The sequence below is a fragment of the Enterobacteriaceae bacterium Kacie_13 genome (genome assembly GCA_013457415.1).
Classification (GTDB): domain Bacteria; phylum Pseudomonadota; class Gammaproteobacteria; order Enterobacterales; family Enterobacteriaceae; genus Rahnella.
This window is the reverse complement of the sequence record CP045665.1, coordinates 2710207-2767877: the sequence shown is the minus strand read 5'-3', so window position 1 is coordinate 2767877 and position 57671 is coordinate 2710207. Positions and strand designations below refer to the sequence as shown.

51 protein-coding genes and 1 tRNA gene (2 of these 52 only partly in view) are annotated in these 57671 nt (G+C 53.4%); 36 read left to right on the top strand and 16 right to left on the bottom strand.

Annotation, left to right across the window (positions count from 1 at the left end; translation table 11 throughout):
• On the bottom strand, positions 1-703 hold the 5' portion of the coding sequence (gene pspF, locus GE278_12585) for a phage shock protein operon transcriptional activator (protein ID QLK61555.1). Its footprint begins 302 nt before the window's first position; 703 of the gene's 1005 nt are visible here — the first part of the coding sequence; its start codon is at positions 701-703; its stop codon lies off the left edge, out of view.
• A 256-nt stretch (positions 704-959) separates the two neighbouring features.
• Here pspF and pspA point away from each other — a divergent pair, with 256 nt between their 5' ends.
• The 6 genes from pspA to GE278_12555 all read left to right on the top strand — a co-directional run bounded on the left by pspA (position 960) and on the right by GE278_12555 (position 5074).
• Positions 960-1631, top strand: a complete 672-nt coding sequence (gene pspA / locus GE278_12580) for a phage shock protein PspA (protein QLK61554.1) — start codon at positions 960-962, stop codon at positions 1629-1631.
• Positions 1632-1728: 97 nt separating this feature from the next.
• Positions 1729-1956 carry an envelope stress response membrane protein PspB gene (gene pspB, locus GE278_12575; protein QLK61553.1) on the top strand — a complete coding sequence of 76 codons (228 nt, stop codon included), beginning with the start codon at positions 1729-1731 and terminating at the stop codon, positions 1954-1956.
• Entirely contained in the window at positions 1956-2315 is a 360-nt protein-coding gene (gene pspC, locus GE278_12570) for an envelope stress response membrane protein PspC (GenBank protein ID QLK61552.1), read from the top strand. Before pspB ends, pspC begins: the two co-directional genes overlap by 1 nt.
• Positions 2316-2386: 71 nt before the next feature.
• Positions 2387-2638, top strand: a complete 252-nt coding sequence (locus GE278_12565) for a phage shock protein D (GenBank protein ID QLK61551.1) — start codon at positions 2387-2389, stop codon at positions 2636-2638.
• A complete protein-coding gene (locus GE278_12560; GenBank protein ID QLK61550.1) occupies positions 2613-4010 on the top strand; it encodes a YcjX family protein in 1398 nt (465 codons plus the stop codon). The genes GE278_12565 and GE278_12560 overlap by 26 nt, the downstream gene beginning before the upstream one ends.
• On the top strand, positions 4007-5074 hold the full coding sequence (locus GE278_12555; GenBank protein ID QLK61549.1) for a TIGR01620 family protein: 1068 nt from the start codon (positions 4007-4009) through the stop codon (positions 5072-5074). Before GE278_12560 ends, GE278_12555 begins: the two co-directional genes overlap by 4 nt.
• A gap of 84 nt (positions 5075-5158) precedes the next feature.
• Here GE278_12555 and GE278_12550 read toward each other — a convergent pair whose 3' ends face one another.
• Entirely contained in the window at positions 5159-5350 is a 192-nt protein-coding gene (locus GE278_12550) for a chemotaxis protein (protein ID QLK61548.1), read from the bottom strand.
• A gap of 458 nt (positions 5351-5808) precedes the next feature.
• Between GE278_12550 and GE278_12545 the strand changes: the two genes are divergently transcribed.
• The 3 genes from GE278_12545 (at position 5809) to hemB (ending at position 10370) form a co-directional block, all read left to right on the top strand.
• Positions 5809-7095 (top strand): HlyD family efflux transporter periplasmic adaptor subunit, encoded by a 1287-nt coding sequence (locus GE278_12545; protein QLK61547.1) that lies wholly within the window; start codon positions 5809-5811, stop codon positions 7093-7095.
• Positions 7082-9181, top strand: coding sequence for an ATP-binding cassette domain-containing protein (locus GE278_12540; GenBank protein QLK61546.1), 2100 nt, complete (start codon positions 7082-7084; stop codon positions 9179-9181). Before GE278_12545 ends, GE278_12540 begins: the two co-directional genes overlap by 14 nt.
• Before the next feature lie 214 nt (positions 9182-9395).
• Entirely contained in the window at positions 9396-10370 is a 975-nt protein-coding gene (gene hemB / locus GE278_12535) for a porphobilinogen synthase (GenBank protein QLK61545.1), read from the top strand.
• A 204-nt stretch (positions 10371-10574) separates the two neighbouring features.
• On the opposite strand, the gene GE278_12530 is transcribed toward hemB, so the two are convergent.
• From GE278_12530 to GE278_12515, 4 genes are all read right to left on the bottom strand, one after another.
• A complete protein-coding gene (locus GE278_12530) occupies positions 10575-11417 on the bottom strand; it encodes an SDR family NAD(P)-dependent oxidoreductase (GenBank protein QLK61544.1) in 843 nt (280 codons plus the stop codon).
• Between the two features lie 63 nt (positions 11418-11480).
• A complete protein-coding gene (locus GE278_12525) occupies positions 11481-12410 on the bottom strand; it encodes an alpha/beta hydrolase (GenBank protein ID QLK63284.1) in 930 nt (309 codons plus the stop codon).
• Positions 12411-12700: 290 nt separating this feature from the next.
• Positions 12701-13597 (bottom strand): LysR family transcriptional regulator, encoded by an 897-nt coding sequence (locus tag GE278_12520; GenBank protein ID QLK63283.1) that lies wholly within the window; start codon positions 13595-13597, stop codon positions 12701-12703.
• Positions 13598-13734: 137 nt separating this feature from the next.
• A complete protein-coding gene (locus GE278_12515) occupies positions 13735-14757 on the bottom strand; it encodes a helix-turn-helix domain-containing protein (protein ID QLK61543.1) in 1023 nt (340 codons plus the stop codon).
• A 63-nt stretch (positions 14758-14820) separates the two neighbouring features.
• On the opposite strand from GE278_12515, the gene GE278_12510 reads away from it, so the two are divergent.
• Positions 14821-16023 (top strand): MFS transporter, encoded by a 1203-nt coding sequence (locus GE278_12510; GenBank protein QLK61542.1) that lies wholly within the window; start codon positions 14821-14823, stop codon positions 16021-16023.
• 271 nt (positions 16024-16294) lie between these two features.
• Here GE278_12510 and GE278_12505 read toward each other — a convergent pair whose 3' ends face one another.
• Positions 16295-16510, bottom strand: a complete 216-nt coding sequence (locus tag GE278_12505) for a YgdI/YgdR family lipoprotein (GenBank protein ID QLK61541.1) — start codon at positions 16508-16510, stop codon at positions 16295-16297.
• A gap of 472 nt (positions 16511-16982) precedes the next feature.
• On the opposite strand from GE278_12505, the gene GE278_12500 reads away from it, so the two are divergent.
• From GE278_12500 to opgB, 6 genes are all read left to right on the top strand, one after another.
• Positions 16983-18107 (top strand): ABC transporter substrate-binding protein, encoded by a 1125-nt coding sequence (locus tag GE278_12500; protein QLK61540.1) that lies wholly within the window; start codon positions 16983-16985, stop codon positions 18105-18107.
• A 60-nt stretch (positions 18108-18167) separates the two neighbouring features.
• Entirely contained in the window at positions 18168-19082 is a 915-nt protein-coding gene (locus tag GE278_12495; GenBank protein ID QLK61539.1) for a branched-chain amino acid ABC transporter permease LivH, read from the top strand.
• Between the two features lie 10 nt (positions 19083-19092).
• Entirely contained in the window at positions 19093-20385 is a 1293-nt protein-coding gene (gene livM / locus GE278_12490) for a high-affinity branched-chain amino acid ABC transporter permease LivM (protein QLK61538.1), read from the top strand.
• The gene (locus GE278_12485; protein QLK61537.1) at positions 20382-21272 is read left to right on the top strand and encodes an ATP-binding cassette domain-containing protein; all 891 of its coding nucleotides are present in this window, start codon (positions 20382-20384) and stop codon (positions 21270-21272) included. Before livM ends, GE278_12485 begins: the two co-directional genes overlap by 4 nt.
• Positions 21269-21985 carry an ATP-binding cassette domain-containing protein gene (locus GE278_12480; GenBank protein QLK61536.1) on the top strand — a complete coding sequence of 239 codons (717 nt, stop codon included), beginning with the start codon at positions 21269-21271 and terminating at the stop codon, positions 21983-21985. Before GE278_12485 ends, GE278_12480 begins: the two co-directional genes overlap by 4 nt.
• 437 nt (positions 21986-22422) lie before the next feature.
• The gene (gene opgB / locus GE278_12475) at positions 22423-24729 is read left to right on the top strand and encodes a phosphatidylglycerol--membrane-oligosaccharide glycerophosphotransferase (protein QLK61535.1); all 2307 of its coding nucleotides are present in this window, start codon (positions 22423-22425) and stop codon (positions 24727-24729) included.
• Positions 24730-24819: 90 nt separating this feature from the next.
• Here opgB and GE278_12470 read toward each other — a convergent pair whose 3' ends face one another.
• From GE278_12470 to GE278_12455, 4 genes are read right to left on the bottom strand one after another with little or no spacing between them, the layout of a single operon-like run.
• Positions 24820-26487 carry an ATP-binding cassette domain-containing protein gene (locus GE278_12470; protein QLK61534.1) on the bottom strand — a complete coding sequence of 556 codons (1668 nt, stop codon included), beginning with the start codon at positions 26485-26487 and terminating at the stop codon, positions 24820-24822.
• A complete protein-coding gene (locus GE278_12465) occupies positions 26487-28199 on the bottom strand; it encodes an ATP-binding cassette domain-containing protein (GenBank protein QLK61533.1) in 1713 nt (570 codons plus the stop codon). The genes GE278_12470 and GE278_12465 overlap by 1 nt, the downstream gene beginning before the upstream one ends.
• Positions 28196-29299: an ABC transporter substrate-binding protein gene (locus GE278_12460; protein ID QLK61532.1), complete on the bottom strand. Its 1104-nt coding sequence runs from the start codon at positions 29297-29299 to the stop codon at positions 28196-28198. The genes GE278_12465 and GE278_12460 overlap by 4 nt, the downstream gene beginning before the upstream one ends.
• Before the next feature lie 11 nt (positions 29300-29310).
• The gene (locus GE278_12455; GenBank protein ID QLK63282.1) at positions 29311-31332 is read right to left on the bottom strand and encodes a TonB-dependent siderophore receptor; all 2022 of its coding nucleotides are present in this window, start codon (positions 31330-31332) and stop codon (positions 29311-29313) included.
• A gap of 371 nt (positions 31333-31703) precedes the next feature.
• On the opposite strand from GE278_12455, the gene GE278_12450 reads away from it, so the two are divergent.
• The 9 genes from GE278_12450 (at position 31704) to GE278_12410 (ending at position 40114) form a co-directional block, all read left to right on the top strand.
• On the top strand, positions 31704-32582 hold the full coding sequence (locus tag GE278_12450) for a helix-turn-helix domain-containing protein (protein ID QLK61531.1): 879 nt from the start codon (positions 31704-31706) through the stop codon (positions 32580-32582).
• A gap of 168 nt (positions 32583-32750) precedes the next feature.
• Positions 32751-33593, top strand: a complete 843-nt coding sequence (locus GE278_12445; GenBank protein QLK61530.1) for a metal ABC transporter substrate-binding protein — start codon at positions 32751-32753, stop codon at positions 33591-33593.
• Between the two features lie 11 nt (positions 33594-33604).
• The gene (locus GE278_12440; GenBank protein ID QLK61529.1) at positions 33605-34759 is read left to right on the top strand and encodes an ATP-binding cassette domain-containing protein; all 1155 of its coding nucleotides are present in this window, start codon (positions 33605-33607) and stop codon (positions 34757-34759) included.
• Complete coding sequence (gene metI / locus GE278_12435) at positions 34740-35396, top strand: methionine ABC transporter permease MetI (GenBank protein ID QLK61528.1); 657 nt, start codon at positions 34740-34742, stop codon at positions 35394-35396. The genes GE278_12440 and metI overlap by 20 nt, the downstream gene beginning before the upstream one ends.
• Positions 35397-36038: 642 nt before the next feature.
• Entirely contained in the window at positions 36039-36821 is a 783-nt protein-coding gene (locus GE278_12430; GenBank protein QLK61527.1) for an alpha/beta fold hydrolase, read from the top strand.
• Between the two features lie 103 nt (positions 36822-36924).
• Positions 36925-37488, top strand: coding sequence for a peptidylprolyl isomerase (locus GE278_12425; GenBank protein ID QLK61526.1), 564 nt, complete (start codon positions 36925-36927; stop codon positions 37486-37488).
• Positions 37489-37533: 45 nt separating this feature from the next.
• The gene (locus tag GE278_12420; protein ID QLK61525.1) at positions 37534-37860 is read left to right on the top strand and encodes a hypothetical protein; all 327 of its coding nucleotides are present in this window, start codon (positions 37534-37536) and stop codon (positions 37858-37860) included.
• 10 nt (positions 37861-37870) lie between these two features.
• Positions 37871-38704 (top strand): MBL fold metallo-hydrolase, encoded by an 834-nt coding sequence (locus tag GE278_12415; GenBank protein ID QLK63281.1) that lies wholly within the window; start codon positions 37871-37873, stop codon positions 38702-38704.
• A 195-nt stretch (positions 38705-38899) separates the two neighbouring features.
• Positions 38900-40114: an acyltransferase family protein gene (locus GE278_12410; protein ID QLK61524.1), complete on the top strand. Its 1215-nt coding sequence runs from the start codon at positions 38900-38902 to the stop codon at positions 40112-40114.
• Between the two features lie 161 nt (positions 40115-40275).
• Here the strand turns inward: GE278_12410 and GE278_12405 are convergent, their stop codons facing one another.
• Complete coding sequence (locus GE278_12405) at positions 40276-41163, bottom strand: LysR family transcriptional regulator (protein ID QLK61523.1); 888 nt, start codon at positions 41161-41163, stop codon at positions 40276-40278.
• A 467-nt stretch (positions 41164-41630) separates the two neighbouring features.
• Between GE278_12405 and GE278_12400 the strand changes: the two genes are divergently transcribed.
• The 4 genes from GE278_12400 to GE278_12385 are packed head-to-tail and all read left to right on the top strand — an operon-like array spanning position 41631 to position 46637.
• A complete protein-coding gene (locus tag GE278_12400; GenBank protein QLK61522.1) occupies positions 41631-43058 on the top strand; it encodes a bifunctional 2-methylcitrate dehydratase/aconitate hydratase in 1428 nt (475 codons plus the stop codon).
• 48 nt (positions 43059-43106) lie between these two features.
• Positions 43107-44249 carry a hypothetical protein gene (locus tag GE278_12395; protein QLK61521.1) on the top strand — a complete coding sequence of 381 codons (1143 nt, stop codon included), beginning with the start codon at positions 43107-43109 and terminating at the stop codon, positions 44247-44249.
• The gene (locus GE278_12390; GenBank protein QLK61520.1) at positions 44246-45226 is read left to right on the top strand and encodes a hypothetical protein; all 981 of its coding nucleotides are present in this window, start codon (positions 44246-44248) and stop codon (positions 45224-45226) included. Before GE278_12395 ends, GE278_12390 begins: the two co-directional genes overlap by 4 nt.
• A gap of 28 nt (positions 45227-45254) precedes the next feature.
• Positions 45255-46637, top strand: a complete 1383-nt coding sequence (locus tag GE278_12385; GenBank protein QLK61519.1) for a DHA2 family efflux MFS transporter permease subunit — start codon at positions 45255-45257, stop codon at positions 46635-46637.
• A gap of 67 nt (positions 46638-46704) precedes the next feature.
• Here GE278_12385 and GE278_12380 read toward each other — a convergent pair.
• Positions 46705-46780 (bottom strand) — tRNA-Asn (locus tag GE278_12380).
• A 395-nt stretch (positions 46781-47175) separates the two neighbouring features.
• Between GE278_12380 and GE278_12375 the strand changes: the two genes are divergently transcribed.
• The 7 genes from GE278_12375 (at position 47176) to GE278_12345 (ending at position 54263) form a co-directional block, all read left to right on the top strand.
• A complete protein-coding gene (locus GE278_12375; protein ID QLK61518.1) occupies positions 47176-48048 on the top strand; it encodes a MurR/RpiR family transcriptional regulator in 873 nt (290 codons plus the stop codon).
• 30 nt (positions 48049-48078) lie between these two features.
• Positions 48079-48660 carry a D-alanyl-D-alanine dipeptidase gene (gene ddpX / locus GE278_12370; GenBank protein QLK61517.1) on the top strand — a complete coding sequence of 194 codons (582 nt, stop codon included), beginning with the start codon at positions 48079-48081 and terminating at the stop codon, positions 48658-48660.
• Positions 48661-48698: 38 nt separating this feature from the next.
• Positions 48699-50279 (top strand): ABC transporter substrate-binding protein, encoded by a 1581-nt coding sequence (locus tag GE278_12365; GenBank protein ID QLK61516.1) that lies wholly within the window; start codon positions 48699-48701, stop codon positions 50277-50279.
• A 63-nt stretch (positions 50280-50342) separates the two neighbouring features.
• Positions 50343-51359 (top strand): ABC transporter permease subunit, encoded by a 1017-nt coding sequence (locus GE278_12360; protein QLK61515.1) that lies wholly within the window; start codon positions 50343-50345, stop codon positions 51357-51359.
• Positions 51360-51383: 24 nt separating this feature from the next.
• On the top strand, positions 51384-52274 hold the full coding sequence (locus GE278_12355) for a D,D-dipeptide ABC transporter permease (protein QLK63280.1): 891 nt from the start codon (positions 51384-51386) through the stop codon (positions 52272-52274).
• A gap of 1 nt (position 52275) precedes the next feature.
• Positions 52276-53304 carry an ATP-binding cassette domain-containing protein gene (locus GE278_12350; GenBank protein ID QLK61514.1) on the top strand — a complete coding sequence of 343 codons (1029 nt, stop codon included), beginning with the start codon at positions 52276-52278 and terminating at the stop codon, positions 53302-53304.
• Positions 53304-54263 (top strand): ATP-binding cassette domain-containing protein, encoded by a 960-nt coding sequence (locus tag GE278_12345; protein QLK61513.1) that lies wholly within the window; start codon positions 53304-53306, stop codon positions 54261-54263. The genes GE278_12350 and GE278_12345 overlap by 1 nt, the downstream gene beginning before the upstream one ends.
• A gap of 685 nt (positions 54264-54948) precedes the next feature.
• Here the strand turns inward: GE278_12345 and GE278_12340 are convergent.
• The 3 genes in view from GE278_12340 to ligK are tightly spaced (at most 9 nt apart) and all read right to left on the bottom strand, a layout consistent with a single transcriptional unit that may run on beyond the window.
• Positions 54949-55836 (bottom strand): DUF1932 domain-containing protein, encoded by an 888-nt coding sequence (locus tag GE278_12340; GenBank protein ID QLK61512.1) that lies wholly within the window; start codon positions 55834-55836, stop codon positions 54949-54951.
• Complete coding sequence (locus GE278_12335) at positions 55829-56941, bottom strand: 4-oxalomesaconate tautomerase (GenBank protein QLK61511.1); 1113 nt, start codon at positions 56939-56941, stop codon at positions 55829-55831. Before GE278_12335 ends, GE278_12340 begins: the two co-directional genes overlap by 8 nt.
• 9 nt (positions 56942-56950) lie before the next feature.
• A protein-coding gene (gene ligK / locus GE278_12330; protein ID QLK61510.1) for a 4-carboxy-4-hydroxy-2-oxoadipate aldolase/oxaloacetate decarboxylase crosses the window boundary here: on the bottom strand, positions 56951-57671 show its 3' portion. 5 nt of this gene lie beyond the right edge of the window; the window shows 721 of its 726 coding nt (coding positions 6-726); the start codon falls outside the window, past its right edge; it ends in the stop codon at positions 56951-56953.

Genomic DNA, 57671 nt, shown 5'->3' with positions numbered 1-57671 from the left:
GTTCAACGACGTTTTTCAGCTCGCGGATGTTACCCGGCCAGCGGTAGTGCATCAGCGTTTCATGGGCATGATCGGTAAAGCCGGGGAATAAAGGCAGTGACAGTTCGCGGCACATCTGAATGGCGAAGTGTTCGGCCAGCAACATGATGTCCTGTTGACGCTCTCTCAGCGGCGGCAGTTGCACCACATCAAAGGCGAGACGGTCCAGCAAGTCGGCGCGGAATTTTCCCGCTTCTGCCAGTGCCGGTAAATCATCATTAGTCGCGCACACCAGCCGCACATCGACCTGCAACGGTTGGCTGCCGCCGACGCGCTCAAGATGTCCGTACTCAATAACCCGAAGCAGCTTTTCCTGCACCAGCATTGGCGCCGTCGCCAGTTCATCAAGAAACAGCGTGCCACCGTCTGCGCGCTCAAAACGCCCGAGATGGCGCTTCTGCGCGCCGGTAAATGCACCTGCTTCGTGGCCAAACAGCTCTGAATCCAGCAGATTTTCATTCAGCGCCGCACAGTTTAGCGAAATGAACGGCCCCTGCCAGCGCGGTGACAAATAATGCAGCCGATGCGCGATCAGCTCTTTACCGCTGCCGCGCTCGCCGGTCACCAGCACCGGCTTGTTCAGCCTGGCCAGCTGCGAAACCTGTTCCAGTACCTCAATAAAGGCATTGGCTTCGCCGAGCAAATTCTCTGTATTATCAGTCATCAGGCTTTCCTTGTGTGGTGAATTACACTAACACTTGGTGAATTTAGTCATCTTGATAAATAAGCATAGCAGAGTCGAAAATAAAAAATTCAATTTATTCATGAGGATAATGATTTTAAAAAGTTGGCACGGATCCTGATATAGGTTTACTGCGGCAAGTCATCCGTGACGGCTGCTTTAACCGGTAATAGATTGGCCGGACACCTTAAAACCGGCTGAGGCCGGATGCCAACAGAATCAAAGAGGAATTTCGATTATGGGTATTTTTTCTCGCTTCGCTGACATCATTAACGCCAACATCAACACACTGTTGGATAAAGCAGAGGATCCACAAAAACTGGTTCGTCTGATGATTCAGGAAATGGAAGACACGCTGGTGGAGTTGCGTTCAACCTCTGCCCGCGCGCTGGCAGAAAAGAAACAGCTGATCCGCCGCATCGATCAGGGCGAGTCCCAGCAGAACGAATGGCAGGACAAAGCCGAACTGGCGCTGCGTAAAGATAAAGACGATCTGGCGCGAGCGGCGCTTATCGAAAAACAGAAACTGTCCGATCTGGTTGCTGTATTGAAAAATGAAGTGACCGTGGTAGAAGAAACGCTGGATCGCATGAAATCGGAAATCGGTGAACTGGAAAGCAAACTGACCGAAACCCGTGCCCGTCAGCAGGCGCTGACCCTGCGTCATCAGGCCGCATCTTCTTCACGTGACGTTCGCCGCCAGCTTGACAGCGGCAAGATTGATGAAGCGATGGCGCGCTTTGAGCAATTCGAGCGCCGTATCGACCACATGGAAGCGGAAGCGGAAACCGTCGGTATCGGCAAAAAGAAATCTCTGGATCAGCAGTTCGCCGATCTGAAGGCCGATGATGAAATCAGCGCGCAGATTGCGGCCCTGAAAGCGAAAATGAACGTGAGTAAAGACGCGTAATCCCCAACGATGATCGTCAATGAACCTGCCTGCGGGCAGGTTCATATTGCAGGACAAACGCCTTCACCGGCACAAAAAAGACTCATAAGGAGAGACAATGAGCTTCCTGTTTTTAGCCATTCCGCTGACCATTTTCGTATTATTCGTGGCGCCCGTGTGGTTGTGGCTTCACTACAGCAATCGCCAGCAAAATGGCACTCAGCTCAGTCAGCATGAGATGCAAAATCTCTCCAGCCTGACACAAGATGCGCAGCGTATGCGCGAACGTATTCAGGCACTGGAAGAAATTCTGGATTCTGAACATCCCGGCTGGAGGCAATCATAATGGCGAGCCGAATGTCTGAACGAAAACTCTACCGCGTGCCGGAAGAGGGCGTAGTCAAAGGCGTACTGGCCGGGCTGGCGCACTATCTCGGCGTACCGGTAAAACTGCTGCGGATCATGGCGGTGCTGTCGATTTTCTTCGGCTTGTTTATGTTCACCGTGGTGGCGTACATCATTCTCAGTTATGTACTGGATCCGGTGCCTGCCAGCGAATATGAAGGCGAAACTGCCCCTTCGCCGCGCAACCTGTTGCAAGAAGCTGACCGCGAACTGAAAGCCAGCGAGCAGCGGTTACGTCAGGTAGAACGTTATGTCACATCGGAAACCTTTGGCGTACGCAGCCGTTTCCGTCAGCTCTAAAGTATACTTCTGGCCGCCGGACGTCGTGCCGGTTGCCAATTTCCTTTCACGTCCCCGCTTAAGGAATCTTTATGACCCGTTATCTGAATTCCTCGCTGCCGGGTAAAAGCAGCCTGCTGTCGAAAATCTTCAGCGTGATTGTGACGCTGGCGCTGACGTTTGGTCCTGCCGGGCTGGCAGCCCGCGTGCTGGGCGTGGTAGCAAAAGGACCCGTTCGTTACGTTTTAGCACTATTATTAGAACCATTATTCAAACGAATTTTGACCGCGCTGTTTGGGCGCTTCGCCAGGGAGAGCAATGAAAAGACTACAAAACGAGTTTAATTCACTGATCAATCGCGGCATGGACAGGCATATGCGGCTGGCCGTCACCGGTTTAAGCCGCAGCGGAAAGACCGCTTTTATTACCGCCTTCGTTAACCAGCTTTTACATATGCACAGCGGCGCACGTCTGCCGCTGTTTTCGGCTGCCCGCGAAGAGCGTCTGCTCGGCGTAAAGCGCGTGCCCCAGCGAGATCTGGGCGTTTCACGATTTACCTATGATGAAGGTCTGGCGTCGCTGTTCGGCACGCCACCTGCGTGGCCGACACCCACCCGCGGCGTCAGCGAGATCCGTCTCGCACTGCGCTACCGCTCCAACGATTCCCTGCTTCGCCACTTCAAAGATACCTCCACGTTATATCTGGAGATTGTGGATTATCCCGGTGAATGGCTGCTGGATTTACCGATGCTGGAGCAAAACTATCTCGACTGGTCACGTCAGATGGCGGGACTGTTACAGGGCGATCGCGCTGAATGGGCGAAGCCGTGGCTGACGCTGTGCCAGCAATGCGACCCGCTGGCACCGGCCGATGAAAATCTGCTGGGCGCGATTGCACAGGCCTACACCGATTATCTGGTGCGCTGCAAAACCGAAGGGCTGCACTTTATCCAGCCTGGGCGTTTTGTTCTGCCGGGCGATCTGGCCGGCGCACCTGCGTTACAGTTCTTCCCGTGGCCGGAAATGCATCAGTACACCGATGCCCAACTGGCACAGGCTGATAAGAACAGCAATCTCGGCATGCTGCGCGCGCGTTTTGACTATTACTGCCAGACCATCGTGAAGGGGTTCTACAAAGAGCATTTCGTTCGTTTTGACCGGCAGATTGTGCTGGTGGATTGCCTCCAGCCGCTCAACAGCGGACCGCAGGCGTTTAACGATATGCGTCTGGCGCTGACCCAGCTGATGCAGAGTTTTCACTATGGCAAGCGCACGCTGTTCCGCCGCCTGTTCAATCCGTGCATCGACAAACTGATGTTTGCCGCCACCAAGGCTGATCACATTACCGGCGATCAGCACGCCAATCTGGTGTCGCTGCTACAGCAGCTGGTGCAGGAGGCATGGCAGAACGCCGCGTTCGAAGGCATCAGCATGGATTGCGCGGGGCTGGCCTCCGTGCAGGCGACCGAAACCGGACTGGTGGAATATCAGGGGCAAAGTCTGCCTGCGTTGAAAGGCCACAGATTGCAGGACGGCGCGCCGCTGACCGTTTTCCCCGGTGAGGTTCCTGCTCGCCTGCCGGGTCATGCGTTCTGGCAGAAACAGGGGTTCCACTTTGACGAGTTCCGTCCGCGCGAGATGAGCGTGGATCAGCCGTTGCCGCACATCCGACTGGACGCGGTGATGGAGTTTTTACTGGGGGATAAAATGCGATGAGCGAACCTTTAAAACCGCGTATCGATTTTGAAACGGAATTAAAAGCGCCGGTTGAACCGGTTCTCCGCCCCGCGCAGGCGTTCGACGAGATGATTTCAGAGCGCTTTATTCCCATTTCCGCTGAGACTGACGCAAAAGAGGAAGAGGGGGAGGCCGAAGCGGTGCTCAGCCGCGCGCTGAAACCGCGCCGCAGCCTGTGGAGCAAAATGGTGCGTCTGGGCGTGGCAGTGCTTGGGATAAGCGTCGTGGCGCAGGGCGTGCAATGGGTGCATCAGGCATGGATCCAGCAGGACTGGGTGACGCTCGGTGCCTGTACGGCAGGCGGTCTTATCGTGTTCGCCGGTGTCGGTTCGATTGTGACTGAATGGCGGCGCTTATACCGTTTGCGTCAGCGCGCCGACGAGCGAGATATGGCCCGTGATTTGATGCACAGCCATGGTTTAGGGCAGGGGCGCGCATTTTGCGAAAAACTGGCTGCACAGGCCGGGCTGGATAACAGCCATCCGGCACTGCAACGCTGGCAGGCCTCATTACATGAAACGCAAAATGACCGCGAAGTGGTTGAACTCTATGCCCGTTTAGTGCAGCCGGTGCTGGATGCTCAGGCGCGACGTGAAATCAGCCATTCCGCAGCAGAATCCGCGCTGATGATCGCCGTCAGTCCGCTGGCGCTGGTGGACATGGCGTTCATTGCCTGGCGCAACCTGCGTCTGGTGAATCGTATCGCGGTGCTCTACGGCATAGAACTCGGTTATTTCAGCCGTATCCGCTTGTTCCGTTTGGTTTTGCTGAACATGGCGTTCGCCGGTGCGTCAGAACTGGTGCGCGAAGTGGGGATGGACTGGATGTCGCAGGATCTGGCCGCGCGCCTTTCTGCCCGTGCGGCCCAGGGCATCGGTGCCGGTTTGCTGACTGCCCGTCTGGGCATCAAAACCATGGAGCTGTGCCGCCCGCTGCCGTGGTTGGATGGGGATAAACCCAAGCTGGGGGATTTCCGTAAAGAGCTGGTGGGAAAACTCAAAAACAGCATGGTGAAGAAAGATAAGACTAAATCAGGCGTTTAATATTCGTTCACTTACAAATCATCATAAAAAAGCCCCCGCGCAAGCGGGGGCATGTATTACTCTGGTTCACCTGTGAAGCATAAACTAGGTGGTCAGATAGTTCTGTGCTTTAGCAAGACCGTCGGAAATTTGTGAATACGCCTTGTTCACCGCATTACTGGTGTCACTTACCGCGTCCTGACCAAAGTTTGACAGGCGGTCGGCCACTTTATTCACATCTTCCGACCAACCCGCACCATTAACCATTTCAATATCACGTTCTGTTAATTGTTTCATCTTAGGTCATCCTCTTATCTGTTAAAGCCAGCCCCCAATACTTTTCATTAGAAAAAGTTCGGGGAGATGAAAACATTGAGTAATGCTATGGAGATAATTTTTACGCAATGTCTTCACAGGGATTAAGCCTAGAACACGCGTCGCGAAATTTGACTAGGAATAATCTCCTATGTGAGATTTTAATTATAACTATCTGTTTTAAATGGTTTTAATTTTAATCCCATCAGGATTTAATAAAGATTAGGGCAAAAAATACGCGTTAAAATATATTTCATCCATATTTGTAATGATGTTTTTTTAATTCCTCTGCGCGATTATCTACCGCTGTAAATATCTTCTTTCCCTGTTTCAGAGTATTCGCGGTGGCAGCCAAAATATTGACTGCTATCTTTCTAGGATCCTATTTTCAGAGATCTGCATCATGTTCATAAAAAAGGTGTTCATCCGGGGGCTAAAATATGCTCTTTCGTAAAGAGGTGAATGAACATCAGCAAAGCCACTGGGCGGGGAAAGCGCTATTACTCGCAGGCTGGCCTTTATGGATAGTCACTACGTTGACCGCCATTTTTATTATCGCACTCCTGATTTTCCTCATCTTCGCCAACTACACGCGGCGCATCAACGTCAGCGGTGAAATCATCACGCAGCCACACAGCATCAACCTGTTCAGCCCGGAGCAGGGCGTGGTGACAGAGCTGTATGTCGATACGGGCAAGCCGGTAAAAAAAGGCCAGCCACTGTATGAGATTGATGTCAGCCGGGTGACGCAGGCGGGGAATGTCAGTACCACCACGCTTGCAGCAATCAAAAAACAACGCGAGCAGATTGATGCCATCATCGTGCAGCTTCAGCACAACAAGCAGGAAACACTGGAGAATCTGCAACAGCAGTTAGATCAGTATCAGAAGGCGCACGAAGTCTCGCAAAGCATGGTGGATTCCGCGCAGGAAGGCCTGAACGCGATGAAGAAAAGCATGCAGAATTACGGCGCGTATCAAAAGAAAGGGCTGATTAATACCGATCAGCTCAACAACCAACGTTACCTGTTTTACCAGCAGCAAACCTCGTTCCAGAGCCTGAATACCCAGGCGATTCAGGAAGCGTTGCAGATAACCAATCTGCGCAGCGAACTGGTGACCCGTGCCGCCGAGTTCGACAATCAGATTTCGCAATACGGCTATCAGCGTAACGATCTCGAACGCCAGCTGGCACAGGCCGATGCCAAAGGATCATTACTGATCACCGCGCCGACCTCCGGCAAAATTTCCTCGCTGAGCGTTACGCCGGGGCAGATGGTCAACGCCGGTGACAGCCTTGCCCAGCTGGTGCCGGAAAAAAATTCCCCGTTCTTTCTGGTGGCATGGCTGCCGAACGAAAGCGTGCCTTACGTCAAGGCGGGCGAGCACATCAACATCCGTTATGAAGCTTATCCATTTGAAAAATATGGTCAGTTCCCCGGCAAGGTGGAATCGATCTCTTCCGCGCCAGTGTCTGAACAGGAGCTGAATTCTTACGCCAGTGCGCCGAGAACGGCCAACGGCACAGTCAGCGGACCGTATTACAAAGTGATTGTGTCGCTGGATAAAAAAGCCATGAACTGGCACGGCGAAACACTGAATTTATCCAGCGGGATGAAAGCACAATCGACCCTATTTCTGGAGAAAAGACCGCTGTATCAGTGGATGCTCTCTCCGTATTACAGCATGAAGAAAAGCGTGGTGGGGCCAATCAATGAATCTCGATAACGTTCGCGAACTGGCTGACCGCCTGCATTTCAGCTGGCGACACCGCGTACCGCAAATCATCCAGACTGAAGCCGCCGAGTGCGGGCTGGCCTGTCTGGCGATGGTGTGTGGCTACCATGGCAAACATGTTGATTTACAAACTTTGCGCCAGCGCTATGGCATTTCCTCACGCGGCGCGACCCTGCGTACCCTGATGGACATCGCCACTGCCAATGAGCTTAAATCCCGCGCGCTGAAGCTGGATATCGACGAACTGAACGCGCTGAAAACTCCCTGTATTTTGCACTGGGATCTCAACCATTTCGTCGTACTGGTCGGTGTGAAACAAGGCAAAGTGATTATTCACGACCCGGCGTTTGGCCGTCGTTCACTTGGCCTGCGCGAAGTGTCAGAGCATTTTACCGGCGTAGCGTTAGAGCTGTGGCCGGACAGCGGCTTCACATCTGAGAAGCCGCGCGTCAGGCTCGATCTGCGCAAAATGATGGGCAACGTTAGCGGCCTTATTCCGGCGCTGACTAAGATTTTCTGCCTGTCGCTGATGATAGAATCCGTCAATTTGCTGCTGCCGGTCGGAATGCAGCTGGTTATGGACCACGTGATCCCGGCGAAAGACCCGGATTTACTGACGCTCATCTGTCTGGGTCTGCTGTTCTTTATTATTTTCCGCACCGGCGTCAGTATGCTTCGTGCCTGGACGTCGCTGGTGATGAGTACACTTATCGACGTGCAATGGAAAGCGCGGCTGTTCGACCATCTGCTTAAACTGCCGCTCGATTACTTTGAAAAACGCAAACTCGGCGATATCCAGTCACGTTTCACTTCGCTCGATACGCTGCGCACTACGCTGACCACCAATGTGGTTAACAGCATTATCGACGGCATTATGTCGGTGGGGCTTATCGTGATGATGGTGCTCTACGGCGGCTGGCTGATTTGGGTGATTTTGGGTTTCACGGCGGTGTACGTGATTTTCCGTCTGACGACCTACAACGCCTATCGTCAGGTTTCGGAAGAACAAATCGTCAAAGGTGCGCGTACCGGTTCGCATTTCATGGAAACGCTGTACGGCATCAGTACGCTGAAAGCGCTGGGGTTATCCAAAGCGCGCGCCAACTTCTGGCTTAATCTGAACATTGATAACGCCAATGCGACGGTGCGTAAAACCAAATTTGAAATGATGTTTACCGGCGGAAATACGCTGATCGCCACGCTCGACCAGGTCGCTTTGCTGTGGCTGGGTGCGACGCAGGTGATCGACGGGCATATGACACTCGGGATGTTTGTGGCGTTCAACACCTATCGCGGGCAGTTCTCGGAACGTGCGGCCAATCTGCTGAACATGATGTTGCAGCTGAAAATGCTGTCGTTGCACCGCGACCGTATCGCCGACATCGCGCTGACCGACACTGAGAAATCATTACCGGAACGAGAACTGCTGCGGGCGGGCGAGGCGGCGTCGCTGGACGTGCGCGATTTGGTGTTCCAGTACGACAGCCTGACAGCGCCGCTGATCAATGGCCTGAATCTGTCGGTCGCGGCGGGTGAAAGCGTGGCGATCACCGGGCCGTCGGGGCAGGGCAAAACCACGCTGATGAAAATCATGACCGGTTTGCTCTCACCCACCGAAGGCCGGATCCTCATCAACGGCATGGATATCACCACCGCCGGGCTGAACAACTATCGCAGCTGTATCGCCTGTGTGTTACAGGATGATACGTTGTTTGCCGGGTCGATTGCCGAGAACATCGCCAGTTTTGATGAGCAGAAGGATGAAGCGCGCATTATTGACTGCGCCCGTCGCTGCAACATTCATGAGGATATTGAACGGATGCCGATGGGCTATGAAACGCTGATAAGCGAACTGGGCGGCAGCCTCTCTGGCGGCCAGAAGCAGCGGGTGCTGATTGCCCGCGCGCTCTACCGACGCCCGGCGATCCTGTTCCTCGACGAAGCCACCAGCCATCTGGATCTGGACAATGAAGCGCGGATTAATCAGGCCATCAGTGAGCTGGACATTACGCGCATTTTTATTGCCCACCGGCCATCGACCATTGCTTCGGCCGATCGCGAGATCAAGCTTGGATAAACCTTTTTGCAGGCGCTCCCCAAAGGGGGAGCGCCTTTCTAAAAATGCGGCCTTCGTTACATCTCCTCACGGAAAGTTCATCATTTATTTAAAAGTTATTATAAAATGCGTGCTTCATCGTCTGACGGCGCTGCATTGCCTCCTGCCGTCTGAACTGTCTGCGCCTCTGTTTCTAAAAATTTTCAGCGCAACAGATTAATTTCTAGGAGTTTTCATGTCGAATCAGTTCCCGAGCTCACGCCTTCGCCGCCTGAGACAGTCCGAATCCATGCGCAGCCTTTTTCAGGAAACTGAATTTAGCGTGAATGATCTGGTACTGCCGATTTTCGTAGAAGAAGAAACCTCTGAATACGTACCCATCGAAGCCATGCCCGGTGTGCTTCGTATTCCCGAATCCCGTCTGGCGTTTGAAATCGAACGCTATGCCCGCGCCGGTATCCGTTCGGTGATGACCTTCGGTATTTCGCATCACATGGATGCTACCGGCAGCGACACCTGGAACGAAAACGGTCTGGTCGCCCGTATGGCGCGCATCTGCAAAGACACCGTGCCGGAGATGATTGTGATGTCCGACACCTGCTTCTGCGAGTATACCTCGCACGGTCACTGCGGCGTATTGCACGATCACGGCGTAGATAACGATGCCACGCTGAAAAACCTTGGCCGACAGGCGGTAGTTGCCGCTGCCGCCGGTGCTGATTTTATCGCCCCTTCCGCCGCACAGGACGGTCAGGTGCAAGCCATCCGCAGCGCGCTCGACGATGCCGGTTTCATCGACACCTCGATCATGGCCTACTCCACTAAATTCGCGTCATCGCTCTACGGACCTTTTCGTGAAGCAGGCGGCAGCGTGCTGAAAGGCAACCGCAAGCAATACCAGATGAACCCGATGAACCGCCGCGAGGCGGTGCGTGAATCTTTGCTCGATGAGCAGGAAGGCGCGGATGCGCTGATGGTCAAACCGGCGGGCGCTTATCTCGATATCATCCGCGACATTCGCGAAGCCTCACGTCTGCCACTGGCGGCGTATCAGGTCAGCGGTGAATACGCGATGATAAAATTTGGCGCACAGGCCGGTGCTATTGATGAGCGCGCCGTGGTGCGTGAAAGTCTTGGTGCAATCAAGCGTGCGGGTGCAGACATCATCCTGACCTATTTCGCGATGGATATTGCCGAGCAGGGCATCTGATTTCTGCCAGCGCTGGAAATGTAAACCGGGCTTTCGCCCGGTTTAATAAGATGGTCACCCCCACCCTGTGAGCGGTACGCTGACAGGGTGTTTTTCTTTCTGAAGGGGACCATCATGCAAAACGTTACGCTCATCGGTATTGACCTCGAAAACGCATCTCGATTTAAGGAGCCACTTTAGCGGCCCCTAATCAATAACCCGTAATCAATCTGTATCTAGAGAGAGTGAAGAAGATAATTCACGTAAGGCATTAGCTTGATCATTAAGAATTTTCGCTTTTGCTTCAAAAGTGTCTACCGCGTCAGCTCCGGCCGCAAAACGCGCCGGTGGGTGTTCAAGTTCAGCAAGCTGAATCAGTGCCTCGGACAGTTTTTGGGGATCGCCTCCCTGCTTTCCGTCCATGCTCTGCCACGCTGTTTTTGTCGCCCGGGTATCGTCGGCATAATCATTGATTGAGAGTTCGGCATACTGAGTTGAATCATTGGATAACAACTCTGTACGGAAAAATCCGGGCTCAACAAGCATGCTCTTAATACCAAATTTTTTTACCTCCAGTGCCAATGATTCCATCCAGCCCTCAACACCAAATTTAGCGGCACAATAGGCACTGCAAAAAGCGATACCGCCGATGCCGGCCGTTGAAGACAACGTAATAATCAGACCTTGTTTCTGGCTTCTCATTTCCGGTAATACCGCCCGTGTGACGTTCATTGGGCCAAAGAGGAGGGTATCTATCTGGTTGCGTACCTGCGTTTGGCTAAGTTCCTCAAAAAATCCGGCAAAAAAGTTCCCGGCATTATTAACCAGAACGTCAATTTTCCCGAATGTCTGTATCGCAACGGCAACCGCTATTTCAGCATCCTCGAAACAGGTGATATCGAGTTTTAAAATCAGCAGCGAGTCGTGTTGGCCTAGCGCACGGGTCACCTTGGCCGGGTCGCGGCCAGTGGCAATAACAATATGTCCGGCAGCCAGTGCTGCCCTGGCAAGATTAAGGCCCAAACCACGACCTGCGCCGGTGATCAGCCATACTTTTTTATCTGTCATAAGGATATCTCATTAAAATCGGGGATCAGGAACGGGTAGTCAGAGACTTTCTTAAAATGAATGTCATGCCAATTGACTACGGAAGAAAGGGGCGAGTTTTTGGACCGCTTTGATTGCACCCTGACCATCATAGAGGTCCATGTGTGTCGCACCGGGAATGATAAAGAGCTCTTTTTGCTTCGATGCGGCACGGTTGTTCAAATGTTGACTGTGCCAAAGTGAGCCGGCTTCGCTACCCGCCACCATTAGAAGGGGTTGAGTGATGTAAGTGTCAGCCCCTTCAAAGCCTGTGAAAGAGGCGAGTGTACTGATACTTGTCATCAACATCTGATTGGTTGACGTTGGGTAGCGGCCTCGGGCAGTCAGATAGTAGTCGGCCGCTTCCTGAAGGTCTCGGGGCGCAGATGTATCACCGATTTTAGGTACATAGTTGACGTAAACGGTCGCGCCGCCTGAGGCTTCCGCCTGACGTTGTTTGGCCACAGCCTCGAGTGTTGGAATAAGTTCGGACTCTGGTGTAGTGCCTTCCCAGCCCTTACGTGTCGCGGCACCCACATCGACCGCACTAACAGTTGCCAGCGCTTTTATACGGCGTTCAGTCATGGAAGCTTTTACCGTAATACCGCTGCCAGCGCAGACGCCTAATGCACCAATTCGTGCATTATCTACATAAGGTAGGGTAGTCAGGTAATCCACAGCACTGTAGAAATCAACGACACGTTTCATTGGATCATCTACGAAGCGGGGCAACCCGCCGCTTGCCCCCTGATGGGAGGCGTCAAAAGCCAGAGTGACAAATCCTTCGCCCGCCAGTTTCAAGGCGTAAAGTCCGGCTGTTTGTTCTTTAACACCGCCGCCGGGATGAACCACAACGATTGCGGCATACTTGCGATTTTCGCTGAATTCTTTAGGAAGATAGATATTACCGGACATCATGATTTCATTATTTTTAAACATGACACTTTGGACAGTAATACCTTCTACATGCGTCATTGTTCCCGTTGCCCTTGGCGTAGGGGCAAGTGAAGCAGATGCTTTCGTCGCGATTAATAACCCTGCAGAGGCAATCGAACCCGCCAGAATTAAATTACGGCGACTGAGTCCGCCTGTAGTTTTGCTCATTATTAATATCCTCCAGTATGATCATGATGGCTTCAGACAGAGGATGGGTAAGTGTCCTCTGTGAGTAATCATCATACTTCCGGCTCCATTAAGAGATAATATGCTTAATTTAGCATGAGCTTAGAAGGCAGCTTTCTTAATGGTGTCATGGAATCTGGATATCAGCCTTTGTGGTAGCGCAGTGCTTCAAGTACTAACGTAAATGCCAGAGAATGCTGCCGGCGACTGGGATAATAAAGATGATAAGCCGGTCTACGAGGGCACCAGTCAGCAAGAACCTGAATCAACTGGCCTTCCTTAATCAGTGTATCTACTGTGTCTTCAGGCAGGTAAGCAAGGCCCAGTCCATCAACAGCTGCCTGACGCATCATATTTATGGTGCTGAAGGTGCCTCTGCCCTCGATACGAACGTTGATTTCACTGCCGTCCTTGTAAAACTCCCAGGAGTAAAAGCCACTATCTGTGGGTAGCTTCAGCCGGATACAACTGTGAGTACTGAGATCCCGAGGAGTAACCGGAAGTTTTTTACCGGAAAAGTAAGAGGGTGCGCCTACCACGGCAAACTGTGAATGTGACGCAAGTGGTAAGGAAATCATGTCCTGATCAATCTGCTCTCCCAGCCTCACGCCAGCGTCGTAACGCTCAGCAACAATATCCTTGAGTCCGTATTCGCTCACGATCTCTATATTCAAATCAGGATATTCAAGAAGTAGCGGAGCCAGCCTGGGCCAGAGAAGCGTTTCTGCAGCATGCTCTACAGCGGTTATCCGTATAGTGCCAGAGGGTTTTTCGCGCAATTCGCCAAGTGCCGTAATTTCATTTTCTATCTCGTCAAAGTGAGGTCCGATGCGGTTGAGCAGACGTTCCCCTGCTTCCGTTACAGAGACACTTCGGGTCGTTCGCGTGAGCAGACGCAGACCCAGTTGAGCTTCGAGAGTTCTAATTGTGTAACTCAGCGCAGATTGGGAGATGCCCATTTGGGCGGCTGCCTTAGTGAAACTTTTCTCGCGCGCAACAGCAATAAAAGCCTGATAATCACTGATGTTCTTCCGTCGCATTGATGAATCTCTCGTGTTAAACGAAGCTGACATTAAGGTAATTGCGATACCTTGAGTGATGAAAAGCCGTTCCCGCTCAGTTTTTAATGTTGAGAGCAGCCTTATACAGTGAGTCCGGTAAATGATAATGACAACATTCACTCATTCACTGTATTAACGCCTCTCACGGGTCGCTGACGCATAGCGCCCGGCGGATATCCATTGATGCGCTTAAAAGCTCTGCTAAACGCTGCTTGTGAGGCATAGCCAAGGCGAAGAGCAACGGTCTCTATTGAGATCTTTTCGTGAATAATCCAGTGACCTGCGATGCGCATTCGCACCTCCCTTGCATAGCGCTGAGGAGGTATGCCGATGATTGATTTGAAGCGTTCAGCAAAAACAGAACGTGACACATGCGACTGGGCAGCAAGCTCAGCAACAGACCACTCCCGACCCGTATCGCGATGAATGGCCAGAATTGCACGGGCGAGTCGCGGATCACGTAAGGCAGCGATCAGACCAGCGGCGTTTTCGCTGCCATTTTCGATCCATCCTCGCACAATCATGGCAGCCGCCACTTCTGCGAGGCGTGCCAGAATGCCCGCGAAGCCAGCGCGTCCGGAACAGATTTCAAATTTCATCGCGCCCAGAATGGGAACCAGCCCCGGATAGATCTGTTCATTTGCCTCAACCACTATGGCTTGCGGCATCAGTTTACCAAGACCCTGCATACCACAGAGATCGAACTCCATACAGCCATAAAATAGAACCGTGCTGGGTGTAGGATGCGAACCCGGGCAAGTATTGATTCCGCTGACGGCCTCGCCTAAAGGAGCAGAGCCTAACGTATCGATATGTTGAAATGAACAGCTGACATCCGATACAAGCTGATGATCCTCACCCTGCGGCATAAATACCATGCTTCCGGCTTTCAGTTCGTGCAACGTACCGTCGTGTGTGCGAAGCAGGGCAGTACCCACAGCGATGTAATGAAAATAGGCATGTCCCGGTCTATTGCTAAAACCGACGCCAAACTCAGAGCCAGTCTGTAAACGGCGATACTGCACACCACGCAGCCGCATTTCCAGCAGCAATTCACTGATGAGCTCGGATGAGAGGGTAAAATGTTTATTCACAGGCATATTCGGCGTTTCGGGTAAAAAATCAGGATAGGGCATCATAGATCGTCCAGTTGCTCACCTCTAGACTTGGCGTTGTAATTTTTAATCCAGGAAGAGGGTGTTATGACAAATGAAGCAACTGAAGCTGTATCCGCTGGTTTGGAAAGTTCGGAACCCAAAGATTCCGCATGGATGGCCGTTATTTCACTGACGATGGGCGTGTTTGGCTTGCTGACTGCAGAATATCTTCCTGCCAGTCTGTTGACGCCCATGGCTGCCGATCTCGGGGTGACCGAAGCTCTTGCTGGTCAGGCTGTGACGGTAACCGCTGTGGTAGCCCTGTTTGCTGGTCTGATGGTTCCCCGTCTGACGCGTAATTATAATCGCCGAAATGTTTTGCTTAGTTTTACCGTGCTGATGATTGCCTCCAACCTGCTTGTCGCACTTTCATCCAGTCTTGCTGTTCTGTTAGTCATGCGCATTTTGCTGGGCATCGCGCTGGGAGGCTTCTGGAGTATGGCTGCTGCCGTCGCGATGCGGCTGGTCCCTGCTAAAAGCGTCCCGCGTGCTCTCTCCATTATTTTTAGTGGCATTGCTGTCGGTACTGTAGTTTCGATCCCGCTGGGGAGCTATTTAGGGGGGCTTTATGGCTGGCGTAGTGCTTTTATCTCTGCCACCGCAGTAGGCGTGCTGACACTGCTCTTTCAGCTGTTCACCCTTCCTCGAATGGCGCCGCGTAAAATGATGGCAACGGCATCTGTCATAGATTTACTCCGCCGCCCAGGCATTGCGATGGGAATGACGGGGTGTGTGATTGCCCATACTGGTCAGTATGCGTTGTTTACCTATATTCGTCCGGCTCTTGAAAATATTGCCCAAATTGATGTGGATCGTTTGTCTTTGGTACTGCTTGGATTTGGCATCGCTAATTTTATCGGTACTCTGCTGGCCGGGTGGCTGATGGAGATAAGCCTGCGTCTTACCCTGATACTCATGCCAGCGCTTGTCGGTTTAGCGGCATTAAGCATGATTTTGCTGCCACTAGAGGAAAACGGATTGATGTTGTTCGTCGCGTTGTGGGGGATGGCATTTGGTGGCGTACCCGTTGCGTGGTCGAACTGGGTAGCGCGTTCGGTTCCCGATCAGGCTGAAACTGCTGGCGGCATGGTAGTCGCAGCAGTTCAGTCCTCAATTGCTGCGGGTGCTGCGTTGGGAGGATTACTCTTTGGTTTCAGCGGAGTAACAGGGGTTTTCATTACCGCTGGTTGCATAATGTTTTTTGCCACGCTCGTTATTGGACTAAAGGTGAGGGTCGCGCTGACCTGATCCGTTCCCGTATAACAACGTTTCAAATGAAGGCCAGCTGAACCACGTGGCTGGCCTGAAAAAAACAGCAAGATTTCCTACCCTCTTGCCGCACTATTTGTTTCCGCTCCTCGCTCAAAGCGGACATCTTGTCCCGTTAGCATATCTGCTAAGTGCTGTGTGTTGCATCCATCGGTTGAACTCACAACTCAAAGCGGACTTTCATATTCATTAATAAAACACCATCAGCTGATTACTCAGCTAATGGTGTTTTTCGTCCCTCAAACCACACCTATTTCTTCACAATCCCCGCAATATCATTGGTATTCATCAGATGATAATCACCATTCATGTCGGTGTAGCTGGTCATGCCGGTATCGCGGTCGCGATCGGGTTCGCCGTGGGCGAAGAACTGATCACCGGCCTTGGTGTTTATCACATAATCACTGGCGCAGCCGGTGAGTGTCAGGGCCAGCGCGAGGGCGGTGAGGCAAGATAATTTCTTCATTTTTAGATCGTTTCCCTTTGCAATCTTCTGCCCGCATTACAAAACAACCCGCCAGAACATGCAAAGGATAAAACTGTCACTAACCGTAATTATGCGAGATGACGCGGGTAAATCTCGGCGTGTCATTTTGGTGCACGGTAATCCGGTAGGGTTATTTTCTTAATCTTTTCAGCACCAGCGCAGTGCGGTGTGATCTCGCCGTTATTTCTGCAACTTGCTTCGGGGCGTTGCTGTACGCGCTCTATACTCAACATCAACTGCAATTGCGTCACAGATTGCAACACTGGCAGCAATTTTGCTTAAGGTTTACACCTTTAGCAAAACCGTAAGGAAACTCCGCAGTCGTCCCCGGGAAGATTTCAACCACTCCATTCAGTGCTTTTTGTTCGTGTTTAGCGTCAGGATTTAAGACCACGCTCCGGCGTTCTTACTAAAACCATTTTGCTCAAACAGGCTACTAAGGAACACGATGATGTCGATGAAATTCATAAAAAATCCGCTTTCTCTTTTACTGGCAGGTTGTCTGGCGACGGCGTTTTCCGCGCATGCAGATATTGTGATTGGCGTTGCAGGCCCGTTCACCGGCCCGAACGCCACCTATGGCGATCAGTACTGGCACGGCGCAACGCAGGCCGCCGAAGATATCAATGCCGCAGGCGGAATTAACGGCGAAAAAATCAAACTGGTACAGGGCGATGACGCCTGCGAACCGAAACAGGCGGTCGCCGTCGCCAACCGCTTAGTCGATCAGGATAAAGTGCAGGCGGTGGTCGGGCATTTCTGCTCCTCATCCACCATGCCTGCTTCCGAGGTCTATAACGACGCCGGAATAATTGCCATCACTCCCGGCTCAACCAACCCGCAAATCACCGAGCGCGGCATGAGTGATATGTTCCGCATGTGCGGACGTGACGATCAGCAGGGGCTGGTGGCCAGTGATTACATCATCGACAAACTTAAAGCCAAAAAAGTGGTGATCATTCACGATAAAGACACCTACGGTCAGGGGCTGGCGGATGCCACCAAAGCGGCACTCAACAAACGCGGCGTGAAGGAAGTGATGTACGAAGGGTTGTCGCGCGGCGAAAAAGATTTTAATGCGCTGGTGACCAAAATCAGCGCGCAGAAACCTGACGTGGTGTTCTTCGGCGGTTGCCATCCGGAAGCCGGTCCGTTAGTACGCCAGATGCGTGAACAGGGCGTGCAGGCGACGTTCTTCTCCGGTGACTGCATCGTCAATGAAGAAATGGTGACGGCAGCGGGCGGCCCGCAATACACCAACGGCATCCTGATGACTTTCGGCAAAGACCCGCGTCTGATTGCCGAAGGGAAAGCCGTTATCGATAAGTTCCGCGCCAACAAGTTCGAACCGGAGGGTTACACCCTTTACTCTTACGCTTCTGTACAGGCAATCGCTGCGGCATTCAAGGCCACCGGCGGCACTGATTCAGCCAAGGCCAGTGCGTGGCTGAAAGCCAACAGTGTCGATACCGTGATGGGCAAAAAATCCTGGGACAATAAAGGCGATCTGAAAGTCTCCGATTACGTGGTTTATAAATGGGATGACAAGGGCAAATACCAGGAAGTGAAAGAATAACCATATCAGCCAAAGACCGCGTTCCCGTTGAACGCGGTCGCAAACAGAGACTGCATATTTATGGATTCATTCTTCCTGCAACAGCTGTTTAATGGCATCACGCTGGGCGCGGTGTACGGGCTGATCGCCATCGGTTACACCATGGTTTACGGCATCATCGGGATGATCAACTTCGCCCATGGCGAGGTATATATGATCTCTGCTTACCTCTGCGCCATCGCGCTGGCGCTGCTGTCTTTCTTCGGGGTGCACTCATTTCCGTTGCTGATCCTCGGCACGCTGGTCTTCACCATCGTGGTGACCGGCGTTTACGGCTGGGCGATTGAGCGCATCGCTTACAAACCGCTGCGAAACTCCACCCGCCTTGCGCCGCTGATCTCCGCGATCGGCATGTCGCTCATTTTGCAAAACTATGCACAAATCAGTCAGGGGCCGCGACAACAGGGGATCCCGACCCTGTTTGATGGCGCGCTGCGTTTTCACATTGGCGACAGCTTCGTGCAGATGACCTACACCAAACTGTTCATTCTGGTGGCGGCGTTTGTCGGGATGCTGGTGCTGTCGTGGATTATCAGCAGCACAAAACTCGGGCGCATGTGTCGCGCGGTGCAGCAGGACAGAAAAATGGCATCGATTCTGGGCATCAACACCGACCGCATCATCTCGCTGGTCTTTATGATTGGTGCGGCGATGGCCGGGCTGGCGGGCGTGCTGGTAACCATAAACTACGGCACTTTTGATTTTTACGCCGGATTTATCATCGGTATCAAAGCTTTTACGGCGGCGGTGCTGGGTGGGATCGGTTCGCTGCCGGGCGCGATGCTGGGCGGCCTGATTTTAGGCATCGCCGAAGCGCAGTTCTCGGGCATGGTGAACTCGGATTACAAAGATGTGTTCTCCTTCGGATTGCTGGTGGTGATCCTCATTTTCCGGCCTCAGGGCCTGCTGGGTCGTCCGGTAGTATCTAAAGTGTGAGGGAGAAAACATGACGTCACAAACTGCTGTTATTGATGGCGGCTTCTCGCTGAAACGCTGTCTGCTGGATGCCATTTTCGCCGGGCTGGTCGCGCTGATTATCTTCGGGCCGGTGGTTGGCGTGGTGCTCGATGGCTACAGCTTCAACTTCCATTCCCAGCGTCTGGTGTGGATTATTGCCGCGGTAATGGTCGGGCGTTTTCTGCTCAGCGCCTTTCTGGAAACTGCCGCCGGGCAAAAAATGCGGGCGCGCTTTGAAAGCGAAAGTGCGGGCGTGTATGTACGACCTGTGGAGCATAAAAGCAGCCTGCGCTGGGTGCTCCCGCTGTTAATCGTGCTGGCGATATTCTTTCCGTTTGTTGCCACCAAGTACATTCTGACCGTGGCGATTTTAGGGCTGATATACGTACTGCTCGGCCTCGGGCTGAATATTGTGGTCGGGCTGGCGGGACTTTTAGATCTCGGGTACGTAGCGTTTTACGCCATCGGAGCTTACGGGCTGGCGCTCGGCTATCAGTATCTTGGCCTCGGGTTCTGGTCGATGCTGCCGCTGGCGGCGCTGATGGCAGCACTCGCCGGTGCGCTGCTCGGGTTCCCTGTACTACGGATGCACGGGGATTATCTGGCCATCGTCACGCTCGGTTTTGGGGAGATCATCCGGCTGGTGCTGACTAACTGGTTGTCGTTTACCGGCGGACCAAACGGCGTCTCTGCGCCTGCGCCGACATTTTTCGGGCTGGAATTCGGACGGCGGGCGAAAGAGGGCGGCGTGCCGTTCCACGAGTTTTTCCATCTGACATACAACCCTAACATGAAGTTTATTTTTATCTACGCCGTGCTGGTTCTCGTCGTGTTGCTGGTGCTGTTCATCAAACATCGGCTGACGCGCATGCCAATTGGCCGTGCGTGGGAAGCGTTGCGGGAAGATGAAATCGCCTGCCGCGCGATGGGGCTTAATCACGTACTGGTCAAACTCTCTGCGTTCACCCTCGGTGCTTCAACTGCCGGGATTGCTGGCGTGTTTTTCGCCACCTATCAGGGTTTCGTAAATCCGACATCGTTTACCTTTTTCGAATCCGCGCTGATCCTCGCCATTGTGGTGCTTGGCGGTATGGGCTCAACCATCGGCGTAGTGCTGGCGGCGTTCGTACTGACCGTCGCGCCGGAGCTGCTGCGCAGTTTTGCGGAATATCGCGTGCTGTTATTTGGCGTGCTGATGGTGGTGATGATGATCTGGCGGCCGCGTGGGTTAATCCGCATCAGCCGCAGCGGATTTGCCGTGCGTAAAGGAGTCGCGCCATGAATGCACTGATTATGAACGACAGCATCCTCAGTGTTAAACATCTGATGATGCATTTTGGCGGTATCAGGGCGCTCAACGATGTCAGCCTCGACGTGAGGCGCGGTTCGATCACCGCTCTGATTGGCCCGAACGGCGCAGGGAAAACCACGGTGTTTAACTGCCTGACCGGTTTTTATAAAGCGTCCGGCGGCACGATTTCCCTCAACACGCGCCAAGGCCCGACCAACGTTGTTCAGGTGCTCGGGCAGAAATTTCAGCCGGATGACTGGCTGAAGCCGGCGCAGCTCGGCAGGCGAATTTTCTACAAAATGTTTGGCGGCACGCATCTGGTAAACCGCGCCGGGCTGGCGCGTACCTTTCAGAATATCCGCCTGTTTCGCGAAATGTCGGTGGTGGAAAACCTGCTGGTGGCGCAGCACATGCAAACCAACCGCAATCTGATTGCCGGAGTACTCAATACGCCGGGTTATCGCCGTGCCGAGAATCAGGCGTTGGATCGCGCGTTTTACTGGCTGGAAGTGGTGGAACTGGTGGACTGCGCCAACCGGCTGGCGGGGGAGATGTCTTACGGCCAGCAGCGGCGGCTGGAGATCGCCCGCGCTATGTGCACTGCGCCAGAAATGATTTGTCTTGATGAACCGGCCGCCGGGTTAAATCCGGTGGAAACCCGCACGCTGAGCAAAATTATCCGCTTCCTGCGTGACCATCACGACATCACCGTGCTGCTGATCGAACATGATATGGGCATGGTGATGGAGATTTCCGATCACATCATTGTGCTCGACCACGGCGACGTGATTGCCGGGGGTTCGCCGCAGGAGATTGTAAACAATGAGAAAGTCATCGCAGCCTATCTGGGTGCTGACGAAGACGAGGTCAGCCTATGAGCCAGGCGATGCTGGAGTTTCGGGACGTTGACGTCTATTACGGTGCGATCCAGGCGCTGCGACAGGTCTCTCTGCAGGTGGAACAGGGGGAAACCGTGGCGCTGATCGGCGCGAACGGCGCCGGAAAATCAACGCTGCTGATGTCGATATTCGGTCAGCCGCGTATCCGCAGCGGACAGATTCTGTTTCGCGGAGAAGACCTCAGCCGTAAATCTACTCATTTTGTTGCTTCCGCCGGTATTGCGCAGTCTCCGGAAGGGCGTCGCGTTTTTCCGGATATGACCGTCGAAGAAAACCTGCTGATGGGCACCATTCCTATTGGCAATAAACACGCGGCGGAGGATCTGCAAACGATGTTCGAACTGTTTCCGCGTCTGAAAGAGCGGCGCAGGCAGCGGGCGATGACCATGTCCGGTGGCGAACAGCAAATGCTGGCGATTGCGCGGGCGCTGATGAGTCGTCCGAAACTGCTGCTGCTGGATGAACCGAGCCTTGGCCTGGCGCCGATCGTCGTCAAACAAATTTTTCAGACGCTGCGTGAACTGACGCGTAACGGTATGACGATTTTTCTGGTCGAACAGAATGCACACCATGCTCTGAAACTTTCCGATCGCGCTTACGTGATGGTCAACGGTCAGATCCGCATGAGCGGAAGCGGGGAGGCGTTGCTGGCAGACCCTGAGGTCAGGAAGGCCTATTTAGGCGGCGCGTAGAGAACTTGGATTGCACTGAACATTCAAGCCCGTGATGCCCGCATCGTGGGCTTTTTTTGATCCCACTCTAGGTTTTATCTGATTTCAAAACCCTCCTCCACAATTCGCTCATACTCTTGCGATAACATCCAATTCCTACAATTTAGTGACCGGAAGGTTAAATCTTTGAGGTATCATACAGAGATAACCATCACGAATTTGTGAGAAAGAGGTTTATTCGGACAAATCAGTGACCTAAAACAGCATCAGGGCGTTGACCCCCTGATGTTCAACAGGCTATATAGCGTCACCCGTTTTTGGCACAAAATTTTCCTGTCTCAGGGATGAAGTGAATGGCAAACGGGTCATTTACTCGATGAATTGAACCGTCGGCGCTGCTGGCAAATCAGCAGACTGGATCGTTGAGTTTATTTTTTTAATCAGACAGGGCGCTAAAAATGGCTTCTGAGTGGCTTTCGTTTGTTTTGTTTCTTTCCTCTATCTATTTCTACGTCACCCGGGCGTCGGCCGGTCGTGTCTGGTTTTCGCTGGTGCTGTTCTTTTTAGGGCTTTACGTCATTCTCAACGTGATCCTGATAGGCAGTAACTATTTTACCGGCGAAGGCATCACCGATGCCGTGCTCTACACCGTCACCAGCAGCCTGAAAGGTGCCGGTCTGAATAAATATATCCTGCCGTTCCTTGGATTACTGGCCGGGTTGATCATCGTCTTCTGGCTGCTCGCCTGGGGGCTTAAACAACGTCGCGCCAAAAACACCAGCGCAGTGTACAGCGTACTGGCCGTGGTGCTGGCGGTGTTCTCAGTTGGCTCCACACAGGCATTCCAGAACATTTCACGTCTGGTGAAAACCCAAATCTCCGGCAGCGGTGCAGATTTCGATACCTATTACAAAGTGCCGGTCAAAGCCGTGAAGGGCGAGAAAAAGCCTAATCTGGTCTACATCTACGGCGAAAGTCTGGAACGCACCTATTTCGATGAGAAAGTCTTTCCGGGGCTGACCACTGAACTGAGCCGCCACAAGGCGCTGAGTACTGATTTCACCAACACCAGACAGGTGCCGGGCACCGGTTACACCATCGCCGGTATGGTTGCTTCCCAGTGCGGTATCCCGCTTTTTGCGCCGTTTGATGGCAATGCTTCCAGCGCCTTAGCGACGTTCTATCCGGAAAACGTCTGCCTCGGTGACGTGCTGAAAGGCGCGGGCTACACCAACTATTTCTATCAGGGCGCGGAGCTGGCATTTGCCGGTAAAGGCACTTTCCTGAAGTCCCACGGTTTTGATCATCTTTACGGCTATAACGAACTGCGGCCGACCGTCGCTGATCCGGCGTACAAAAATGACTGGGGCTGGTACGACGACACGTTGCTGGACGAGGTGTACAAGAAGTTTGTCGAGCTGAGCAAAGCCGGCAAGCCGTTCTCGCTTTTCACGCTGACCGTCGATACGCATCACCCGGACGGTTTTATTTCCCGTGGCTGTACACGAAAAGTGTATCCGCTGACCGGCAAACCGAATCAGTCTTTGAGCGCGGTCTCGTGCAGTCAGGAGCTGATCGCGGCGTTTATCGACAAAATTAAAGCTTCAGGTTATTTCGATAACACCATTATCGTGGTCTCTTCCGATCATCTGGCGATGAACAACACCGCCTACAGCACGCTCACTAAACAGAATCGCAAAGACCTGTTCTTCGTGCTCGATGGCCGTCATCCGGTGGGCGATCTGAATGCCGCTAAGCGCAGCACGCTGGATAACGGCGCGACCGTGCTGGATATGATGGGCGGCGATAACTATATTGGCCTTGGCCGAAGCGGGATTTCCGCCACGTCGATGACCGAGCAGTTCCTCAATATCGATGAAAAAGTGAATGCCTGGAAACCGGCAGTCATCAAACAGTGGGGATTCCCCAACAGCATCAAAAATTACACCGTCAGCAACAAAGAAAACAGCTTCACGTTCTCCGGTATGACCATCAAAACGCCGTTTATTTTGAAAGTCACCAAAGACAAAATTGAGCCAATGTTTGATGTGTATTTATCCACGCCGCTGAAAAAACAGCTCGCAACGTTGTCGACCAGCGATAACTTTGTCTGGGTGGATAAATGCTATGAAATGGGGCGCGTCTGGGCACCTGAACTTTCGCTCAATACCGGTCTCTGCGTGGCGTCCGGTAATCTCGGCGCACGCCCGACTATCGTGCAGGCGAATGGCAACATCTTCAAAGGTAAAGTCGATTTTGTGAAGGATATGTCAGGCAGCAATGCGATTTATCAGCAGACGGTGAAAACGCTCAATATTGATGATGCGGACACGACCTATAAATCCGCTGCGATTGCCTTCATGGTGCCGGGGCTGCCTGAGCAGGTGAAAGCGATTGCCGGGGTTTCCGCCGTGGAGAATTGGGGGCGCTGGTCTGATGCGAATCTCGCGCCGTCGGTGAAAATCGATTACGTCAAACCGCTGCCAGATACTTTCGACGTGGTGATCCGCGCCAGAGCTTACGGCAGTAACATCGATAAACCCGTGTCAGTCCGCGTTGGCGATCAGGAGCAATTCGTCTCCTTCGGCGATAAAGACGGCACGGTGAAAGTTCAGTTCTCCAACCCTGGCGCGGCACAAAGCATTGTCATCACGCCGCCATCACCGACCGAACCGACCGAAGGCACCAGCGGCGGTTTTCAGCCGCGTAAGCTGGGCATCGGCATGGTATCGCTGGAAGTTCAGCCGGTGGAACCTCAGTCCTGAGACTGACGTATAAGAATGAGAAAACCCGCTGCGGCGGGTTTTTTATTGGCTGAAATGTGTTAATTAGCTGAAATACCCACCCGCGCGTGTTTAGCGGATCCGCCCGTTATCCAGCCGCAGAACGCGATCCGCCTGCCTGAGCGTAGCGGGGCGATGCGCGATGAGCAAAATTGTCCGATGATGGCGTAGCCCTTCCAGCGCCTGATGGAAGGCGCGTTCATTTTCGTAGTCCAGACTGGATGAGGCTTCATCGAGGATCAACACCGGCGCTTCGGTCAGCAGGGCGCGTGCAATCGCAATCCGCTGCCGTTGTCCACCGGAAAGTCGTGCCCCGCGCTCCCCGCAAACACTGTCATACCCGTCTGGCAGGGCACAGATGAAAGCATCGGCCTGCGCCAGACGGGCGGCGTGGATGACTTCTCGTCGCGAAGCCTGCGGCCGCCCTAGCCGGATGTTATCTTCAACAGAAAGATTAAAAAGATGCACATCCTGTGGCACCAGCGCGATGTGTTGGCGTAAATCCGCCAACGGCAGCGTGCGGATATCCTGTCCGCCAAGGAAAATTGTGCCATCGCAGGTATCGCGAAATCTCATCAGCAGAAGGCTGAGCGTGGTTTTACCCGCGCCGGATGCGCCTGCCAGCGCCACCATTTCGCCGGGGTGAATGACAAAACTCACCTGATTCAGCACCAGCGGGCTCTCAGGTGTATAGGCAAAACTGACGTTGTCGAACTGCACCGTTGCAGACGCCGGTCGCAGGCCAACCGCCGTCGTCCCCACATCCGCGACCAGCGCCGGTTGTTGCATAATCGACAGGACCCGTCGTGCGCCCGCCCGCAACTCGCCAAGCTGGCTGGCGGTCTGCGCCACGTCACTGAGAGAGAGCAGGCTTGCAGCGCTAAGCACCAGCACCATCGGCAAAAGCGCCGTCGCTATTACTCCCTGAGACAGCAGGGAGGCCGTACAACATAACATTGCCAGCAACGCACCCGCGCTGAGTAAATCAATGGCTGCATGTTCCAGCCCGCAGCGCGAGCCGTAACGTTTTTGCGCGATGCCCAATTGATGCGAGCGGCGCATCAGGCGCTCCACAAACGTGGCGGATTGCCCGAGTGTTGCCAGTTCGCGGTGGCCTTCAATAAACTCAACCGTGTCGGCGTTTAGCTGACCGCGTTGCTCCGCCATCTGTTTCCCCTGTTTGTCGGCCAGCCTCTTCAGCCATATTGGCACCGTCGCGACCAGCAGCAGGAAAGGCAGCATCACCAGCGCCAGCACCGGGTGCAGAGTGAACAGCAAAATCTCAGCGGCCAGCGGCACCAGAAACGCCGCGATGTAATCGGCCAGCGTGTGGGCATAAAAGCGCTCCATCAGTTCGGCATCGTGTGTCGCCACACTGGCCAGATCGCCGAGCCGCTGTTCGCCTGAGACACCCGGCGCTGCGCGTTCTAATCCGTCGAAAATACCCATTTGCAGTTTTTCAATCAGCGCGAATGCCAGATCATGGGAAATCCAGGCCTGCCACCAGCGCGCCGAGGCGGTGAAAATAACCAGAATCCCCAGCCACACAATATGAGGGATCAGCGCCTGTGCGGGCTGCCCGGTGATAGCCAGCCCCGTCAGCCAGCCACCCAGCGCCAGGCTGGCAATCCTGCCGCTTTGCGCAATCACCCCGGCGAGTACCGTCAGCAACAGTATTTTGCGCTGGCCTTTCATCTGCCGGACAAGTCCGGTTAAACCGGTATTCGTGCAGGTGGACATTATTCTTCTCCCTGCGCAGCCAGCAGCTGGCTGTAACGCCCGCCCGCTGCACGCAGTGGTTCATGCTGACCTTGTTCCACCAGCCTGCCGTCTTCAAAAACCAGAATCTGGTCGGCGTTACGGATGCTTTCCAGTCGATGAGCAATGGCGATAACGGTGCGCTGACCACCCCATTGCACCAGCGCCAGACGCACCGCCTGCTCCGACGCGGTGTCTATGGCAGATGTTGCTTCGTCGAGCAGCAGTATCGGCGCGTCCTTAAGCAGCGCACGGGCGATGGCCAGCCGCTGCCGCTGCCCGCCGGAAAGCCGTGCGCCGCGCTCACCGATCGGTGTGGCGTAACCGGACGGCAGGCTGAGAATAAAACTGGCGATTTGCGCCGCCGTGGCCGCGGCATGCAGTTCGTCATCGCTGGCATCCGGTTTAGCCAGCCGCAGGTTCTCGGCAATTGTTCCGTCAAAAAGGAAGAGTTCTTGTGAAACCACGCTCACCATGCTGCGCAGGGTTTCCGGCGTAAGCGTGCGGATATCGACGCCGCCGATGCGCAGGCAGCCCGTATCAGGATCAAACCAGCGCAGCAGCAGGGCGGCGAGGGTCGATTTCCCCGCGCCCGACGGTCCCACCAGTGCGACAAATTGCCCGGCGGGGATCTCAAATGAAATGTCGGTGAGCGCCTGTTTGCCATCCGGGTAGCGGAACGACACGTTTTCGACGCTGACCGAAGGCGACGTCGGGCGGGAAGATGGATTCTCCGGCGTGGTCATCTCGGGCGAAAGTGACAGCAAAGCCGCCACCGGAGCGCGCGCACCGCCTGCTGCCCAGGCGGTGTGAAAGGCATTTTCCAGCTTCAGCAACGGGCGAAACGCTTCACGCGATAAAAACAAGGTCAGAAGCAGTGCGAATGGCGCGAGCTGATGTTCTGCGACACGCCACGCATTCAGCGCCAGCAGCAGGGCAAGCCCGCTCAGCATCACCAGAGAGGTCACGCCGCCACGCATCAGCGTGACCTTTAGCGTTGCCATTGAGGCCTGCCGCAGCGCTGCCGCTTTTCCGGCAAGACGGGCGCGCCAGCGTGATGAAACGCCGAACGCTTTGAGCGTCATCAGCCCCTGTAACGCATCAAGCAATGAGGCGGCAAACTCCGCCATCGCCCCAAATACGCCCGATGCACGGGGCATCTGCCAGCGCATCCACAGCCAGTCGAGCAGCGGAAAGGCGATGACGAAAACCGTCAGCAGCAGACCGGATAGCCAGTCCGTCAACAGCATGACGCCCAGCACCAGCGCACAGCCGGTCATGGCGCTGAATACGGCGGGCAGGTAGCGGCTGTAATAGTTTTCCAGCGCCTCGACGCTGCCCGTCACCGTATTTTGTAAATCCGCCGTCGAATGTTTCCGGCTGATGCCGGGGCCAAGGTGTACCAGTTGTTCCAGCAGCCGCTGGCGCAGATGAATTTTACAGCGCAGGGCGATGCGCTGGGCTGTCATCTCGCTCAGCCACAGCAAAAAAGCGCGGCAGACTATCACAACGGCCAGCCAGAGCAGGAGGCCGCGGATGTCAGTCAGTGCTCCTTCCTGCATGAGTCGCTGTAAAACATGCGCTGTCAGCACGGCCTGCAATACGTAGCCAACCATCACCAGAAACTGAGCTACGACATTTTGAACGACAGGCACCGCCAGCGGCGCGGGCAGACTGCTCAGAGACAGATTCATGGGGTTTCCTGAGCGCTGAGCGTTGTCCAGAATGTCCCCTTGAGCGGGAACGCCAGAAATTGCTGATTCAGTTCCTGCATGGTTTTGGCCGGATCGATATCGTGGAACGCCTGCGGATGCAGCATTTTCGCCATCTCTTCGACACCGACGAAAAACAGCGGATTATCGAAGAAGAACAGCCAGATACCAGCGGCCTGCTGGTCACGAACCGCCGACAGGCTGGCAAGCGCCGGTGAGCGTACAATCTGTTGCAGGGAATGCAGGCTGACGTCAGCGGGCACACCAGGGCCGATATTCAGAGCCTTACGCGTTACGGTGGAACCGCCACCGGCGAGGTAGAAATCCGGTTTTTTTGCCAGAACATATTCCAGACTGAGCTGGCCGATACCGCTGGTCAGCGTATCCGCCCCCAAATTATGCCCGCCAGCGACCGCGATAAAATCGCTCATGTTGCCGGTGCCGGAGGTAAAGCAGCAGTCGTCACCGCCAGGATTGAGATGGAAAAACACCCGCGGCCGCGTGGATTGTTTCGCCACCCTCCGGGCAACTTCATCCATATGAGCCTGATAGAAACTGACGAACGCCTGCGCCTGCGTTTCATGACCGAGTAATTTGCCGAGCATCAGCATGCTGGGCACGGTATTGGTCAGCGGCTGGCGGAAGAAATCGACGAACACATAGGGAATATGTGCTGCATCGAGCTTATTCAGACCTTCCGGGATTTTGCCGTACAGCGTGAAGACCACCAGATCTGGCTTCGCGGCGATGGCGGCTTCCATCGAGAATGTACCGGTGTTCAGATCGCCGATTTCCTGAATATCTGCTGCCTGCGGGAAGCGCTTTTTCAGCGCCTCGTAGGTGGCAGGCGAGTAACGCTGAAGGTCAGTTCCCCATGCCACAATATTCTCCAGTGGCTGTTTTTCAATCAGTGCCAGCGTCATGACGTGACGGCTTTCGGCCAGCACAATCCGGGTTGCGGGAGCGGGTAATGTTACCGTGCGGTGCAGCATATCGGTGACCGTCACCGGGGCTGCCGCAGCTTTGAAAGTGGCCATGAATATCAGCGCGGCCAGCGCAACTAAACGCATTAACATCTTCATTTTGAACTCCCTTACCAGCGATAACTGACGGTGGTGATGACCGACCGGTCATAGCCCTGATTACAGGATGTGACCGAACAGGTGGTGTAATAATCTTTGTTAAACAGATTGTTGGCATTTACCGCCACTTTCATGCCACGCAAAGACGGGTTCAGCTCGCCGAGATCGTAATGCAGCGCCGCGTCAAACACGGTGTAATCCGGAACGCGGATCTTATTGGCGCTATCCGCCCAGGTTTTACCAACATAGCGAACGCCCGCGCCGAAACCCAGGCTGGTCAGTGGCCCCGACTGAATGCTGTAGTCGCCCCACAGCGACGCCATCTGTTCCGGCATTCCCGTTGGCGTATTGCCTTGCGCGGCGGGCGTATTGCTTTTGGTGGTCTCCAGACTGTTCCACGTATAGCTGGCGATAAGCTTAAATTCAGGCGTCAGATTGGCGGAGGCTGAGGCCTCAATGCCTTTTGAAGTGATCTGGCCGGTCTGTACGGTATTGAGGGAATTCTCAGGATCGGTGGTCGAGACGTTATCCTGTTTGAGGTTGAACCATGCCAGCGTAAAGAGGCCGTCGAAGCTCTCGGGCTGGTATTTGACCCCGGTTTCAATCTGCTTGCCGGTGGTCGGTTTATAGCTTTCGCCGTAGAAATTCGTGCCCAGTACCGGCGCGAACGAGGTGGTGTAGCTGACATAAGGCGCAAGGCCAATATCCGTCAGCCATGTCACACCGGCACGCCACGTAAAGTGATGATCGTCCTGAACGACCGAGGTATTGCGGATGCGGTTATCCGTCTTAACCGATGCCCAGTCTTCCCGCGCCGACACATCCACCACGACCCGCTGCGCAATCGCCAGCGTGTTGCCGAGATAAACGCCGGTTTCATCCGCCGTCTGGTAGGTTGAGGCGAACGGCGTACTGGCCGAGAAGTGGCCGCCGTAGCCCGGATGATAAATATCCACCGACGGCGCAGCGCCGTAATTCAGGTAGTAATCCTCGCCGGTGCGGCGATAGGAAAGCCCCAATACCGAGGTGCCGTTCACCGGGCCCGCATCCCATTGGGCTTTGGCATTGTTGTCTGTCGCAAAGATTTTGCCTTTAATGCCAAACTGATAGGCCGTGCGATCGAGCGTGCGCATATCGGTTTTCAGCCGCGAGCCAGACCAGGTTTGCGTCAGTAAATCGGTGTAGGTGTAACGGCTGGCGGAATGGAATGACCAGATATCATTAAAACGGTGATCGAGTTCATAACCCAGATTGGCCTGCGTCATGTGGTTGTCGAGACCGGTATTGTCGAGATATTGATTACGCGGTAACTTGCCGTTTGGATTGCTCAGCAACGTGCCGTAAATCGGTGTATAGCTGCGCGGCGGTCCGAACTTATCGCGGCTTAGCGACGCCAGAATCGTCAGCGAAGTATCGCTGTCGGGTTTCCACGTCAGTGAGGGCGCGATATATCCGGTGTCATCCGGCACGTGCTGGAATTGCGTGTTGCTGTCGCGGCCCACGCCCACCAGACGGTAGAGCAGGGTTTTATCGTCATTGGCGGGTCCTGAGAAGTCGAACTGGGCCTGATATCGGTCGTGGTTACCTGCCTGCACGCCTATCTCATGGACAGGCGCTTCGGTCGGATGTTTACTGACGCCGTTCACCACGCCGCCCGGCGAGCCGATGCCGTAGAGGAATCCGCTCGGTCCGCGCAGCACATCGATGCTTTCCAGCCCGTATGGCTGATATCGCACGTAAGATTGCGCGGTAGTCGAGCGTAAACCGTCGAGCAGTGCGCCGTTAAGCGTGGCGTCAAAACCGCGAATGCTGAAATAGTCGAATCGCGTATTAATCGCCGACGTGGAAGCGAACACGCCGGGCGTATAGCGCAGCGCCTCGGTGGTGGTCTGCACATTGCGATCGTTCAGTTCATCGCGACCGATAACGCTCAGCGATTGTGGCGTCGCCAGCAGGGAACTGTTGGTGCGGCTGCCGGTGTGGCTGCTTCTCGGCACATAGCCCTCGTCCTGTGGCGTGGCCGGTGTTGCCATTACTGTCAGCGTATCTTCCTGATTGTCCTGGTTTTCAGCCCGTGCAGGCAAAGCAATGGCCAGTGTGCTGGCGCTGATACATGCGGCTATTGCCGTCAGTTTATATTTTTTAGAGGTTAACACCGTCGTCTCCGTGGCAGATGAGAATAATTATCAACGATGACTATTCTCGTCAGGACGGCGTTTCAGGCAATCGCAGAGACTTTCGCTGGCGCGACTCTTTCTTTCGTTTGCGGGCAGGGCAGCGAAGGGGGGACAACTTTTCAGACTAGACAGCCTGTCATCGGCGCTGGTACTCTGTTAATGAGAATGACTCTCAATAATGACCCCGCAGCTTGTCGGTCATTCCCCCTAATCCACTGAGAAATGCCATGCACGACATCAGCGCCCGTCAGCCGGTCAGTGAGTCAGTTTTTGACGGCACGATCTCTTTTCGCAGTGGCAGCGTGTTACCCCGCGACTCTCGCTGGGAAACCGAACCGCTCGATCAGGGGTTGAAGATCATTATCGTTGAGAGCGGTGGCCTGCTGTGTAAACTGCCCGGCGGCAGCGGAAAACGTATATCGGGTCCGTGCGTCTGCGCGGTGTGGAATCAGGATGAGAGTGAGGGGATGCAACGCTTCGAGACCGGGTGTCAGCTCAGTTATACCGCGCTGTCGCTGACACCTTCCGCGTTGTCACGGCATTTGCCGGACAGCTTTGCCGAGCAGATGCAGGCGTCTTTCAGGCTGGCGAAATCCGCTGGCCCGTGCCTGCTGGTAATGCAAACCTCACCGCAAATTCAGTCACTCCGGGCGCAGATCGCCTCCTGCCCGCTACAGGGCGTGACCCGTGCGCTGTATCTTTCTGGAAAAGCGCTGGAAATAGTGGCTTATACGCTGGACGCCTGCGCCCCGCGTCCGTCGCCGACGGAAAACGAGCTGCTGCGGCTTTCATCAGCAGATATAGAAAAATTACACCGCGCCAAAACTATTCTTAGCGAACGTATGTCAGCGCCGCCGAGCCTTGGGGAACTGAGCCTGAACGTCGGGATTAACACTCGTAAACTCAACGTTGGTTTTCGTCGTTTGTTCGGCGAAAGCGTCTTCGAGCATTTGCAAACGCTACGGCTGGAAACAGCCTGGCAGATGCTGAATTCGGGAAATATCAGCGTCTCCACTGTGGCCTACCACGTCGGCTATACGCCTGCTCATTTCTCCGTTGCGTTTCGTAAAAAGTTTGGCGTCACGCCGAAATCCCTGCGCGGATAACCCTTATCTTTTTAATCACTTTACTTTGCCATTTCACATATTCATTTCAGGAATATGTATCGCTTAAACAATATTATAAAGAAATAAGCCGATGGGTATACTCGCCAAATTCCTGCACAGAATCACAGCCCTGTGCAGGCAGCTCATACACACTTTTGGGGATACTCGATGCGTACAAAATTCAACAAAACAAAGACCCGCGTTAACCGTGCTTTTTTACTGGCAGCGACCTCTGCTGTCATGATTTCCAGCGGCATTTTGGCGCCGCTATCCGCTGCTTATGCAGCGGATAAAACCACTATCAAAGTCGGTATTATCAGCGGCGAAGACGAAGATGTCTGGCGCGAAGTGGTGAAGCAGGCAGCGGCGAAAGGACTGACCGTTAAGCCAGTGGTGTTTAATGATTACAATCAGCCTAACGAAGCGCTGCAAAATGGCGAAGTGGATGCCAACGCCTTCCAGCATCAGCCGTTCCTCGATAATCAGATCAAAGTGAATCATTACGATATCGTGCGCGTCGGTTATACCGCCGTGTGGCCCATTGGTTTGTATTCCAAAAAAGTGAAAACTGCTGCCGAACTGAAAGACGGTGCCGTCATCGGCGTACCTAACGATCCGGCCAACGAAGCGCGCGGTCTGATCCTGCTGGAACAGTCCGGTGTGATTAAACTGAAACCGGGCGCTGGCATTTTCGCAACGACTGCTGACATCACTGAAAACCCGCGTCACGTTGTCATCAAAGAGCTGGACTCGGGCATTATCGGGCGTTCCGTGCCTGATCTGGATGCAGCGATCGTCAATACTGACTGGGCGCTGAAAAGTGGCCTGACGCCGGCCGATCGTATCGCACAGGAACCGGTCAAAGGTAATCCGTACAACAACTTCATTGCAGTGAAAACAGAAAACGCCAATGCGCCGTGGGTGAAAACGCTCGTTTCCTCCTACCAGAACGACGACGTGAAAAAAGTGTTTGATAAGGTTTATAAAGGCACCGGCGTCACGGCCTGGTAAGGATGTAAAGCATGACGATTATCTCTGAGATCGACGCGCATTTTACCGCTACGTCTGCGGATGAAAAAAACGCCGCGGTAGCGGCAGTAAACGCGTTCGTAAGAGCTGAGCGGACAAGCGCGGCAGACGATGCCGAAGACGTGGTGCGACTGCACCGCGTCAACCGCTGGTTTGGCACCACGCAGGCACTCAAGGATGTGTCGTTAACGGTGAGACGGGGAGAAATCCTCGGCCTTATCGGGCGCAGCGGGGCAGGGAAATCCACCCTGATCCGCTGTCTCAACGGACTGGAACAACCCGACGACGGTGTGATCGAAATTGAAGGCCACGCGATCACCGGCCTGAGTGAGAAAGCGTTACAGTCAGTGCGCAGCCGTGTCGGGATGGTGTTTCAGCATTTTAATTTGCTGTCGGCTAAAACCGTTGAACAAAACATCGCGCTGCCGTTGAAAATCGCCGGATATGACAAGGCGCGCCGTCAGGCACGCGTTGCCGAACTGCTGGCGCTGGTCGGGCTTGAGGACAAAGCCAAAAACTATCCGGCGGCGTTGTCTGGCGGGCAAAAGCAGCGCGTTGGCATCGCCCGCGCGCTGGCCGCCAGTCCGGCGCTGTTGTTGTGCGATGAAGCGACGTCTGCACTCGATCCTGAAACCACCCGCTCTATTCTGGCGCTGTTGCAGTCGCTGAATCAGAAACTCGGCATCACTATTTTGCTGATCACCCATGAAATGGAAGTGATCAAAAAGATCGCCCATCGGGTGGCGGTGATCAATGGCGGTGAAATCATCGAAGAAGGGCCGGTCTGGCAAGTCTTTGCGCATCCGCAATCGCAGCTGACCCGCACCCTTTTGCAGGGCTTGCTGCCACAACTGCCGGAAGCGCTGGCCGAGCGGCTGACGCCGATACGTCAGGGTGAGGCAATCTACAGCGTGCATTACGCCGGGCAAGGCCGGCAGGGCGAAATCCTCACACTGATGGCAGCCGAGTTGCCGGGGCAGTTCCGCCTTATCCAGGGCGGTGTCGATCATATTCAGCATTATGCCGTGGTGCGTTTTTTCTTCTCTGTGCCGGCTGACAACGCCGCCTCAGAGCAGGCCGTTTTACACTGGCTGCAACAGCACCAGGCAACCGTGGAGCTGACAGGTTATGTCTCCAGTAATGCTTGATTTATTGATTAACGCCGTCGAAGAAACGTTGCTGATGACCGCCATTTCCGGACTGTTCTCGCTGATCGCCGGTCTTCCCCTGGGGCTGATTTTGGTGATGAGCAGCCCCGGCGGCATCGCTGAAAACCGCTGGGTTAACCGCTCGCTCGGGCTGGTCATCAACGGTTTCCGCTCGTTACCCTTCATCATTTTGCTGGTGGCGTTAATTCCGGTGACACGCTTTCTGGTCGGCACATCCCTCGGGACATGGGCGGCGATCGTTCCGCTTTCCATCACCGCCACACCTTATTTTGCGCGCGTGGCCGAAGTCTCTCTGCGCGATGTCGATCGCGGGCTTATCGACGCTGTACGGGCGATGGGGGCGAGCAAACTGCGTATCGTCTGGGACGTGCTTATCCCGGAAGCGTTGCCCGGCATTTTGTCCGGGTTTGTGGTGACCCTGGTCGCGCTGATTGGTGCGTCGGCGATGGCCGGTGCTATCGGCGCGGGTGGGTTAGGCGATCTGGCGATCCGCTACGGCTATCAGCGTTTTGAAACAGTGGTGATGATTGAGGTGATCGTAGTGCTGATTGTCATGGTGTGCGGCATTCAGTGGGTGGGCGACCGCATTGTCGCACGCGTCGATAAACGTCATTAACCTTCGATGAGTAAAAAAGCCGGTCATTTTAAGGATGATCGGCTTTTTTAACGGTGCTTACAGTTCACTGCGCGAACGCCAGCGCTCACGGGCCATAAAACTCTTCACCCCGACATCCAGGAACGGACGCGGCGGCAAACAATTGCTGATGGCGGCGCGGGGTATTTCCCCCTAATGCCGCCCAGCCGTTGATATTTTGATCGAGAGGTAAATTTCTAATTTTCATTGTCGCATCATGCCGTTATCCCGGAGGGTTCGATCCTGATTTATAGCCGTATAGATGTCTAATGCGTAGTGAGGTGTCGCGAAAGCTTGTTTTGCATGGACTCATCATTCCAATCATTCCATTCATTCCACCCCGGTTTGCGGAAGATGCCTTCTGCAATATTACTCTTCCGTCATGACACAGCCTCTCAGTTAAAGCGACCGGGTTTTTGAAGAATCAGAGTCGCAGCGATGAGGTTTCCCCTGCCAGGTAAGCGTCGGAGCGTATCTATTATTTCGATACTGATATCGAAATAATCCATTAGAGCAACGATGATAATTATTCTAATAATAGCAACGTGACTATCGTATTTAATTTCCACCATCATAACAAAACACGTATTTCCATGAGAAAGAAAAAATAATATGGAGTATTGAATGTTTATTCGGCCACTTAAATTAACTCAGCACGTCGATATACAAGGTCCGGACAATGCCACTACGGTGGTACTTCTTCATTCTTTGGGGACAGATTTGCATCTCTGGGATTTGCAAATCCCACGTCTGAGTGAACGTTATCGTGTTGTTCGTCTGGACATCCGCGGGCACGGATTAAGTGCGGTAGATGCTCTGCGATTTTCAATGTCGGATTTGGCCGATGATGTCGTGGCGGCGTTGGATTATCTTAAAATCAATACGTTCTACGTTGCCGGAGTGTCCATCGGTGGAACCATAGCGCAATGGATTGGCTATAAGATCCCAAAACGCGTACAGGGAATGATTATTGTTGATACCGCACTGGTGAATGCCGCTCCACCTGCGCTGTGGCGAGCCCGTGCTGAAGATGTATTTCATCATGGTGTTGAACATCTTGAAACGGGAATTTTAAGCAAATGGGTGACCCCTAAATTCATCGACTCGCCCTACGCTGATGGCATGAAGCAAATGCTGCGTCGGACGACCGTTGAAGCCTTCGCAGGTTGCTCTTATGCCATTGCCGATACCGATCTGACAGATATGGATATTCCGGGGGTAAGGGCGGTGGTGGTAAGGGGAAGTGAGGATCAACTTACTCCACCGGACTATGCCCAACGTCTGGCCCAAAAGCGAAATGCAGAATTACATACTCTTCCCGGCGCAGCCCATTTACCGAATTTCGAGCAGCCCGAGGCGCTCACGGATGAAATTATCTCGTTTATTGAGAAGAAAAATACGCATTAACGATCTGGATCCGGAAGTCAGCAACTGAGAGCGCATGGGCGCTATTAATGACCTAATCAGGCATGCAGACCAAAACGTCTGATGTACGTTCGGAGTAATTCATATGAATCGTCGGTTATTTATTGGCGGAAGTCTGGGAATATGCGCAGCCGCTGTAATGGTTCCTGGCGCATTGAAGGGATTAATGAATCAGGGGAATTATCTCAAGATGGAACTGGAGAGCGGATCTGTGGCAATCCGTTTATTTCCCGATTTGGCACCCGGACATGTGGAACGTATTAAATCGCTGGTGCAGGCCAAATTTTACGATGGCATGCCTTTTAGCCGGGTCATAGAAGGGTTTATGGCACAAACGGGTGACCCGATAAAAGATACGGGCCTGAACCACATGAGATTACCGGCGCTGGCTGCAGAATTTAACGGCCTGCCTTTCGAGCGGGGCACCGTCGGCATGGCTAGGTCACGACATCCTGACAGTGCCAGTCATCAGTTTTTCATCACCTGCGCCCAAGCGCGCTATTTAGACCAAAACTTCACGGCTTTTGGAAAAGTATTACGTGGCATTGAGTTCATTGACCAGCTTCGTCTGGGAGAGTCTGAAACAGGCAAAGTGCTGGAACCGGACGTCATAAAAAGCATCAGATTAACCTCTGTTGTACCCGTTTAAAATAACCCAACGGCTTACATAGCAAGCCGAAGGAGTCGATATAAGATGCCCAGCATTACCCTGTATACGTCTGCAAGTCATCGGTTAAATGCACAATCGTTTGCGGAATTTTCAACGGTATTAGTCCGTCTCGCTAAAGAGATACTGAAAGCGAAAGAAAACAATATTCACATCAGTTATCTCACCGCAGAGATAAGTTTTGGGACGCCGGTCTACTTCGAAGCAAAGCTCAGGCAGGAGGTTTTCCGCACGCCGGCCGTATTGGATCAATTCATGCAGCAGGTTGATTTGTTAATTAAGGAGAAGACTGGAGTCATAGCGAGAATTCGCTGTTTCTCTTTTGAAGCAAGTAATATTTATGCAAAGAACTAAGGAACAGATGATGAATGAACATTTCGCAACAATAGACCTGGGTGACATCTCAGTTACCCCGGTAAGCGACGGGTATCTGCATGTCGATTTCGGGATGCTTTCAAATGTGGATGAAGCAGAGTGCAGAAATATTCAGAACCACGCACAAGTCAGTGAACTCAATGCGGTTCATATTAATACCTTCTTAGTGCGCCGGAAGGATAAAAACATTCTCATTGATAGCGGGGCAGGAGGTGTGAAGGGCTGGGGCGGCAGGTTGATTACTCATCTCGCGAAACTTGGTATACAACCTGACAATATTGATGCTGTGCTTCTTACGCATGCGCACCCGGATCATATTGGAGGATTGCTTAACGCCAGTGGTGAGGCTGTATTTTCAGAGGCTGAACTGATCATAAGTAGTGATGAGTTTCATTATCTGGAAGACGATGAAAATTTCGCAGCAGTCAGTGACCGCGTAAAAGGTAATTTCCTTTTGGCACGGAGCATATTCAAAAAGTATAAGCAAAGACTTCGCCTGATAAGTCATGGCGAAGTATTTCCTGGTATTTTTGCGGTCCCGCTTAAAGGTCACACGCCGGGCCATACAGGTTACCGGGTAGAAGGCAGCAAAGACAGCCTGTTAATTTGGGGGGATATTGTGCATTTCCCTCATATTCAACTGCTCAAACCGGAAGTGGCTATAGCCTTTGACTATGATGCTCAAATGGCAGCAGAGACACGTTACCGTGTGCTCGAAATGGTGAGTTCGGAAAGGATCCTTGTCGGCGGGATGCATTTTGGCGAGCAAGGGTTTGGTTATATCGAAAAACGTGGATCTGGATACGGGATTGTCGATCTCTGATAGGTAAAACACCGGATCGAACATTCTGCGCTAAACATTATTTATTTCCTGACCGGCATCGCAACGATGAATTATTGGCAGCCTGTGTGGCTCTGCGACGTTGCTTTGCCGTTATTCGTTTTTTTCTGTGTAACATTATCGCTATGCTGCCGAATAAAACTTTCGGTATAAAATACTATCCTCAGGGGGAATAAAATGAATTCTGCAATAAACAGAGAAATAAGTAATGATGCTGCTCATGGCGACGTAAATAAATCAGAAGTAAGCCATTTAATAATGAAGGGAAACTCTACTGTATTACCAAAACTTCCTTCGCTTACCGGAAGTCGGTTCTGGGCTGCATTATTGGTTTTTTTATTTCATTCATCTCTCCCCAGCGACCTTGCGCCATTTTCAGACCCTACTGTCCAGCATATATTCACCGTGATCGTCGGCAAAGCGGGGTGGCTCGGCGTTTCTTATTTCTTCATACTCAGTGGATTCATTATGGTCTGGGCGGCGAAAAATAATGATACCGTGGGGAACTTTTACTTACGACGATTTGCAAAGATTTACCCCACGCATCTTTTGACCTGGGTAATAGCATTTCTCATTGGCGCCATGAGCATATATCAACACAAATTATGGTTATCAAATCTCCTGCTGGTAAATACCTGGATTAATGATGTTCATTATTTTTTTGTGGGCAACAGACCCAGCTGGTCTCTTTGCATAGAAGCTATGTTTTATCTCTCTTTTCCCTTCCTGTTCCGGGTGATGAAGGCCATACCTGAAAAATTCGATTTACTCGGTCTGGTTGCCGTCACTGCGGCTTCTTTGATGGTTCAAACCTATATCTACATTTGGGTTGAACCGAATAAGATAATGGGAGCGTTTCCAATTTCGCAGCAGCACTTTTGGATTTCGTATATTTTTCCTCCATCACGCCTGTTCGAGTTTCTTTCCGGTATGTTTGCAGCCCGGCTGCTGATGAAAGGGCGGGCACTCGTGCTGACGAAAACGACTTCGCTTGGCCTGCTTGCCGCCACGTATATCGGTTCCATGTATATTCCTTACCAGTTCAGCATGAGTGTGGTTTTTATTATTCCTGTTTGTTTATTAATTATTTCAATTGCGGGTGATGACTTAAAAAATCGAAATACGCTGTTAAATACAAAAACGTCAGTGTGGTTAGGAGAGATATCCTATTCATTCTACATGGTTCATTTTTTAGTGTTATTTTATTTTTTGAATCTCACGGCTGGAAGGAAGTTTAGCCTGCCAGAGGGGATTGCGCTTATTGTCGTTGCTTTAGTTCTGGCCGTTTCATGCGCATCATTTTTATATAAGTATTTTGAAGTGCCGATGATGAAATTAATTTTAGAAAAATGTAAAACGAAAAGATTCTTCATTCTGCGTAAATCTGCATAATGTGCAGCGAGTTATTCAGCATCTGGTCGTGAAATAGGGTGATATATATTGAGGATTGGCTTATTTTATGGGAGGGCATACATCAGGTGTATGCTCTCTCATTTTTGCAGGATGAATGGCTGTCAAAAAATGGAAAACCTGAATGCGTTTATTGCAAATACCTAATAACCGATATTATGCAGACGGGGATCCTGAAAAACGGAAGTCATTATTCCTCTGAATTTCGTGCTATCCAGATAGGGCGAGTCGGTACGATAAACAAGCTCTATCTTGAAGTCATTGAACTGACCACAGAGCTCATGAATTTTTATCTTACTTTGTACCTCGCTACTGATGGAACAACGCAACACTAACGATATGCCTTTGCCGGCAGCAATGCTGGAGAACAGAACGGGATAAGATCCGCATTCGACAACGCGTTTAGGCGTGATATGCCCCTCATTAAAGAGAACATTGTAATTACGGGTTGTGGTAGCACATTTTTTGCTACTGAGTAAAAATACTTCGCCATCCAGACTCGAGATATCTTTAATTGTGGGATAATTTTTCTCGGTGATAATAACCAGTTCACTGGAGAGGAGAATGGCGCGTGAATGTTGTGTGTTTGAAAACCCCGCCCCAATGATAACCGCATCGAATTCGTTTTGATCAAATGCACTGAGCAAACTTATAGTATTTCCAATCGAAATGTCTATATTCCACCCCAAATCATGGCCTAAGTCGATCAGTGAGCTAACAATATAGGGAGGTAAACATTCGATGATGCCAATACGGATATTCAGCTGACTATTTTTAGAGTGGGAAATGTTGTTTTTGCAATCATCTGCAAGGTTCAATATTTTAAGCGCGTAGTCATAAAGTATCTGGCCTTGCGCAGTAAGGGAGCACCCATCGGTTTTTCGATCTAATAAAGTCACATCCAGGTTATCCTCCAGACTCCTGATTCGATGGGAAATACTCGACTGCACTCGATTAAGACGCTCGGCAGCCTGGGTGATGTTCCCGGTCTCCACGACTGTCACGAATGCAAGTAGTTCACTTAGCTTCATTTGAGACCTCATGCTAAAAATTAGTTCGTCGTCACATTAATTATTTATATTCTGTATTAATAATTTTGTCACTATGTTTTAAAACCCTCAGAGCAACAGGCAAGATCACTTTTGCGGTCATCCCAGAAGCGGTTCAGTATTATTCAGCTGTAAACAGAAGTTAATTCTGAATTGATGATAATAACAACAGACTCTGCTTATTCATCCGCCTGCTAGCACAATCTCATTGTCCCGGCTTAAATATTATGATCATTAGGAATTTTGCTGGGTATCAATATTTTCGATGAATACCTCGATTTTATTCGCTGGTTTTTTAATCCCATGCCTATTACGATTTTATTTGTGATAGCAAGTTATTTTTCTTATAAATCAATTTGTTATCCATATCTCATTTCTGCATATATATATTACCGGGCATTCCAATGCTTATATTTTCGACAATTCATTTTTTGGTTATGGGATGAAATATGGCGCACGCAGAGTTTGATAACATAATGGTTGAACTGGTTGACTATGCCTACGAGCAGACAACCTTTGATAATGAGACTTTACGGCTGGCGCGTTTTTGCCTGCTGGATTCGCTGGGATGCGCGATTGCCGCATCTGCTGACCATGACTGTATGAGGCTGATGAGCAGTGCTCAGTTCAGTAAAAGCCGTGAGGGTGTTCCGGTTGTCGGTACCGGGTTAAGACTGGGGCCGATTGAGGCGGCCTTTCATACAGGCTCAATGATTCGCTGGCTGGAGTTTAATGACACCTGGCTTGCGCAAGAATGGGGGCACCCGTCTGATAATCTCGGGGCGATACTGGCAGCCGCAGTATGGAACAGCTGCACTGATGATAATCATTCGCCGACTGATGTCACCACCGTTCTTAATACGATGATTCGTGCCTACGAGATCCACGGCGTACTGTGCCTGTCGAACTGTTTCAATGCGTTGGGCATTGACCATGTCGTGTTGGTGAAAGTGGCCTCTGCTATCGCCTCAGCCCAACTCCTTGGTTTGTCAAAGGAGCAGGCATTGAGTGCATTATCTAATGCGCTTATCGACGGCCATTCTCTTAGAACCTACCGGCACGCGCCCAATGCGGGGACGCGCAAATCATGGGCGGCGGGTGACGCCACGGCTCGTGGACTGCAACTGGCACTTTTCGCGCAAAGCGGCGAAATGGGTTATCCCACTGCGCTGACTGCCACCCGATGGGGATTCGATGATGCCGTGTTGAGAGGAAAATCCTTCAATTTGTCACGCGGCCTCTCCGATTTTGTCATTAAAAATATCTTGTTCAAGGTCCCCAACCCTGCTGAATACCATGCTCAGACGGCTGTAGAAGCGGCAATAAATCTGCGGGAGCGGATACTTGCTGCCGGGTTCTCTCCTGAGAGTATCGAATATGTACGGGTAGAAACAACGCGTCCGGCGATTCAGATCATTGATAAATCAGGGCCACTGAGTAACTCCGCGGATCGCGATCATTGTCTCCAGTATATGGTTGCTGTCGGACTACAAACCGGAAATCTGACGATAAAGGATTTTCACGAACCGCTCGCCAGCGATCCCCGGCTGGAAGCACTGCGATTAAAGATTACCTGCACTGAACGCCCCTCATTTACTGAGAGCTACTACGACCCGGATAAGCGCGCTATTCCCAATTCGCTCACTCTGAAATGTCGTGGAATGACTGAAGCGCTCTCAGAAACCATTGAATATCCGCTCGGCCATGTTCGTCGTCGTGAAGAGTGCTTCGGGGCGCTGCTGACAAAGTTTCATTTGAATCTTTCAGACAGCCCGCTGCGTGACCGCGCATCAGTTTTGGCCGACACACTGATTTCAGAATCAAAGCTGGATGCGATGTCCGTCAATGACCTGCTGAGAATGTTCTCCTGGGATTAGGTTGCATCCAAAACACGAACTTATATTCATTTAGCGTGAGGTGATGAAGTGAAAAAAGCCATATTGGTGGGCTGTGGAGCGGAAATCGGTGCGAACTTGCTGATTCAGAATGATCCGCTGAAGGATGGTTTTGCGATTCAAACGGTGGTGACGAATCCTCCTTCTTTAGATAAACATTACCCCGAACTTCGCCCGATAGATGGCATCGTTGCCCGTCTGGCGATGGCGCATCCCGGCATACAGTCTCATATCAACATTCTCAGCAGCGACACTCTGCAAATTGACGGCCGCGAGGTTCACTTTTTCTTTGGCGATCTTGCCAAAGAACTTCCTCCGCAGACGGGCCGCTTTGACATCGGTTTTATTGCGACCAGCAAGCTGGATATGGACATGAGCAGCCCTGTCGCACGTAACATGCAAGAACTTGCGGATGTGGTGCTGGGTGTTGCAGAGGCAAATGAGCTGCCAAGTATCTATGGCTGTCTGGAGGATCTGACCCGTGATGATATTGGCACGATACATCGTCAGGTGGTCGATTCTGGCATGTATTGTCTCGGATCATGTCAGACGAACGGTATGCATGCCTCACTTCGCGTATTAACCGATGCGCTCAGGACAATCCAATGTAATGCCTCACATATTGTTTCGGTCGAGACCGACATTGTGCATCCAGATACGCCAAACGGCGTACTTGGCACCCGTTCGTTTGAGGGACGCCTGCAGGATGCGCGCGACAATCTGCGTCCGAGCTTCTCTCAAATCGCCATGAGTCAGGACAAAGTGATGCCCTGGGCCCCGTTGATCAATACCGTTTCATTACGCGCGCCGGTGCATGCTCCTGGATATCAGATCAACCGTTTCATCGTAAGGGATGGCGGGGCGTTAACTATCGATCTCATCGAGGCAGCGATTGAGCGGGTGAGCGAAACACATCCTCACGTTGTTAAAGCCTCCCGGTCGCCTTTAGGAAGCCGCGCGTATGCCTTTGAGCGCCGGTGCTCAACCATTCTCTCTGACAAGAACCACTTACTCATTCTGCGGCCTGCCTATCTGGCAAACCAGAATTTGAGTGAAATCATCATCCAGTCGTTTGTTAACAACACCGTTGGCTATAGCGCCGTGGTCCGTGCCGTCGCACGTAGCATCGCGCTTAGTCTGCCAGTAGCCACTTTCCAGGGGATTAAAAAATGACAAGCTCACATACCGTGGATTTCTTGAGTTCTGGCTTCGTTGTGAAGACGGCGATGTCCGAAATATTTAATGGAAAACTGAAAGCGGAAGTTGATCAGATACGTGCACTGCACGATATCTACCCTGATCTGATGGTGCCGGTGTTGCACGACGGTGTAGCCGCCGGGCGGCAATTCTATATTCTCGAGAAGATGGATTCGTTGCCGCTATCCAATATCGTATTTGACGAGCGACGGTCTCTGGCCGAACGCAGAATGATCGTCAGAAATACATTGGAACATGTACAGAAAGCGATCGGTCTGGAGTCAGAAAATCCGTCGGCGGTGGTCAGCGATATGCCCGCCAGATTACTGGATGAGTGGGAAGGCACGCGTTTCGCACACGAACTGTTTGATAAACCTGTTCTGCTGAATGGGGCAAGATTCAGCACTACGGCCCGCGAAGTCTTTGAAAAAGCACTGGAACTGGCCCGAAAAGAAGAGTTCAAATCAGTAGAAAAAGCGCATTTCAATTTTCATTTTGGCAATGTGCTCTACAACGAGGAACTCGCTCAGACCCGTTTCATCGATCCTGATTTTTCAGTACGAGGACTCGATCCGCTTTTCGGCTTCTCCCGGTTTGCCTTTTCGTTTTGGCATGAACTTGCCGCTGAGGTAAAGGATGCCGTCAAACTCGTGCCCATGCAGGATGCACTGATGTTCGTACTGGCCAAACCTGACTACGGAAACATTCTTAGCGAGATCCCTGAGTTAGGCGGAATTTCTGGCCTGCTGCCACTGATGGGGGAAAGTATGCGTAACCGGTTCTATGTACTCACGACCTACTGTTTCCTGAGAAGTATCCGAATCAATGGCAGCAAACAACCCTGGAAAAGACCTGGGTCTCCCGTGGTCGCAAGCCCCGAAGAAGTGCTGATGCTGGGTCTGCTGACCTACCTTGAAGGGCCGAATGCCGAGAGCGAAAGCCTCTGTGCATAACACCAATTCACTACAGGATGTCCGGGATATGTCATTGGTAAGCACGAGTACTTTAGAACAAGGATTTGAGGCGCCAAGGCGTTATCTGGCGGCTGCCGCCATTTTGATTGGCGTTATCATGGCGGCGCTGGACAGTTCCATCGTCAACATCTCCTTGCCTTCGATTGCCGGGGCTTTAAGGGTGGATCCCGCTTCGGTGATTTGGGTCACCAACGGTTATCAGGTGGCCAGCGCTGCAACGATGCTGATCTGTGCGTCGCTGGGTTCGAGGATAGGGGAGCGGCGCTTTTATACGGCGGGCATGGTGCTGTTTACGCTGGCATCGCTGGGTTGTAGCCTCTCCCCGACCTTTGGCATGCTGGTTGCCATGCGTGTACTTCAGGGAGTGAGTTATGCGGTGATGATAAGCGTCGGACTGGGGCTTTACCGGGTGATTTTTCCGCCGAGTGCGCTGGGAACCATTCTGGGGCTGAATGCGCTGGCATTCGCGGTGGGTACAGCCATCGGTCCGGCGTTAGGCGGCCTGATCATCTCTTATCTCGACTGGCCATGGTTGTTCTACATCAATATCCCGCTGGGGGTAGTTGCCATTATGTTCTCACTTATTTCCCTCGGCGTTGATACTGAGAGGGAAAAAGGTTTCGACTGGGGAGGGGCGGTTACTTCAGCCGCGGCCTTAGGTTTAATGGTGATTGCCGTCGATCAAATCGGACGCTGGGACAGCCGTATACTCATGCTTTGTGGTGTCGCTTGCGTGGCGCTGATTGCCATCTTTCTCAAAGCGCAGACGCGTTCTAAAAATCCTTTGCTGCCATTGGATATCTTTCGTTCCCGGCGATATTCCTTCGCGGTGATCGCGTCAGTCTCAATGTTTGTGGCACAGGGTATGGCACTCGTCGGATTGCCTTTTGTGCTGCAACACGCATATCACTATACCGTGCTGGAATCGGCGTTCATCTTTACACCCTGGCCGATTGCCGTTGCAATCTGTGCGCCAGTCGCGGGCCGGTTATCAAATCGTTTAAACCCTACTCAGATATCAACAGTCGGCGTGGTGGTGTTCAGTCTGGGATTAGGATCTTTAGCGTTGTTGCCAGAAACGGCGACCGTTGATGATTTTCTATGGCGTGTGGCGGTGTGTGGCGTGGGTTACGGGCTCTTCTTGCCGCCCAACAATAAAGAGATGTTTTCGAGTGTCGCAGCGAATCGAACGGTCACCGCTTCGGGCGTGCTATCGACCGCCAGAACAGCGGGGCAATCAATTGGCGCGGCACTGGTTGCGATGGTTATTGCATTGTTGAACGGATTAACGGATCACGCGGGCGCACAGTTTGCTGTATATGTGTTCGGGCTGGCCTGTCTTATCTCCGTGCTATCGTCATTCTCAAGTATGCTGCGTCTGCGTCGATAAAGGACGGTGTTAAGAAATCCAAAAGCAAAAATCCCGCTTAAGTTTCCTTAAGCGGGATTTTCTAATATGGCTCCTCTGACTGGACTCGAACCAGTGACATACGGATTAACAGTCCGCCGTTCTACCGACTGAACTACAGAGGAATCGTTGGAACGGGGCGAATAATAGCGACTGCCCGTGGGCATGTCAAAGGGTTAACGAAAAAACTTGTCTGACTGCTTCCTAAATATCCAACTTGTTGACTATTAAGACAAAGTGATTAAATCCTCTGCCATTTTGATCATTCCCTTCCACACGGTCTGACGTTGTTGCACTAAAAGTACTCATAAGCTGCCTGTTTGTTGTGCATCTGTAGCCAGCATTGTTGAAAATCGCATATCCCCCGCACATTTTTTGCCAACTGTTACCCCCCTGAAGGCGGTGAATTCAGATCTGCTGCACAAATTTCACTCATTTTTCGGAATTGGCACACCCCGTGCATTGTTATCTCACTAACAACAGCTAGCTTTATGACAATAAAGCAACATGAGATTAACAGATGCAGCCAGCGCAGGATGTGATTGAACAAATCGAAGCCTCGTTTGCCGGACAGACGCCGACGGGGAAACGCATTGCCAGTTATTTGCTGGCAAATCTGGCGCAAATCCCGTTTGAAACAGCCGACAGCATCGCACGCAGCGCGGCGACTAGCGGGATCTCGGTGGGACGTTATTTGCGCAGTCTCGGGTATCGTAATCTGGATGATTTCAAGCAAACACTGCGCCAGCAAAGCGGGGCCGCCTACCAGCCGTGGGTGGTCACTGACCGCCTTGGGGCTTACCGTGAACGCAGCAAACAACCGCGACAGGAAAAGCTTGAGCAGTCGCTGACGCTCGAACTCGACGCCATCCATCACGTCTATCAGTTGGCACAGACCGACAGTTTTGCACAGGTCAGCCGCCGTCTGGCGCAGGCTGACGCGGTATTTATTCTCGGCATCCAGTCGGTGCGCGGGATCGCCAATAACTTCTCCAGCTATCTCGAGTATCTGCGACCGAAAGTGTATTTCGCCGACGGACTTTCCGGCACCTATGTCGAGTCACTGAATTGTGAATTCGCCAGCCCCTATCTGGTGGTCACCGACACCCGCGCGTATTCGAAGCTGGCGCAAACCTATTGTGAAGCAGCCTGCGAACGGGGGCTGAACGTCGCGCTGATCACTGACATTTATTGTCCCTGGGCGCGCGATTACCCGGTGGATTTGTTGCAGGTCAAAACTGACACCGGCCAGTTCTGGGATTCGATGGCGCCGCTCAGTTGCCTGTTCAATCTCCTGTGTTCTTCGGTGCTTGAGCTGCGGGGGAATGATGTCGAAGAAAGGCTGGCGAAGAACCGGATTTTGCAGAAACAGCTCGGGCAATTTGAATCCTAATTTTCTAAACACAGCGGACAGAATTTATTGATGAACACGAAAACACCTGACGTACCCCTTACAGATTTGTCGCAGGCGCTGCCCGATGCGGTGATCGACCTGAAATATGCCACGGCAGATAACCTGACCGGTCATTCGATTTATCGTGAGTCACGCTGCCTGTTACATCCGGACGCCGCCGCTGCACTGGTTCGCTGCAACACCGTGGCAAAGCTGGCAGGATTTCGCTTGAAAATTTACGACGCTTACCGGCCCCAGGCGGCGCAGGCCTGTCTGTGGGCGGCGTTTCCCAACCCGGATTATGTGGTGGATATCAGGCTTGGCTCACACCACAGCCGGGGTGTGGCGGTGGATCTGACGCTGCTTGATGAGCGTGGCGAGGTGCTGGATATGGGCGCGGGCTTTGATGAAATGACCGAAGTGTCGCATCCGTTTTATCCGGATTTACCGCCACACATTCAGCGTAACCGACTTTTGCTCAATGCCGTGATGGCAGCGGGTGGCTACAAGGGCATCACCAGCGAGTGGTGGCACTTTGAATTACCGGATGCCAAAACGTATCCGTTGTTGGAAGAGCGGTTTGGCTGCTATCCGCCAATCAACGCCGCCTGAACCTCGTCTCACTTTTTCCTCAAGCCAGGAGTTCAACGATGACTAACACAGCAATCAGCACGTTCAGCACGGCCACAAAAACGCGGATCGCCGGTGCCATTTTTCTCGCTGTATCAGGATTAAGCGTCTCAGCGCAGGCGGCGGTACCGAAAGACATGTTGGTGATCGGTAAAGCCGCGGATCCGCAAACGCTGGATCCGGCGGTGACTATCGACAACAACGACTGGACGGTTACTTACCCGGCCTATCAGCGGCTCGTCCAGTATAAAACGGAGGGGGGCAAAGGATCGACGCAGGTGGAAGGGGATCTGGCCGCCAGCTGGACCGCTTCGCCAGACCAGCTGGTCTGGACGTTCAAACTCAAGCCTGGTGCGAAATTTGATGACGGCAGTGACGTTAACGCCGATGCGGTGAAATGGTCGTTTGAGCGCCTGATGAAAATTGGTCAGGGCCCGTCGGAAGCCTTCCCGAAAGACCTGACCGTCACGGTAGTCGATCCGATGACCGTCACCTTCACGCTGAAAACCCCGTTCGCGCCATTCCTCTATACGCTGGCCAATGACGGCGCGGGCATTGTCAATCCGGCCATCGCTAAAGCCAATCCTGCTGATGAGGGAAAAGCCTGGCTGGCGGGACATACCGCCGGTTCCGGCCCTTACAAGCTGGAGCGCTGGCAGAAAGGACAGCAACTGGTGCTGGTGCCGAACCCGCATTACAGCGGTGCGAAACCGGCCTTCAAACGCGTGACAGTGAAAATTATCGGCGAGAGTGCCACCCGCCGCCTGCAGCTGTCGCGTGGTGATCTGGATATCGCTGACTCACTGCCAATGGATCAGCTGGCGGCACTGAAGAAAGAAGACAACGTCGCCGTTGAAGAATTTCCGTCATTGCGCGTGACCTATCTGTATCTCAATAACGCCAAAACACCGCTCAATCAGGTGGATCTGCGCCGTGCGATTTCCTCAGCAGTGGATTATCAGGGCATGGTCAAAGGCATCATGGGCGGTAACGCCAAACAGATGCGCGGACCGATCCCGGATGGCATGTGGGGTTTCGACCCGACGGCGAAGCAGTACACCCTCGATATGACGCAGGCCAAAGCCGATCTGGCAAAAGTGAAAGAGAAACCGCAAACGCTGGACTTCCTCTATTCGGATAACGATCCAAACTGGGAATCGATCGCGCTTGCGGTGCAGGCGAGCCTCGGGCAGGCCGGGATCAACGTCAGGCTGGAAAAATTGGCTAACGCCACCATGCGCGACCGCATCGGACAGGGCGATTACGACATCTCCATTGGTAACTGGAGCCCCGATTTCGCCGACCCGTACATGTTTATGAACTACTGGTTCGAATCCGACAAAAAAGGGCTGCCGGGCAACCGTTCCTTCTATTCCAATCCTGACGTCGATGCGTTGCTGAAAAAAGCGGTGTCGGTGACCGATCAGAAGCCGCGCACGGATTATTACCAGCAGGCGCAGAAAATTGTCATCGACGAAGCGGCCTACGTTTATCTGTTCCAGAAAAACTATCAGGTAGCGATGAACAAAGACGTTAAAGGCTTTGTTTTCAACCCGATGCTGGAGCAGGTGTTCAACGTAGGTCAGATGAGCAAGCAATAGCGGCGATGTCATTCACGAAGACCCCTTTCTGCAATGTGAGGGGTTTTACGGGGAAAAATAACGATGACTTTTTGGACACTGATCCGCCAGCGATGCTGGGGGCTGGTTTTGGTGATGATAGGGGTATGCGTTATTACCTTTATCATCTCGCATATGATCCCCGGCGATCCGGCGCGTCTGCTGGCAGGCGATCGTGCCAGCAATGAAATGGTCGATCATATTCGTCAGCAACTGGGGCTGGATCAACCGCTGTATGTGCAGTTTTTCCGCTACGTCAGTGATTTGCTGCACGGCGACCTTGGGACCTCGATCCGTACCGGCCGTCCGGTGCTGGAAGACCTGAAAGCCTTTTTCCCGGCGACCTTAGAACTGGCGTTTACCGCGCTTTTTCTGGCGATCGTGCTGGGTATTCCGCTCGGCGTATTGTCAGCGGTCTATCAGAATAAATTCCCCGATCATCTGGTGCGTCTGCTTTCCGTGCTGGGGATTTCCACTCCGGCGTTCTGGCTGGGGCTGGGTGTCATCATTTTGTTTTACGGCCATCTGAACCTGCTGCCGGGCGGCGGGAGACTGGATGACTGGCTGGATCCGCCCGCCAATATCACCGGTTTTTACGTGCTTGATTCCTTACTGACTGGCAACTGGGAGACCTTCTGGAACAGCCTGCAACATCTGGCGATGCCTGCGCTAACGCTGGCGTTCGTACATATGGGGATTGTGGCGCGACAGATTCGTTCGGCGATGCTCGAACAGCTAAACGAAGATTACATCCGCACGGCGCGCGCTAACGGTTTATCGCGCTGGCGGGTGATCCTTAGTCATGCGCTCCCCAATGCGCTGATCCCGTCGGTAACGGTGCTCGGGCTGGCGATGGGCGATTTACTTTACGGCGCGGTGCTTACAGAAACAGTGTTCGCCTGGCCAGGTATGGGGGCGTACGTAGTTAACTCGATTCAGGCGCTGGATTTCCCGGCGGTGATGGGTTTTGCGGTGGTGGTGTCGTTCGCTTACGTCATCGTCAATTTGTGCGTGGATTTACTGTATGTGTGGATCGACCCACGCATTGGCCGGGAGGGGTGACGGATGTCTGTTATTGAACCGGAAGTGAACAATCACCGTGCCGATATTGTGGCACCGGATGTCAGACCGCGCTTCGCCAGCTGGCGGCGCACATTTCATCTGCTAAGTCGCAGCCCGCTGACCATGCTGGGTTTGGCGATCATGCTGATTGTGCTGTTTATCATGATTTTCTCTCCGTGGCTGGTGCCGCACGATCCAAACGCCATCAGCCTGACCGCCCGTTTACAGGCTCCTTCCGCCGGACACTGGTTTGGCACCGATGAAGTCGGACGCGATTTATTCAGCCGGGTGCTCATCGGCAGCCAGCAGTCGGTGGCCGCCGGGCTGGCGGTGGTGATTATTTCAGGCAGCATCGGTTCACTGCTCGGCTGCTTCTCCGGCGTGGTGGGGGGGCTGGTTGATGCGCTGATCATGCGTTGTATGGATATCATGTTGTCGGTGCCCTCGCTGGTGCTGACCATGGCGCTGGCCGCTGCACTCGGTCCGAGTTTGTTCAACGCGATGCTGGCGATTGCCGTAGTGCGCATTCCGTTTTACGTCCGGCTGGCGCGCGGGCAAACGCTGATGCTGCGTCATCAGGCCTATATGCAGGCGACGCGTACCTTTGGCGCGTCGCGCTGGCATCTCATCACCTGGCACGTCTTGCGTAACGTGATGCCGCCGCTGGTGGTGCAGGCGTCGCTGGACATCGGCACATCGATTCTGATGGCCGCCACGCTGGGCTTTATCGGCCTGGGGGCGCAACAACCGACCGCAGAGTGGGGCGCGATGGTTTCTAATGGCCGCAACTATATTCTTGACCAGTGGTGGTATTCGGCATTTCCCGGCATGGCAATTCTGATTACGGCCACCGGTTTCAACCTGTTCGGCGATGGTCTGCGCGACCTGCTGGATCCGAAAAGCAGAGGGCGCTGAGATGACTGAACAACGCACCGCGCCGGTGCTGGAAATCGACAAACTGCAACTGGTCTTTCCCGTTTACGGCGGCGAAGTGAAAGCGCTGAATCAGGTTTCGCTGGCGGTCAGCGCCGGAGAAATTGTGGGCGTGGTAGGGGAATCTGGCTCCGGGAAATCGGTCACCGCGATGATGGCGATGCGCCTGCTGCCACCGGACGGTTTTATCGTCACTGGCGGCGAACTCCACATGCTCGGCACCGACGTGGTGCGCGCCAGCGAAGAGGAAATGCGAAGCCTGCGCGGCGCGCGCGTGGCGATGATTTTTCAGGAGCCAATGAACGCGCTAAACCCGACGCGTAAAATAGGCCGACAGATGTGTGAAGTGATTTGTCTGCATCAAAAAGTCAGCCGTGCGCAGGCGTGGAAAAAAGCGATCGGCTTGCTCGATGACATGCAGATCGCCGACGCGGAACAGGTCATGTCGCGCTATCCGTTTGAGCTTTCCGGCGGGATGCGTCAGCGCGTGCTGATCGCTATGGCATTTTCCTGCGAACCGGAGTTGATCATCGCCGATGAACCGACCACCGCGCTGGACGTTACGGTGCAGCGTCAGGTCTTACGGTTGTTGCAGCGTAAAGCCCGTGCCAGCGGCACTGCGGTGTTGTTTATCACGCACGACATGGCGGTGGTTTCTCAGCTGTGCGACCGGGTTTACGTGATGTACGCCGGGCATGTGATTGAAAGCGGCAAAACGGCAGACGTGATTGACACGCCGTCGCACCCGTATTCCATCGGATTATTGCAGGCTGCGCCGGAAAACGGCACGCCGCGCAGTCTGCTCAAAGCCATTCCCGGCACAGTGCCGAACCTGGCCAAACTGCCTCAGGGCTGCGCCTTTCGCGGGCGCTGTCAGCACGCCGACGACCGTTGTTTTATCACGCCTGAACTCGCTGTGCAGGCCGAATTTCCGCAGCAATCGGTCGCCTGCTGGCATCCGCAACGTTTTGCTAATCCGACACGAATCCCACATATTGAGGAGCTCTCCTGATGATTGCCGAACACTTAGTTGAACTTCAGGATGTGCGCGTGCGGTTCCCTGCGACTGTCAACTGGCGCGGCAAACCGACCGGCTACGTCCATGCGCTGAACGGTGTAGATCTCAACATTATTCGCGGCGAAACCCTGGGGATCGTCGGCGAATCCGGCTGCGGAAAAAGCACGCTGGCGCAGTTACTGATGGGCCTGCAAAAGCCGAGCAGCGGTGAGATCCACCGTGCCCGTCACGATAACTCCTGGTTTGGTTCGGGTATGCAGATGGTGTTTCAGGATCCGCAATCCTCACTCGATCCGCGTCTGCCGATCTGGCGTATTATCACCGAGCCGGTGTTCGTGCAAAAACACAACAGCAGCCGTGAACGTCGCGAATTAGCCGCCACGCTGGCCGGGCAGGTCGGCATCCGCGAAGAGTACTTAGACCGCCTGCCGCACGAATTTTCCGGGGGGCAGCGTCAGCGCATTTCTATCGCCCGCGCGCTGTCCTCCGGGCCGGATATTATCGTCCTCGATGAACCGACATCGGCGCTGGATATTTCCGTACAGGCGCAGATCCTCAATCTGCTGGTCGAGCTGCAACGCCAGCGCAATCTGACGTTTGTGCTGATATCGCACAACGTCTCGGTGGTGCGTCACATGAGTGACCGCGTGGCGGTGATGTATCTTGGTCAGATCGTCGAGCTCGGCGCGGCTGAAAAAGTGCTGACCGATCCCCAACATCCGTACACCCGCCTGCTGCTCGATTCCGTACCCCGTGCGGGGCGGGCGCTGGATGACGGGGTTGTCGATAAAAAGGGAGAGTTACCGGGTAACCGGAATTTGCCGAAAGGCTGTTATTTTCGGGAACGGTGCCCGCTGGCGGGAGACGGGTGTCAGATGCCGCAGGATCTGGCTCGCGCGGCGGGAGGGGGCGTCGCGAGGTGTCATAGGGTACATGTGGCTGAGCGGGCATAAAGGGTTCTTTTGTGCAGATGCCGCTGCACTGGCGGTATTTAAACGCGGTTCGAAATAAAAACTGATCGAGAATATTTCGGTTTCTAAATTGCAGTGATCACATGGTTTTTCGCGCCGAAACCGAGCAGAGGGGAAAAGCTTTTCCCCTCTGCACTCCCCTCGCTTTTTCACACACGTGCCATGCACACCGGCTATGTTTCAGCAGCTACCGCTATTGCCGCAAAATCCCGCCGCTGCGCGGTGCCCTTCGGTCGGGTTACAACCCGCGCAAAAAAACGCGCGGTTTTCCACCTCTTCCTACGGCGTGATTTTTAAAAGCGGCTAAAGGCTTCCAGGTCACAACTTAACCGGCTCGGATCATTGTTCATATGATTTTGACGTTAAAAATTGTGAAATGGCGCGATCAAAAAATCCTGCTGAACGGAGCGGCTTCGAGACCTATGGCTCGAAGACCGAGTGAGGGAACCGCGCAGCGGCAGGGTTTTGCGCCACACGCAGAAGCTACAGAACACTTCCATCGGCCCAGCGACAGCGCGTGTTTAAAAAGCGAGGAGGGATGCAAGGGAGGAAAAGCACTTTCCTCCCTTGCTCGGTTTCGGCGCGAAAGGCCAGAAGATCACCGATATTGAGAAACCGAAATATCTGCAGACCTGCTTAGAAAAGCGCTACTGCGGCGCCATAGCACTCACCGACGATGCAATAAATCCACCATCTGCTTCCAGTCAAACGGCTCAAGGTCCCTGTACCCGATCCCCTCCGCTGTCAGTGCATCCACCAGCCCTTGCTGGGTCAGTACTGTCCCGCGGCTCATGTCTCCGGCGACGCCGACATCTTCCAATGTTTTCACCACTTCCCGCATTTCCTCCGCCCGACGCTTGCCGTGTTCCGCTATCCGGCTGATGAGATAATGCGGAAATTCACCGTCCCAGCCCAGTGAGGGGAAGCTGGCGTGCAAAGAGGCAAGCACTTCCTGTTCGACGCCGTATTGCCGCGCGGCGGCGAGGCATTCGGCGGTTAGGGCTTCCAGCCCTTTGATCATCACGCTGCGACACATCTTGATTGCCGACGCTTCGCCGACCACGTTGCTGTGTACCTGACTGCGGAACCCCTGGCTGTTAAGCCATTCGCTGACTGCGTAAGCGTGCGTGCCGCCGAGCAGTATCGGGGTTTTCAGGCGTGCGGGCGGACAGGGAGCCATCACGGCGACGTCTATATATGCGCCGCCGGCCTGTTCGATAGCGGCCATCGCGCTGCGTTTGGTGTTTGGCGAGACCGAGTTCAAATCAAGAAAGGTTTGATTCGCCGAAATATGCCGTGCGACGTCGCGGGCGACGTTCAGAGATTCGGCGGCGGTGACGGCAGAGAAAATGATCTGGCTGCCTTCAACGGCGTCTTGCAGTGTTGCTTCCAGACGGATCCCCGCCACATGAGCGCGTTCTGAAAGAATGTCAGAACCGGTTTGCTTATCGAACGCGATGATATCCAGTGAAGGATCCTGCTTTTTCAAATCGGTGGCCAAAATAGTGCCGACTTCGCCAAGGCCAATCAGGGCGACGCGCGTAACGTTATTCATGATGATTCTCCTGACGCCCGTTCCACACGCTGGACGCAATAGCGACGCGGCCTTCAAATATCAGGCGTGCGGTGCGTAACAGCGCACAACCGGTCAGACATTCTGCGCCGGTGCGGGACGGATCGCGCTGTAATTCGACGCTGAATTCGCCAGTGGGGTGTTCGACACTGATAAGCGGCGTGTCGCCGGAAGGCGTATGCGCCAACCCTTCGGTGACGGAACCGGGGATAAGGCAGCTGCTGGCGACGCTGACCGCGCCGAGGACGCCGATCGATGCGTGGCAGCGATGCGGAATAAATGTCCGACTGGACAGGGTGCCGCCGTTACGCGGTTCGGCGATCAGCGTCATTTTCGGCACGGTGCGCTGAGTGACGTCACCGAGATTCATTTTCACACCGGCCTGCAAGCGGATGGATTCGAGGCGGTGTTTCAGTTCATCATCGGCGTCCAGCTGTTCGCGGGTTTCATAGCCGCTTCGGCTGAGATCGGCGGCGCGCAGCAGTACCACCGGCATTCCGTTGTCGATGCAGGTGACCTCAATGCCGTCGAAGGTATCGCGCGCATTACCGGTCGGCAGCAGTGCGCCGCAGCTGGAACCGGCGATATCAGCGAACGCGATGCTGATTTTGGCCGCCGTGCCCGGCACGCCATCAATGCGCAAATCCCCCTGATAGAGCACCTGACCGTTTCTCACTGGCACATACGCGGTGGCAATCTGGCCAGTATTTTCCATAAAAATTCGCACCGGCGTAATGCCTTCGCGGGCGGTAATCAGCTGACGTTCGAGGGCAAAAGGGCCAACGGCGGCCAGAATGTTGCCGCAGTTTTGTCCGTAATCCACTGCCGCTTTATCGATATTAACCTGCGCAAACAGGTAATCAACGTCGGCATCCGGCCTTGCCGATGGGCGCACAATCGCCACTTTGCTGGTCAGCGGATCTGCGCCGCCGAGGCCGTCAATCTGGCGCGGATCGGGCGAGCCCATCACCGCCAGCAATACACGGTCGCGCAATTCGTCACTCTTTGGCAAATGTTCAGCCAGAATGAATGCGCCTTTAGACGTGCCACCGCGCATCAGTATGCAGGGAATTCGGGTCTGTGGCATGGCAGCTCCTCAGCGTTTTTCAGCCTGTTCCAGGTCTTCGGTGGAATCGAAATAGGTCAGCCCTTTTTCGGCCAGACGCGGGCGCATCGCGTAGATATCCAGCCCCAGTTCGCCGTCGGCCATACGCGCACGTTTGCTCTCTTCCAGCGCTTCGCGTTCGCGGCTGGCGTGCAGAACCTGCGCGACATCTTCACGACGAATGACCACCACACCGTCGTCATCCGCCACAATCGCATCGCCCGGATACACCAGCTGACCGGCGCAAACCACCGGCACATTCACTGAGCCGAGCGTTTCTTTCACCGTCCCCTGCGCGTAAACAGCCCGTGACCAGACGCGGAACCCCATCTCACGCAAGGTTTTGGTGTCACGCACACCCAGATCCGCGACCAGCCCGACAACGCCGCGTGCTTTCAGCGAGGTAGCCAGCAGATCACCGAAGAAACCGTCGGAGCAGGGAGAGGTCGGTGCGACGACCAGAATATCGCCTGGCTGACATTGCTCGACCGCCACGTGAAACATCCAGTTGTCGCCCGGCGCGGTCAGAACCGTGACGGCGCTGCCGGAAATCGCGCAGTCTTGTTGGATCGGGCGGATAGCCTGATCGAGCAGGCCTTTGCGTCCCTGTGCTTCATGAACCGTTGCTACGCCAAACGCAGCCAGCGCGGTGACGTCCGCTGTATTCGCCCGTGAAATATTGCGCACCACCACGCCTTTTTTACCGATCAGA

What these genes read in the sequence shown, in the direction of transcription:
- pspA (QLK61554.1), top strand. Translation starts at nt 960, where the DNA reads ATGGGTATTTTTTCTCGCTTCGCTGACATCATTAACGCCAACATCAAC.
- pspB (QLK61553.1), top strand. Translation starts at nt 1,729, where the DNA reads ATGAGCTTCCTGTTTTTAGCCATTCCGCTGACCATTTTCGTATTATTC.
- pspC (QLK61552.1), top strand. Translation starts at nt 1,956, where the DNA reads ATGGCGAGCCGAATGTCTGAACGAAAACTCTACCGCGTGCCGGAAGAG.
- GE278_12565 (QLK61551.1), top strand. Translation starts at nt 2,387, where the DNA reads ATGACCCGTTATCTGAATTCCTCGCTGCCGGGTAAAAGCAGCCTGCTG.
- GE278_12560 (QLK61550.1), top strand. Translation starts at nt 2,613, where the DNA reads ATGAAAAGACTACAAAACGAGTTTAATTCACTGATCAATCGCGGCATG.
- GE278_12555 (QLK61549.1), top strand. Translation starts at nt 4,007, where the DNA reads ATGAGCGAACCTTTAAAACCGCGTATCGATTTTGAAACGGAATTAAAA.
- GE278_12550 (QLK61548.1), bottom strand. Translation starts at nt 5,350, where the DNA reads ATGAAACAATTAACAGAACGTGATATTGAAATGGTTAATGGTGCGGGT.
- GE278_12545 (QLK61547.1), top strand. Translation starts at nt 5,809, where the DNA reads ATGCTCTTTCGTAAAGAGGTGAATGAACATCAGCAAAGCCACTGGGCG.
- GE278_12540 (QLK61546.1), top strand. Translation starts at nt 7,082, where the DNA reads ATGAATCTCGATAACGTTCGCGAACTGGCTGACCGCCTGCATTTCAGC.
- hemB (QLK61545.1), top strand. Translation starts at nt 9,396, where the DNA reads ATGTCGAATCAGTTCCCGAGCTCACGCCTTCGCCGCCTGAGACAGTCC.
- GE278_12530 (QLK61544.1), bottom strand. Translation starts at nt 11,417, where the DNA reads ATGACAGATAAAAAAGTATGGCTGATCACCGGCGCAGGTCGTGGTTTG.
- GE278_12525 (QLK63284.1), bottom strand. Translation starts at nt 12,410, where the DNA reads ATGACGCATGTAGAAGGTATTACTGTCCAAAGTGTCATGTTTAAAAAT.
- GE278_12520 (QLK63283.1), bottom strand. Translation starts at nt 13,597, where the DNA reads ATGCGACGGAAGAACATCAGTGATTATCAGGCTTTTATTGCTGTTGCG.
- GE278_12515 (QLK61543.1), bottom strand. Translation starts at nt 14,757, where the DNA reads ATGATGCCCTATCCTGATTTTTTACCCGAAACGCCGAATATGCCTGTG.
- GE278_12510 (QLK61542.1), top strand. Translation starts at nt 14,821, where the DNA reads ATGACAAATGAAGCAACTGAAGCTGTATCCGCTGGTTTGGAAAGTTCG.
- GE278_12505 (QLK61541.1), bottom strand. Translation starts at nt 16,510, where the DNA reads ATGAAGAAATTATCTTGCCTCACCGCCCTCGCGCTGGCCCTGACACTC.
- GE278_12500 (QLK61540.1), top strand. Translation starts at nt 16,983, where the DNA reads ATGTCGATGAAATTCATAAAAAATCCGCTTTCTCTTTTACTGGCAGGT.
- GE278_12495 (QLK61539.1), top strand. Translation starts at nt 18,168, where the DNA reads ATGGATTCATTCTTCCTGCAACAGCTGTTTAATGGCATCACGCTGGGC.
- livM (QLK61538.1), top strand. Translation starts at nt 19,093, where the DNA reads ATGACGTCACAAACTGCTGTTATTGATGGCGGCTTCTCGCTGAAACGC.
- GE278_12485 (QLK61537.1), top strand. Translation starts at nt 20,382, where the DNA reads ATGAATGCACTGATTATGAACGACAGCATCCTCAGTGTTAAACATCTG.
- GE278_12480 (QLK61536.1), top strand. Translation starts at nt 21,269, where the DNA reads ATGAGCCAGGCGATGCTGGAGTTTCGGGACGTTGACGTCTATTACGGT.
- opgB (QLK61535.1), top strand. Translation starts at nt 22,423, where the DNA reads ATGGCTTCTGAGTGGCTTTCGTTTGTTTTGTTTCTTTCCTCTATCTAT.
- GE278_12470 (QLK61534.1), bottom strand. Translation starts at nt 26,487, where the DNA reads ATGTCCACCTGCACGAATACCGGTTTAACCGGACTTGTCCGGCAGATG.
- GE278_12465 (QLK61533.1), bottom strand. Translation starts at nt 28,199, where the DNA reads ATGAATCTGTCTCTGAGCAGTCTGCCCGCGCCGCTGGCGGTGCCTGTC.
- GE278_12460 (QLK61532.1), bottom strand. Translation starts at nt 29,299, where the DNA reads ATGAAGATGTTAATGCGTTTAGTTGCGCTGGCCGCGCTGATATTCATG.
- GE278_12455 (QLK63282.1), bottom strand. Translation starts at nt 31,332, where the DNA reads ATGGCAACACCGGCCACGCCACAGGACGAGGGCTATGTGCCGAGAAGC.
- GE278_12450 (QLK61531.1), top strand. Translation starts at nt 31,704, where the DNA reads ATGCACGACATCAGCGCCCGTCAGCCGGTCAGTGAGTCAGTTTTTGAC.
- GE278_12445 (QLK61530.1), top strand. Translation starts at nt 32,751, where the DNA reads ATGCGTACAAAATTCAACAAAACAAAGACCCGCGTTAACCGTGCTTTT.
- GE278_12440 (QLK61529.1), top strand. Translation starts at nt 33,605, where the DNA reads ATGACGATTATCTCTGAGATCGACGCGCATTTTACCGCTACGTCTGCG.
- metI (QLK61528.1), top strand. Translation starts at nt 34,740, where the DNA reads ATGTCTCCAGTAATGCTTGATTTATTGATTAACGCCGTCGAAGAAACG.
- GE278_12430 (QLK61527.1), top strand. Translation starts at nt 36,039, where the DNA reads ATGTTTATTCGGCCACTTAAATTAACTCAGCACGTCGATATACAAGGT.
- GE278_12425 (QLK61526.1), top strand. Translation starts at nt 36,925, where the DNA reads ATGAATCGTCGGTTATTTATTGGCGGAAGTCTGGGAATATGCGCAGCC.
- GE278_12420 (QLK61525.1), top strand. Translation starts at nt 37,534, where the DNA reads ATGCCCAGCATTACCCTGTATACGTCTGCAAGTCATCGGTTAAATGCA.
- GE278_12415 (QLK63281.1), top strand. Translation starts at nt 37,871, where the DNA reads ATGAATGAACATTTCGCAACAATAGACCTGGGTGACATCTCAGTTACC.
- GE278_12410 (QLK61524.1), top strand. Translation starts at nt 38,900, where the DNA reads ATGAATTCTGCAATAAACAGAGAAATAAGTAATGATGCTGCTCATGGC.
- GE278_12405 (QLK61523.1), bottom strand. Translation starts at nt 41,163, where the DNA reads ATGAAGCTAAGTGAACTACTTGCATTCGTGACAGTCGTGGAGACCGGG.
- GE278_12400 (QLK61522.1), top strand. Translation starts at nt 41,631, where the DNA reads ATGGCGCACGCAGAGTTTGATAACATAATGGTTGAACTGGTTGACTAT.
- GE278_12390 (QLK61520.1), top strand. Translation starts at nt 44,246, where the DNA reads ATGACAAGCTCACATACCGTGGATTTCTTGAGTTCTGGCTTCGTTGTG.
- GE278_12385 (QLK61519.1), top strand. Translation starts at nt 45,255, where the DNA reads ATGTCATTGGTAAGCACGAGTACTTTAGAACAAGGATTTGAGGCGCCA.
- GE278_12375 (QLK61518.1), top strand. Translation starts at nt 47,176, where the DNA reads ATGCAGCCAGCGCAGGATGTGATTGAACAAATCGAAGCCTCGTTTGCC.
- ddpX (QLK61517.1), top strand. Translation starts at nt 48,079, where the DNA reads ATGAACACGAAAACACCTGACGTACCCCTTACAGATTTGTCGCAGGCG.
- GE278_12365 (QLK61516.1), top strand. Translation starts at nt 48,699, where the DNA reads ATGACTAACACAGCAATCAGCACGTTCAGCACGGCCACAAAAACGCGG.
- GE278_12360 (QLK61515.1), top strand. Translation starts at nt 50,343, where the DNA reads ATGACTTTTTGGACACTGATCCGCCAGCGATGCTGGGGGCTGGTTTTG.
- GE278_12350 (QLK61514.1), top strand. Translation starts at nt 52,276, where the DNA reads ATGACTGAACAACGCACCGCGCCGGTGCTGGAAATCGACAAACTGCAA.
- GE278_12345 (QLK61513.1), top strand. Translation starts at nt 53,304, where the DNA reads ATGATTGCCGAACACTTAGTTGAACTTCAGGATGTGCGCGTGCGGTTC.
- GE278_12340 (QLK61512.1), bottom strand. Translation starts at nt 55,836, where the DNA reads ATGAATAACGTTACGCGCGTCGCCCTGATTGGCCTTGGCGAAGTCGGC.
- GE278_12335 (QLK61511.1), bottom strand. Translation starts at nt 56,941, where the DNA reads ATGCCACAGACCCGAATTCCCTGCATACTGATGCGCGGTGGCACGTCT.